The sequence below is a fragment of the Amycolatopsis sp. NPDC028719 genome (assembly GCF_055565395.1).
Window position 1 is genome coordinate 656,545 of sequence record NZ_JBVHUL010000001.1, and the last position, 54,230, is coordinate 710,774.

Genomic DNA, 54,230 nt, shown 5'->3' on the forward strand with positions numbered 1-54,230 from the left:
GATGATGTTGTCTTTGGGACTGAACAGTTCCCGCCCACACACCAACACCCCCCCCCCCTCGCTTCCCGCTCCCCCCCGCCCCCCATACCACTTTCCCGCCACTTCCACCCCCGCGGTCGGGGTGCTGCACGACGCGGGTTTCCCGCTCGGCGAGGCGACCCGCGCGGCCGGGGTGCTGGTGCACTTCGTGCTCGGGCGGGCCGTCGAGGACCAGACGCGGCCCGCGCCCGCCGCGGAGGCGGCGATGATCGCGACCGAGTCGTTCCCGTTTCCGCTGCTGGCGCGTGGCCTGCGCGAACGCGCCGGCTCGACGGTCGAGGACGACTTCCGGTACGCGCTCGGCGTGCTGCTCGCGGGACTCGACGCGTCCGTGCCCAGGCGCCTAGCCTAGGTCGCGGCGGCTGAGGTCCTCCTCGGTCTCGCGACGCACCAGCAGCGTCGCGACGCCGTTCTTGACGCCGACCAGCGGCGGCCGCCCGACCTGGTTGTAGTTCGAGGCCAGCGAATGGTGGTACGCGCCGGTGCACGGCACGGCCAGGAGGTCGCCGGCGCGCAGGTCGCCGGGCAGGCTGATGCCGTCGGCGAGGACGTCGCCGGATTCGCAGTGCCGGCCCACGACGGTCATCGGGACGCGCTTCTCCTTCGACCGCCGGCCGACCAGGCGCGTCGTGTAGCGCGCGCTGTAGAGCGACGGCCGCGCGTTGTCGCTCATCCCGCCGTCGACCGCGACGAACGTGCGGCTGCCGCGCTTGACCGCGCACACGCGGTACACCGTGATCCCGGCCGGCCCGACGAGCGCCCGACCCGGCTCGATCGTCAAGCGCGGCAACGGGAAGCCGTGCGCCGCGCACTCGTAGGCGAGCGCCACGCGCAGGCGTCGCGAGTAGCCGCCGAGGTCGAACGCGGGCTCGCCGCCGACGTACGGCACCGCGTGCCCGCCGCCGAGGTCGAGCTCCCGCAGCGTGACGCCGTGGGTGTCGCGGATCCGGACGAGCACCTCGGCCATCCGGCGCGCGGCGGCTTCGTAGCGGTCGATGCGGGAGACCTGCGAGCCGATGTGGCAGTGCAGGCCGATGAGGCGCAGCCCGGGTTGGGCGAGCACGGCCTGCACGGCCGCGTCGACGTTGTCGGGGACGCCGTCGAGCAGCGAGAACCCGAACTTCTGGCCTTCGGTACCGGTGCTGATGGCCGCGTGCGCCCCGGCCGCGACGCCCGGCGTCACGCGGATCATCACCTGCTGCGCGCCGTGCGCGAGCGCGCCGAGCTGCTCGATCTCGTCGAGCGAGTCGACCACGATCCGCCGGACGCCGTACTCGAGAGCGGCCTTCAGGTCTTCGGGCGTCTTCGCGTTGCCGTGCAACAGCATGCGCTCGGCGGGGAAGCCGACTGCGCGCGCGACGGCGATCTCGCCCGCGGAGCAGGTGTCGAGCGACAACCCCTCTTCGGCGACCCAGCGCAGTACGGACCGCGTACACAGCGCCTTGCTCGCGTACGCGACTTCGACGTCCGGCAGCGCGCGGCGGTACTCACGGGCGGTGTCGCGGACCTGGTGTTCGTCGATGAGGTAGGACGGCGTCCCGAAGCGGGCGGCGAGGTGGCTGACCTTCGCGCCGGCGAAGAGGAGTTCGCCGTCTTCGCCGAGTCGGGTGCTTCGCGGCCAGACTCCTGGCTCGAGGTGATCGGCGGCTTCGCAGCCGAGGCTGGGAAGAAGCTCGCTGAGCGTCACAGGGTGCCTCCGGGCATCACGGCGGATCGGACCCGGTCAGGACACCGCTGTCCCGTTCGCCGTGCTTCCCCCGTGAATGCGGTCCTGACGCGTTCGTGCCGGCCACTTACTGCTTATTTACGCGCGAGTAACTTCGGTCACGCCGTGCGTGACCTGCGCAAAGCCGCCCGTCGTGGCGAGGTGCTTCCGCCACGACGGACGTGCTGGGAGGACCTGGCGTCAGCGGACGGGCTCCGGGGCGGTGTCGAGCTCGTGCACCATGCGCACGGCCAGCGCGAGCGCCTTCGCGTCACCGAGCTTGGTGTCCTCCATGACGATCTTCTTCACGCGGTCGACGCGCAGCTGGTAGCGGGTGGAGGAAGTGGCCGATGTGGTCATCGTTCGGTCCTTTTCTGCTCTTCGAAGGCTGTACTCGTGTGGCTTTTGTGCCCCCGGGGACCTTCCGGGCTCTGGTGGTCCTGCACCGTGCCGCACACGCAACCGCGGTTGGTTCCCTGTGCGGTCTCGGTCGCGGCGCAGTAGCGGCGGGCGATCGCGTCGTGCGTGCCGAGCGGGTGCGGGCAGCTCGGGCACTGGTTGCCGGAGCGGGGCACCTCGGGTGCGTCCGGCACCGGGGCCGTCACGCCGTCGCCTCGGCCGGGCGCCGCCGCAGCGGTTCGCCCGCTTCGTGCAGGTGCTGCAACACGTACCCGTAGGAGCGCGCCCAGCCGCACTCGGCGTAGGAAATCCCGTGCCGGGCGCAGAAGTCCCGGACGATCACCTGGGCGTGCTTGAGGTTCGGCCGGGCCATGCTCGGGAACAGGTGGTGCTCGATCTGGTAGTTCAGCCCGCCGAGGGCGAAGTCGACCACCGGCCCGCCACGGACGTTGCGCGAGGTCAGCACCTGCTTGCGCAGGAAGTCCAGCTTGTGCCCGGCCGCCAGCATTTCCATGCCCTTGTGGTTGGGCGCGAACGAGCAGCCCATGTACAGCCCCCACAGGAACTGGTGCACCAGGACGAAGATGATCCCGGTGAGCGGCGAGAGCACGATGAACACGGCGGCGAGGTACGCGACGAGGTGCGCGATCAGGAGCGCCGACTCGAGCTTGCGCTTGCGGACGTCCTTGCGCAGCACCGCTTTCACGCTCGACACGTGCAGGTTGAGGCCTTCGAGCAGCAGCAGCGGGAAGAACAGGAACGCCTGGTACTTCGCCATCCAGCGCAGGAACCCGCGCTTCTGCGCGCTCTGCGCCTTGCTGAACGCGAGCGCGGCGATGTCGACGTCCGGGTCTTCTTCCTCGTGGTTCGGGTTGGCGTGGTGCCGCGAGTGCGTGCCGACCCACCAGCCGTAGCTCAGCCCGGTGAGTCCACCGTGGACGAAGCCGGTCGCGTCGTTCGCCTTGCGGCTGCTGAAGATCTGCTTGTGCCCGGCGTCGTGCCCGATGAACGACAGCTGCGCGAACATCATCGCGAAGAACGCCGCGAGGAACAGCTGCCACCACGAGTCGCCGAGGAAGACGAACGCGACCCAGCCTCCGCCGAAGGCGGCGAGGTTGAGCCCGATCCGCACGGCGTAGTGGCGGCGCCGTCGTTGGAGGAGGCCGGCGGCCTTGATCAGCCGCGACAGTTCGGCGAAGTCACTGCCGGACGTCGCGGGAGTATCCGCAATTTGGGCTGAAGACATCAACACACCGCTCTGGGTAAGTCGTTAAAGGCTTGTCCAGCAACGGTTTCCAGCCCTGACGGGGTCTGGGTCCGGTTCGGGAAAGGGCACTGGGGCCTGGTCGCGGTGGTACCGCGTCCTACCCCCAGGGTCTCACCCCACCGGCGGATTGGCAATTCCCCGTGGACGGCGGAAGAGGTGTACAGTCGGCCACATCGGGATGAAGGTGATCTACCCCACACCCGTGACCTTCCGGCCGGATCGCTCCGACCGGGGACAGGAGCCGAGTCCGGGTCCGGAACCCGCTCGTACGCAGCCGTGCCGGCCGATGGCCGGCGAGCAGCCGCCCGTAGTCGCGCAGAGCGACGCCCGAGGCGCCCAGTTGGGTTGTTACAGCTTGTTTCTTCCGGTACGACTCCGGTCATCAGGTGGCTCGTCGGCGAGCCGGACTTCGGCGTCACCGCGCTCCGGCGCGCCGATGAGTCACCACCTTCACGAAAGCCCCCAGGACGAAAGCAGTCCGAAGAGGCGTTCGCGTTCGGGTCCGGTCAGCAGCCGGCTCGGCGGTCGGACGTCGGGGCGGCACAGCCCGAGCTGACCGAGCGCGTCCTTGACGACGCTGACGTTGTTGGCGTTCCCGTTCGCCGCGCGCAGCTCCTCGAACGGCCGGATCCGTTCCCAGACCGCCATCGCGGCCGGATAGTCCCCTGTGGACAGTGCGCGGAACATCTCCAGTGAGATCGCGGGGTCGACGTTCACCAGGCCCGAGGTGAACCCCGTCGCGCCGACGGCGAAGTACCCGGGCGCCGAGAGCTCGGCCAGGCCGGCGATCCACACGAACCGCTCGAAGCCCGCGTCCCGCGCGACCGAGCCGAACCGCACCGGATCCGGCACGGCGTACTTCACGCCGATGACGTTCGGCGCCGCCTCGCCGAGGGCGTGCAGCTGCTCACCGGCGATCGCCGGGTTGCGGACGTAGAGCACGACGCCGAGTTCGGGCACCGCGGCCGCGATCGCGGCGTGGTAGTCGACCCAGCCGTCGCCGGAGATGTACGGGTGCACGGGCTGGTGGATCATGATCATGTCGGCGCCGGCGTCCCGCGCGTGCGCGGCGGCGCGCGTCGCGGACGCGACGTCGTGACCGACCCCGGCGAGCACACTGGCCCTTCCTGCGACGGCCTCGACGGTGACTTCCAGGCACTGCCGGGCCTCGGCCGCGTCCAGTGCGTAGAACTCCCCGGTGTTCCCGTTCGGCGTCACGACTTCGATACCCCCGGTGACCAGCCGGTCGACGAGCTTCGCGTACGTCTGGCCGTCCACGGCGCCCTCGGCGTCGAACGGGGTGACCGGGATGGCCACCACCCCGGACAGCCGCCGCCTCTGCTCCTCGAACGTCATCGGGCTCCCTTCGTTCCAGTCGTTCCAGTACGGTGTTCCTCCGGCAGCCCGCCGGCGACCCGGTCGATGAAATCCGTGATGTGCTTGCGCAGCAGGTGCTCCGCCTGCCGGGCGTTCCCGCTTTCGGCCGCGGTCAGGATCGCGCGGTGCTCGGCGGCTTCTCCCTGCCACGTCGGGCTGATGTCCCAGCCGGTGACGGTGATCAGGGCGGCCTGGTCGCGCAGGCCGTCCAGGATCTCGACCAGCAACGGGTTCCCGCACCCGGCGTAGAGCGCGCGGTGGAACAGCCGGTTGGCCAGGCTGGCTTTGACGCGGTCGGCGGCGTTCGCGCCGGTCTCGACGTCCGCCAGCACTTGCCGCGCTTCGCTGAAGTCCGCGCCGCGCTCGACAGCGCGTCGGACGGCTTCGGGCTCGAGGAGCGCGCGCAGGTCGTACACCGCGTTCGCGCTCTCGGCGTCCATGACCCGGACCGCGGCCCCCTTGTACGTGCTCATCGTGACCAAACCGGAACCGGCGAGGATTCGCAGGGCTTCACGCACCGGCGTCTTCGACACGCCGAGCAGCGCGCCTACCTCGCCTTCGACGAGCGTTTCCCCCGGTCCGAACTCCCCGCTCAAGATCGAATCCTTGATCGCGTCCCGCACGAAATCCGTGCGGGAGACGGGCGGCGGCGGCCTCCGGGCCGAAGAAGTGCTCGCCACTGGCATGTCCGATCTGATATACGATGCGACATACAACATTATCACGGACCCAGGGAGCAGCCATGCAGCGTCGCACCGGCTTCCGATTCCGCCGGGTGCTCCTGGCGGCCGGCCTCGCCGCCGGACTGGCGGCCTGTGGCGCGCCCGGTGGAGGCGGCGGCCAGGCGGCGGATCCGCAGGCCGTGCCCGACCAGCCGAGCAAGCCCGTCGACCTGAACATCCTCGACATCGCGGGCAACCTGCAGCTCACCAAGCAGATGATCGAGAACTTCAAGGCCGCGCACCCGGAAGTGCTGGCGAAGGTCACGTACTCGACGGCGCCGGCCCCGAGCATGGCGGGCAAGCTGAAGGCCGAGCAGGACGGCGGCGTCGCCCAGACCCACCTCGTCCTCAGCGGCACGGACGGTCTGTCCGCCGGCATCGCGAACGGCACGCTGGCGAAGATCCTCCCGGACTTCTCGAGCCGGTTCCCGAACCTGATGCAGAACTACCTCGAACCCGCGGCCAAGATGCAGGAGCTGGCCAACGGCTACGGCGTCGAGGTCGTCTACTACCCCTCCGGCCCGCTGCTCGAGTTCAACCCGGGAGCGGTTCCGGCCGCGCCGGCGTCCCCGCAGGAGCTGCTCGACTGGGCCAAGGCCCACCCGGAGAAGTTCCAGTACGCGCAGCCGTCGAACTCCGGCCCGGGCCGGACGTTCCTGATGGGCCTGCCGTACCTGCTCGGTGACAAGGACCCGAAGGACCCGGACAAGGGCTGGGACAAGACCTGGGCGTTCCTGCAGGAGCTGGGCAAGTACGTGAAGTACTACCCGTCCGGCACCACCGAGACGATGAAGAACCTCGCGTCGGGAGCGGTGGACATGGTCATGTCGACGACCGGCTGGGACATCAACCCGCGCAAGCTCGGCACGGTGCCGAACACGGTCAAGACCGCCATCATGCAGCCGATGCACTGGGTCACCGACGCCCAGTACGCCCTGATCCCCAAGGGCCTGTCGCCCGATCAGGAGTCGGCGATCCTGCAGCTGATCGCGTGGATGCTGAAGCCCGACCAGCAGGCGATCGCCTACGACGACGGCTACTTCTACCCCGGCCCGGCGGTCAAGGACGTCACCCTGCAGATGGCCCCGCAGAAGAGCCAGGACACTCTTCGGCAGTTCGGGCGCCCGGAGTACGAGCAGTGGATCTCGCAGTACCCCAAGGAGAGCTCGCTGCCGGCCGAGCAGCAGGTCAAGGCGTTCGACAAGTGGAACCAGCTGGTCGGCGGCTCGAAGGTCGGCAAGAAGTGACGTTCGAGCAGCTCCGGCTGGACGGGGTCTCCCGCAGCTTCGGCACCGCGAACGCCCTGAGCGGCCTCGACCTCGCCATCGCGCGCGGCGAGTTCGTGGCCCTGCTCGGCCCGTCCGGCTGCGGCAAGTCGACCGCGCTGAACTGCCTGGCCGGCCTGCTGCCCCTCACGGGCGGCAGCATCTGGCTCGACGACGCCCGCATCGACGGGCAGCCCCCGGAGCAGCGCGGGTTCGGGATGGTCTTCCAGAACTACGCGCTGTTCCCGCACATGTCGGTCCGCGCCAACGTCGGCTTCGGCCTCAAGATGCGCAAGGTCCCCCGCGCCGACGCCCGCCGCCGGGTCGACGAGGCGTTGCGCCTGGTGCAGCTCACCGACCACGCGGCGAAGTTCCCCGCGCAGCTTTCCGGCGGGCAGCAGCAGCGCGTCGCCATCGCCCGGGCCGTGGTGCTGGAGCCCCCGGTCGTCCTGATGGACGAGCCGCTGTCCAACCTCGACGCCAAGCTCCGCCTCGAGATGCGGATGGAGATCCGCCGCCTCCACCAGACGCTCGGCTTGACCACGGTGTACGTCACCCACGACCAGGAGGAGGCCCTGTCGCTGGCCGACCGCCTGGTGGTGCTGCGCGACGGCACGGTCCAGCAGATCGGCACGCCCGAGGAGGTCTACGCCCAGCCGGTGAATAGCTACGTCGCGTCGTTCATGGGCTACCGCAACCTCCTGGACGTGACCGTCATCGGCGCCGCGGGCTCGTCGATCACCGTGGAGGGCGCGGGAGCCCGGCTGACGGGCCGCGGGTCGCTCACGGACGGCCCGGCCAAGGTGGCTATCCGCCCGGAGGACTTCGTGGTCGGCGACGGCACGGCCAACGCCCTCGACGTGACGGTCGAGATCGTCGAGTACCACGGCCGCGAGCTGTCGGTCTCGGCCCGGCTCGCGAGCGGGGTGCCGGTCTACTTCCGCACCGACAAGCGCCTCGCTCCCGGCGACACCACCCGGATCGGCGTGCCGGCCGAGCGGGTCCTGGTGTTCGAGCCGTGACCGCCGTCGCGAGTGCCCGCCCGGCACTGCGTCACCGCCTGGCCGAGCGCGGCATCGACCGCACCCTGCTCCTGCTGGTGCCCGGCCTGCTGGTCACTGCCTGCCTGTTCCTGTACCCCTTCCTCTACGGCCTCCAGCTGTCCTTCGCTCCACGCCAGGGCGGGATCTTCGCCAACTACGCGCGCTTCTTCGGCGACCCGTACTTGCGCGACACCATCTGGACGACGCTCGGCATCGCGCTGCCCGCGACGTTCATCAACGTGCTCGCCAGCATCCCGATCGCCTACGTGATGCGCGGCCGCGTCCGCGGCAAGCGCCTCTTGACGACGATCCTCGTCGTGCCGATCACGCTCGGCACGGTGCTCACCGCGCAGGGCCTGATCATGTACGGCGGGCCGGCGGGCTGGCTGAACAAGGTGCTCACCGTCCTCGGCATCACCGACGAGCCGCTCCCGCTGATCCACAACTACACCGGTGTGCTGCTGTCCCTGGTGATCACCGGCTTCCCTTTCTCCTTCCTGCTGACGTTGTCCTATCTCTCGGGCATCGACCCCTCCTTGGAGAAGGCGGCCGCAACCCTCGGCGCTAACGGCGTCCAGCGCTTCCGGCGCATCACGCTGCCCCTGCTGGCTCCCGGCCTGGCGATCACCTTCTGCCTTTCGTTCGTGATGGCGTTCTCGGTCTTCCCCTCGGCGCAGCTCGTCGGCGACCCCGCGAACGAGACCCGCGTCATCTCGATCGCGGCCTACCACGCCGCGTTCGAGGAGTACGACTACTCGATGGGCTCGGCCGTCGCGATGCTCATGGCGGTGGTCATGCTGATCGTGATCGGCCTGGTCATGGCGTGGCGCGGCACGCTGTACCGCGGAGCGACCGGAGGCAAGGGATGAGCGGTTGGGTCGCGCGTCCCGGACGTTGGGTCGTCTGGGCCATCGTCGTGTTCTTCTTCGTCAACCTCGCCGGCGTCGTGCTCTCGGTGGTCGTCGACTCGTTCGGCAGGCAGTGGTTCGGCACCTGGCTTCCGGACGGCTTCACCACCCATTGGTACGCCGACGCCTGGCGCGAGTTCGGCCTGTCCGACGTCCTCCTCACCACGGCGATCGTCGCGCTGGTGGTGATCGCCGTGTCGGTGGCGGTCGGCGTCCCGGCCGCCTACGCGCTGGCCCGCCGCTCGTTCCCCGGCAAGCGCCTGGTGATGCTGCTGTTCGTGCTGCCGATCCTGATCCCTCCCATCACCTACGGCATCCCGCTGGCCACCGTGCTCTACAAGTTCCACCTGGCCGGCACGACCACCGGCGTGATCCTGGCGAACCTGGTGCCGTCGGTGCCGTTCGTCGTGCTGACCATGACGCCGTTCATCGAGCAGATCGACCCGAAGATCGAAGCCGCCGCGCGCATGTCCGGCGCGCGCACGGTCTCGGTGTTCACCCGGATCCTGGGCCCGCTGCTGCTGCCGGGGATCCTGGCCGCCTCGATCCTCGTGCTCGTCCGGACGGTCGGCATGTTCGAGCTGACGTTCCTCACCGCCGGCCCGGACTCGACGACCCTCGTCGTGGCGCTCTACAACTCCGTGTTCGCCGCGGGCATCCGGGCCAACCAGTCGGTCGACGCCATGGCGACCATCTACACCGCCTCCATGCTCGTGCTCCTTCTCGTCGCGTTGCGGTTCGTGAACCCGACCCAGCTGGTCACCCGGATCCGGGAAGAGACCTAGTCCATTCGCTCATGTGTTCGACTTTACCGCGAAACGTCGAACCCGTGATCGACACGATCGGGCGAACGTGGAACTTGCGCCTCCCCCGAGGGGAGGTGTCAGGCTGAGGGCATGCGGTACTCGATCGGCGAGCTGGCCCGCCGCACCGGCTTGACGGTCAAGGCCGTCCGGTTCTACTCCGACCGCGGCCTCGTACCGCCGGCCGGACGCAACACCGCAGGTCAGCGCCGTTACGACGACGCCGCGCGCAGCCGGCTCGACCTCATCCGCACGCTCCGTGACCTCGGCGTCGACCTCGCCACGATCCGGCGGGTCGTCGACGGCGAAGCGACCGTCGCCGACGTCGCGGCGAAGCACGCCGAGGCGCTGGAAGTGCAGATCCGCGTGCTGCGCGTGCGCCACGCGGTGCTGACGGCCGTGGCGAAGCGCGGTTCGACCCCGGAGGAGACAACACTGATGCACGAGCTGGCTCGACTGTCCGAAGTGGAGCGACGCCGCCTGGTCGGCGACTTCCTCGCCGACGCCCTGGGTTCCCGTCCCGGACTCGAAGGCATCGCCCGCACCTTGACCCCCGAACTACCGGAGAACGCGAGCCCCGAGCAGGTCGAGGCCTGGATCGAGCTGGCGGAACTGTTGCAGGACAAGGAGTTCCGCTCGATCCTGCGCCGGCTGGTGGACCAGCACGAAGGCGGCCTCCGCCGCGACCTGGCCGCCGAGGTACGCGACGCCGTCACGCCGGCCCTCGACGCCGGGGTCGCACCCGACTCACCGGAGGCCAGGGCGATCGTCGACGGTCTCGGCCGTGATCCCGTCCGGCTGCGGGACTGGCTGGCCCTCGTCGGCGATCCCCGGCGCGAGCGCTACCTGCGGCTGCTCGCGGTGATCAACGGCTGGGCCGCCCCGGAAAGCCTGGCGCCGGCGTTCGGCTGGCTGGCCGCGGCTACGGCTTGACCTCCGCCCGGATCCACGCCAGCACGTCGTCGACCGGCTGCGCGTCGATCCGGCGTCCGTCGCGCAACCGCAACGAAAGCTGCCCCGCGGCGACCTCCTGCGGGCCGAGCACGGCCTGGCACGGCACGAGCCGCCCGTCCCGGATCCGCGCGCCGAGGCTGCCTTCCGGCGCGATTTCGACACGCAGGTCATCGCACCGGTCCAGGATTTCCCGCGCGTAAGGCAGTTCGGCGGCGGACAGCGGCAGCAGCCGCAGCTGAACCGGCGCCAGCCAGGCCGGGAACGCGCCGCCGTGGACCTCGACGAGCTGCGCCACCGCCCGTTCGACGCTGCCGATGACGCTGCGGTGCACCATGACCGGCCGGTGTTTCGCCGCATCGGCGCCGACGTACTCGAGGCCGAACTGCTCGGGCTGGTGGAAGTCGACCTGGACGGTGGAAAGGGTCGATTCGCGGCCCGCGCTGTCGACGATCTGGACGTCGATCTTCGGTCCGTAGAAGGCCGCTTCGCCCTCGACGGCGTCGTAGGGCAGCCCGTCGAGGACCGAGCGCAGGATGTCCACGGCACGGTCCCAGTCGCCGGGGACGTACTTCCCGCCGGCGCCGGGCAGCGAAAGCCGGTAGCGCGCGGGGCTGATGCCCATGGCGTCGTAGGCCCGCCGGATCATGGCCAGCGCGGCGGCCGCCTCGGCTTCGACCTGGTCCGGGGTGCAGAAGATGTGCGCGTCGTTGAGCTGGATCGCGCGTACCCGGCTCAGCCCGCCGAGCACGCCGGAGAGCTCGCTGCGGTACATCGCGCCGATTTCCGCGATGCGCAGCGGAAGTTCGCGGTAGCTGTGGCCGCGTGAACGGTAGATCAGCGCGTGGTGCGGGCAGAGGCTCGGCCGCAGCACCAGCTGCTCGCCGCCGACGTCCATGGGCGGGTACATGTCGTCGCGGTAGTGCGACCAGTGCCCGGAGATCTCGTACAGCTCGCGTTTGCCGAGCACCGGCGAATGGACGTGCCGGTACCCCGCGCGCCGTTCCAGGCCGCGGACGTACTCCTCGAGGCTGTGGCGGACGATCGCGCCGTCGGGCAGCCAGTAGGGCAGGCCCGCGCCGATGAGCGGATCGGTGTCGAACAGGCCGAGTTCGCGGCCGAGCTTGCGGTGGTCGTGCATGGCGGACTCCTCGTGGACGGCGAGACGGCCGGCCACGAGACGAAGCCCGGGGCGACCGCCCCGGGCTTCGTGAGCATGATTCAGCGCGCCGGGACACTTTCCGGCGTCGTCGTGTTCGCTGCGCGCTGCATGTCTCCCACGGTAGTCACGCGCGCCAGCCGTTTTCACGAAGCCAGGAACAGCTCCAGCTGCTCGACGACGAACGCGTGGTCGTCGGCCTGCGGGAGGCCGGACACGCCCACCGTCCCGACCGGGCCGACCCCGCGGACGAGCACCGGGAAGACGCCGCCGTGGGCCGCGTACTCGTCCGGGTTCAGGCGAGAGTCCTCCTCGAACGAGCCGCCCTTCGCGCGGAACTGCGTGCCGATCAGGAACGAGCTGTGGCCGTAGCGGTCCACGACGCGGCTCTTGCGGTCGATCCACGCGTCGTTGTCGGCCGATGTGCCCGGCAGTGCTGCGTGGAAGAGCCGCTGGCCGTTGCGGCGCACCGAGATCGTCACCGGCAGCCCGCGCTCCCGCGCCGCGGCCAGCAGCTGGGCGCCGAGAGCCAGGGCGGTCTCGTTGTCGAACTTCGTGAACTGAAGGCGTTCTTCCTGGTCAGCGAGCTGGGCGAGGCGATCTGCAGCGGTCATCAGGCCATTAAATCAACAGCGTTGTTTAATTGCCAGTGACCTCGGTCAAGGACAGCACGTTGCCGTCCGGATCGCGGAACCACGCGATCCGCGCGCCCGGCGTGGTCCAGATTTTGTCGGTGTCCTGTGGCAGCGTGTCGAACGTGAGGAACTCCACGCCCCGGCCGCGCAGCCCGGCCACCGCTTCCCGGATGTCGGCGACCGCCCAGCCGAGCACCGTGAACGGCTGCGGCGTGAACTCGGCGACGGCGGTGACGCGGAGCATGGTCGCGCCACTGCGGAACACGCACGCGAAGGGAGTCTGCTCGATGAACTCGAGCCCGGCGACATCCGTGTAGAAGGCGCGGGAGCGCTCCAGGTCGGTCGACGGTGCGAAGGCGACCAGATCCGCTGAGTCGAGCACGGGTACCACCTCTCTCCGCGGGGAACGTACCCCTCGTCAGGCCGCTGACGCGGGGATGAGGAGGCAGGCATGGGCCGGATCCGGCGGCGCACGGTGCTCGGCGGCGCGGCCGCGGCCACTGTCGCCGGCTCGCTGGCGGCCGCGTGCGCCGCGCCGGCGCGGAAGGGGACGATCGACGACGTCCGCCACGTCGTGGTGCTGATGCAGGAGAACCGGTCGTTCGACCACTACTACGGCACCATGGCCGGCGTCCGCGGCTTCGGCGACCGCGCGGCGCTGCGGGACGTCTTCCACCAGCGCGGCAAGGGCGCGCCGGTGCTGCCGTTCCGGGTCGACACGTCCGTCGTGGACGGCCAGGACCTCGGCGAGCTGCCGCACGACTGGAACAGCACGCACCGCGCGTGGAACGGCGGCGCGTACGACAGCTGGGTCAAGGCCAAGAGCCCCATGACGATGGGGTACTTCACCCGCGACGACATCCCGTTCCAGCGTGCGCTGGCGAGCGCGTTCACGCTGTGCGACCACTACTTCTGCTCGATCCAGGGCCCGACGCAGCCGAACCGGCTGTTCCACTGGACCGGCACGATCGACCCGGACGGCGTCGCCGGCGGCCCGGTCACGCACAACTTCCCCGACTACGAACCGTCGTTCCGCTGGACGACGTACCCGGAGCGGCTCGAGTCCGCCGGGATCTCCTGGCGGATCTACGCGAACGACGAGGAGCGCGGCGTCCCCGAGCACTTCGCCGGCGACTACGGCGACAACCCGCTGTGGCTGTTCCGGAACTTCCACGACGCGCTGCACTCGATCGACCCGGTGAAGCAGCGGCTGGCCGAGCGCGCGAACCTGCGCAAGAAGCTGCTGCCCGACTCCGGCAAGGGCAAGGACCTCGACCACGTGCTGGCCGAGTTCCTCGCCGACTGCGCGGCCGGGACGCTGCCCGCGGTGTCGTGGGTCGTGGCCCCGTACGGCTACTGCGAGCACCCCGCCGCCCGGCCGGTCGACGGCGCCGCCTACGTCCAGCGGATGCTGAAAGCGTTGTGGGACAAGCCGGAACTGTGGGAATCGACCGTCGTCTTCCTCAACTACGACGAAAACGACGGCTTCTTCGACCACGTCGTCCCGCCGGCGCCACCACCCGGGACTCCGGGCGAGTACCTGCCGGGAAACCGCCCGGAGAAGGGCGGTGCGTCCGGCGCCCCGGTGCCGATCGGGCTGGGGCCGCGCGTGCCGATGACCGTCGTCTCGCCGTGGAGCCGCGGCGGCTGGGTCAACTCACAGGTCTTCGACCACACGTCGGTGCTGCGCTTCCTCGAGACGTGGACCGGCGTGCGCGAGCCGAACATCTCGGCCTGGCGCCGGGCCATCTGCGGCGACCTGACCAGCTGTCTCGACTTCCGCACGCACGACACGACGATCCCGCTGCTGCCGGACGCGGACGCCTTGCGCGCCGAAGCCGACCGGACGCAGTCCCGGCTCCCGAAGCCCGGGCTCGGGCCCGGCGCCCTGGTGCAGGACCCCGGCACGGCGAAGGCCCGCCCGCTGCCCTACCAGCCGGTCGCCTGGGTCACGGCCGGGCAGGGCGCGCTGAAGCTGCACCTGGCCAACCACGGGACGCAGACGCTGCAGCTGGCCGCGTACGCCTACCACGCCGGCGGAGCGTCACAGCGCTTCGACGTCGGTCCGAACAGCGAGACGACGGGCGAAGTCCCGTACGCCGAGTCGTACGACGTCGCCATCCACGGCCCGAACGGGTTCGTCGTCGAGGCCTCCGGCCAGGCGGGCCTCGACGCCTCCGTCACGTTCACGCCGGCGCCCGCGCTGCGTGTCACGGTGACCAACAACGGGGCGGCGCCGGTCGCGCTGAACGGCGTCACGATCGCGCCGAAGGCCTCGCACGACTTCCCGGTGCCGGCGAAGAACGGCTGGTACGACGTCACGTTCGAGGCGCCCGGGTGGCGTCGCCGCTTCGCCGGGCACCTCGAAGACGGCCGCCCGTCGCGGACCGGGCCCTAACGCAGGGCGTCCAGCGCGAACGCGGCGAGCATCGCGACGCCGTTCGGCATCGCGTCCTCGTCGAAGAGCACGCGGTTGGAGTGGTTCGCGGCCGCCTCGGCGGGGTCGACGCCGGGCGGGCACGCCCCCAAGAACGCGTACGCGCCCTGAACGCGTTGCAGGACGTAGGAAAAGTCCTCGGCACCCATCAGCGGGTCCGCCATCAGCTCGACGTTCTCCGGGCCGAGCACGGCCTCCCCGAGCGTCAGGACTTCGGCGGCGACGCGGTCGTCGTTGACCGTCACCGGGTAGCCCGGCTCGACGTCGGCGACGACGCGGCAGCCGTACGCCGCGCCGACCTGCTCGCACACCTTCGGCAGCTCGGCGCGGACCAGCGCGCGCGTCTGCTTGGACAGCGCCCGGATCGTGCCCTGCAGCTCGGCGGTCTCCGGGATGATGTTCGTCGTCGTGCCGGCCTGGATCCGCGTCACCGAGAGCACCGCCGGGTCGAACACGCTGACCCGGCGCGTGATCATCGTGTGCAGCGCGCCGACCATGGCCGCGGCCGCCGGCACCGGGTCGATCGTGTGCTGCGGCGCGGAGCCGTGGCCGCCCTTGCCGGTGACGAGGACCGAGAACGAGTCCGCCGACGCCATCTGCGCGCCCGGCCGGACCGACAGCAGCCCGCTGCGCAGGTTGGCGAGGATATGCACGCCGAACGCGCGCTCGACCCGCGTGCCGGCGGCGTCGAGCACCCCTTCGTGGATCATGAACCGGGCGCCGTGGTGACCCTCTTCACCCGGCTGGAACATGAACACGACCGAGCCGGCCAGCTGGTCCTTGCGCTCGGCGAGCAGCCGCGCCGCCGACGCCAGCATCGCGACGTGCGTGTCGTGCCCGCACGCGTGCATCGACTCCGCGTCCTCGGACGCGAAGTCGAGGCCGGTCTCCTCGGTCAGCGGCAGCGCGTCCATGTCGCCGCGCAGCAGCACCGCCGGGCCGGGCCGCCCGCCGCGCAGGACGGCCGTCAGCGACGTCGTGGCCTTGCCTTCGGTGATCTCCAGCGGCAGGTCGGCGAGGGCTTCGCGGATCGCCGCCTGGGTGCGCGGCAGGTGGAGGCCCTGTTCCGGGTGGCGGTGCACGGCGCGCCGGAGGGCGACCGTGCGGTCTTGCAGCGCCCGCGCGTCGTCGAGGAGGCCGGCGAACGGCGTGCCGGGCAGCGTGGGCAGGTCAGTGGGGCCGGTCATGCTCCCGATAGTGCCCCATGCGGCGCTTCGGGCGCACCGTGCGTGCGCTCGGTCGAGCGGCGGAATACGGTGTGCGCATGGCGGTGGATGAGCCGGTCACGGGCTTCGCGGTAGCCGTGGTCCGGGAAGACGGTCGGTGGCGGTGCAGTGCGCTCGACCCGGGGGCGCTGACCGAGCTGGACGCAGCGATCACTGAACTGGGCAAACTACGTTCCACCGGTGCGTCCTTCGGGCTCCTGGCGGTCGACGACGAGTTCTTCGTCATCGTCCGGCCGAGCCCGCGAGGGCCGTCGTTGCTGCTCTCGGACGCGGCGGCGGCACTGGACTACGACATCGCGGCGGACGTCCTCGACGTCCTGCGCGTCGATCCACCGGACGAAGAGGACGACTCCGTCTGGCCCGAGGGCGACCTGTCGATCCTCGCGGACATCGGGCTGCCCGGGCCGGAGCTGGAGGTCATCGTCGGCGACGTCGACCTGTACCCGGACGAGCAGCTGCAGATGATCGCGCAGCGCGTCGGATTCGGCAGCGAGTTCGCCAAGTTCCTGGACGAGCTCTGAGACGGCCGTCCGACACCGAAGCCGTGGAGGCGGCGCTGGAGGCAGCGCGCGCCCCCGGCGCGGACGTGCCGATCGGGGCGGTGGTCTTCGCCCCGGACGGCAAGCCCCTGGCGGCGGCGCGCAACGCCCGGGTCGAGCTGGGCGACCCGACGGCCCACGCGGAGATCCTCGCGCTCCGCGCGGCGGCGGGCGTGGTGGGCGACGGCTGGCGCCTGGAGGGCTGCACGCTGGCGGTGACGCTGGAGCCGTGCACGATGTGCGCTGGCGCGCTGGTGCTGGCCCGGATCTCGCGGCTGGTGTTCGGGGCGTGGGAGCCCAAGACGGGCGCGGTGGGGTCCCTGTGGGACGTCGTGCGCGACCGCCGGCTCAACCACCGCCCGGAGGTCAGCGGAGGCGTCCTTTCGGCGGAGTGCGCCTCCGTCCTGGAGACGTATTTCGCGACGCGGCGCTGACCTGCGTGCGCTGCTGGGTACCCCGTCAGTATGACTATGAAGGACAAGGTCCAGCAGGCGGTCGGCGGCGCACGGTCGAAGCTCGGAGCGGCAACGGGCAACCGGCGCCTGGAGGCGTCCGGACGGATGCAGCGCCGCCGCGCGCAGGTGACCGAAGTGGCCCACGACCTGCGCGACCGCTTCCGAGAGGCCCAGGTCAGGCGGCGTACGCCCCGCCCTGGTGACCCCTCGTAAGGCTCGCGGGTGCCCTCCGGTATTGTTCTCGGCGGTGGCGTGTCCGAGCGGCCGAAGGAGCACGACTCGAAATCGTGTGACGGCTAATCCCCGTCCGTGGGTTCAAATCCCACCGCCACCGCTCTCGAATCGCCCGGCGACCCTCATGGGGTTGCCGGGCGTTTCGCTGTGCCGTCTCAGTTTCCGTCTCAAATGCCCCCTGATCAGGCGGGGCACAAGCGCGCCTTTCGGGCCGTCGTCCTCCTCGTCTTCGTCATCCGGATCGGGCCCACATGTGGGCGCCCACCTGCTCCGCCACCGACGTCACCAGCTCGGTTTTGACGTGCAGGTACCGCTTGGCCACGGCCGCGTTGGACCAGCCCATCAGCTCCATCACCGCGGGCAGCGGCACCTTCAGCTCAAGCAGCACCGTCGCGGCCGTGTGCCGCGCGTTGCGCACGCCTGCCAGGCGCAGCAACGCCTTCCACGCCCGGTCGTCCGGCGTCGGGTGCGTCGGCCGGCCGATCGGCGTGGCGAACACCCAGTCCCCTGCCGCCGCCTCGCGCTCTTCGGCCTGCTGGACGCGGTGCGCCTCCAGGGCCTCGATCACCGGTCGGGGAAGGCGATGACGCGGCGTCCGGCCCGCGACTTCACCTCGCTGACGACAGGCTGCCGCCATAGCGCTCCGGGCAGTAGGCGCCGTGCTCGTGCCCGCACGGCTTGTCGGGCGTGCACCCGTGCTGCCAGTTCAGTTGCTGGATCGAGCGGCGGACGGCGAGCGTGCCGGAGCCGGGCACTCGACGGCGGTGAGCTTCCGGCGGCAGGCTTCGCCGCGCGCGCACCCGTGCTTCCACGTGATCGTGACGTCAGACCACTTCAGCCCGAGCGCCTCACCGCGTCGGAGTCCGATCGAAAGCGCCACGATGAACCGCGCGCCATTCCGGATCTCCCCGGCGGCAATAATCAGGCTCCGCGCTTCCTCTCGCGAGAACGGCACGATCTCTTCCTCTTCGACACGCGGCGCATTCGCGATGCGCGCGGGATTCTCGACGATGTGCCGCCGCCGTACCGCTTCGTTGAGCGCCGCTCGGACGGTCCGGTGTGCGAGGTGCGCGGTTGACGGGTGGAGTCCTTTTTGGAGGACTTCCGGTAAGTCACCTCCAGGTGCTCAGGTCGCAATTTGTCGCCGTTGGTGCCGCGATGTTCTCGATTCAGTGGGTAAGCCACTGCTCGACGGTCAGGCTCCGTCCCGCTTTCCGGACGCGGCCGGAATCGCGCTGGCGCTCAAGCTCCCGGACGGCTTCGATGACTTCCGTCTTCCGCTCGACGTGCCGCCGGTCCGGCTTACCGTCCTCGCGGATTCCCATCGTGACGCGGCCGTGCCATTTCTCATCCTGTTCAGGCGGCGGCCGACGCGGTGCCGGTCAACCGCTCGACGTAGGCGGTAAGCGCGGACGTGGGCACCCGTCGGAGGTGTCCGACTTGGACGGTGGCGATCTGCCCGGCCTTGATCAGGTTGTACATGGTCGTGCGGCCGATGGAGAGCTGTTTCGCGGCGGCCTCGACCGTCAGCAAGACGCGCGTGGTGGGCATGTGCGGCGTCTTCATTGGACTGCTCTCCAGGTGCTGTGCGTGGTCACTGGACTTCGGCGTGGTGCGGCGCAACTGGGCTCCCCCTCGGTCATGTGGGCGTGCGGGATCGCCACGCGACGGCGTACGTGGTGACCGCTTGGGTTAGGTGCCGCGAGGTGGCGTGGCTCGTGCCTGGACGGGCGGTTCGGTGGGCGACCGGTCGGGGCCTAACCCGCCTAACTCCGTGACTTTCGGCAGGTCGGAGCGGATTGGCTCGGCTCCCGCCGTCGGGTTGGATCCCTAACCCGGGACGTCGACCTAACCCGGCGGGCTAACCCGCCGCCGGGACCGCCTCCCCGGGCGTTCCAGGGCCGTTGCCGGTGCTGCCTCCTGCCTCCCCGCCGCCGCGGGAGCGGCTAGACCTAGACCTTGCCGGGTGGTCGAAATGGCGCGTAGGGCCTGCGTCGAGGTGCCTCCCGTTCGAGGGTCTGGGGCCTGGATGGGCCAGCGGATACGGAGGGGTCTAGGGGAGCGGTCTAGACCTGAACCCCTGCGGTCCAGGTGGGCGGCGTCGGGCTCCTCGCCCAGGCCACATTCGGGGGATCACTCATACTGGGTTCATGAGCGAGCCACTGCCCGATCCCGTCCCGGTCAACTGGGTCCGGCGGCGCCGTGGCTACGCCTCGCGGCCACCGCGCCGGCGAGGGCCGAGGGGGCCGGCCGGGACCTGGATCACCGTGTTCGGCCTGGTGTTGGCGCTGGCCGTCGGGCTCGGGGCTGTCGCCGTGCGGCAGTACGAATCGCGGCTGCGCGCCGCCGGGCTGGAGACGTCCGCGACGGTGACGGACATCCTCCGCATCCGGCTGAGCTACAACGTGAACGTCCGCTTCACGACCACGACCCGGCAGGATGTCACCGCCCGGCTGGACGACTTCCCGCGCGACCCGCAGCTGAAGATCGGCGACGAGTTGCGCATCCGCTACGACCCCGACCGGCCCGACATCACACTGTGGGACGTCCGCGACCCACCGGACTTCACCGGCGCCACGATCTTCCTGGTGTCGCTGGCCGCCGTCCTGGCCTTGGCGTCCGTGCTGTTCTTCCGGTTCACCCGACTGCGATACCGTGCTCGGCCTCGAAGTCCGGAGCCATGATCACGTCGCCGCGACTCAGGTCGTGCACACTGCGCTTTTCCCACCGCCACCGCTCTCGAATCGCCCGGCGACCCTCACCAGGGTCACCGGGCGTTTTGCTGTGACCACACGCCGAGCCATTGCTCGGCGCCATAAGCTTCGAACCGCTTCACTTCGGTGAAGCCCAGCTTCGCCGCGAGCCGCATCGAACGGTCGTTGGCGGTTTGGGTGCAGAGAGCCACCGGCTCACCGGGATGCGCGCCCGCGAACCAGTCAAGGGCCGCCGCGCACGCCTCCGCCGCGTACCCGTGGCCCCATGCGTCCGGCAGGAACAGGTAACCGAGTTCGGTTTCTGCGACGTGGTCTTCGCCGTCGCGAGGATCGAGCGTGATCATGCCGATCAGCGCCCCGCCGAGAGCGACGACGAACAGGCCGGGCCGCCGCCCGGGCACTGCGGCTGTCGTGCGCTCCAGTTCGTCCCGGGGTTTCGGGCCGCCGATGTAGGTGCCCACGTCCGGCGAAGCGAACAGTTCGATGAACGTGGCACGGTCGCGGGCTTCGGACGCGCGGAGCACGAGCCGGGCGGTGCTGATCGGCGCGGGTGGCCACGTGGCTCCGGGCATGCCTGGCAACCTAGCGCACACCGGTAATGCCGCGGCTCGCCGACGCGATACAGACCCCGACGATGGGGCAAGCGGAGGTGCGGCTGTGGATGATCTACTGGTGGAACACCTCCCCGGGAAGGTCGAGGAACGCGGTCTCAGTGTGTCGGTGTTCGGGGAGTACCTCCGCGAAATCGGGTTCGTCGAAGACGTGCACATCGCCGCGATCCGGCCGGGTGCGGTGCGGGGCAACCACTTCCACACGCGCAAGCGCGAGATCATTGCCGTCGCCTACCAGGACCGGTGGTCGTTGCATTGGGACCGCGGGGTGGACACCGAACCTCGTCGACAGGACTTCGGGGGAGCCGGTGGGGTGCTGGTCCGCCCCCCGCTGGGGTGGTCGCACGCGATCCGCAACGACGGCGACGCCGACCTGTGGATCGTCGCACTCAGCGATCGGGCTTTCGATCCCGGCGAAGCCGTTACCCGGCACGTTGTGGAGCCGGCGTGACCGAGTTCCGGACGTTCTGCCACATCAGCGAATACGGCGAAGCCGGCTACCGGCACCTGCACCGCATGATCGCCAGCAGCAGTCCACTCGTTCTCTGGGCGCCGTCGAGTGCCTTGCTGACGGCTCCCACGTGTCAGGTCGAACCGCGGGAGTTCGTCGATTTCGTCCGTAAGGGGCACGTGCGCGTCATCGCTCGAGAGGAGTGGTTGCTCTCGCCGTCGAAGCGGAACGCTCATCCGTGGGAAGGCGCCGCCTGGACGCCGTCGGTGGACGACGAGCTCAAGAAGTTCGCGGAGGCCGACCGTGACCTCGAGGCCTCGCAGCGGCGAGTCACGGTCGCCCCGCCCGAACCCGGCCGGGCGTGGGCCAAGGACCACTTCGACGAGAACGGGGAATTGGTCGCCAAGGTAACGCGGGTGTTGAAAGGCCGTGCGCCGGAGAAGAACATCCCGATCGGCGTGCTGGAAACCGCGCGGCGCTACGAAAACGACCCTCGGCAGACCGTCGAGCACATTCTGCGGGACGTTTGCAACCACGGCGACGCCATTACCCGGTCGGGCGCGGAAGCGCCGTTCTTCCTGAGCCCCCGGGACAGCCAGTTCCTGCGGTGGATCGACTCCGCCGCGGAAACAGCCGTGCCGTACCGGCAACAGCACCTTGACCACGCCGAACTGGCCGCTCAACTCCTCGCGTTGCTGCGAACCATGGAGATCTCGGGTGGGGTGACCGATCTAAGCCGATTCGTGGGTTCGGCCGGGCATGACGAACTGGCCCGCTGGTACGCGTCGATCTGTCGCTGCGCCGCCCTGGAACGGCCGAAATCCCTCGAAGGCAAGGTGTCCCGTGAATTGAACCGCGCGCTCGACGGGGGGCGGCTGCACAACACGTTTCGCTCGTGGATCTCTCGGAGAGCCGAAGCCCCGGTCTTCGCGCTGGGCCTGGCCACGACGGTTGCCGGACCGTTCGTCGACGGCCCCAGCATGTTGTCGCTGGCCGGTGTGCTGCTCGGAGCGATTCCGGTCGGCAACGGTGTGTTACGGCGCCTGGGATACGTGCCGGCGCAGTACACCGGCGCGCAATGGCCTTTCCTCTACAGCTTCGGGCACGAGGCCTCGGCCCGGCGTATCAGACGGCTACGCAGAGCGTTGGATCTGGCAGCCGAAGCTTGACTTGAAGGGCTCTTGAAGTGTGACGGTGGTCGGCACCAGCTGATCCCCAAGGAGCACACCATGAAGGTCCTCGTCACCGGGGCCACCGGCAACACCGGCCGCCATGTCGTTCGCGGCCTGCTCGACGAAGGCGCCGACGTCAGGGTCCTCGTCCGCGACCCGGCCAAAGCGCCCGGAGGGGAAACCGTCCAAGGCGACATCACCGACCCCGGCGAAGCCGCCGAGGGAGTCGACGCCGTCTACTTCGTCTGGCCCTTCTACTCCGCCGAAGGAATCGACAAAGCCGTAAAGCCCTTCAAAGACAAGAAGGTCGTCTACGTCTCCTCGGCAGCTGCCGAAGACGGCGGATTCTGGGCCGACGTCGAGGAAGCCGTCGGAAACGTCACCGACGACTGGACTTTCCTCCGCATCACCGGCCTCGCCACCAACACCCTCGGCTGGGTGGAGCAAGCGAAAACCGGCAAAGTGCGGGCGCCCTACGGCCAAGCCAAACGTTCGCTCGTCCACGAAAAGGACGTCGCCGACATGGCGATCAAAGCATTCACCGAAAACCACGCGAAGCAGATCTACCTCGTCACCGGACCGGAAGCGCTTACCCAGGCTGCGCAGGTCGAGATCATCGGCGAAGCGCTCGGCACACCCGCGAAATGGGAAGAACAACCGCTCGCGGAAGCGGCAACGCAACTGGGCGAGCAATTCGCGAAGAGCGCCCTGCCCTACTGGGCCTCACTCGTCGACGACCCGGAGCCCGTCTCGCTGGACGTCGCCACCGTCACCGGGCATCCGGCGAGGAGCTTCGAAGACTGGGCCCGGGAACGGTTCAGCTGAGCTCGACCGCCGGCACCGTCAACGGCTCCAGCTCCGCCAGCAGCGAAGACAGCGACGCGATCTTCGCCGAGACCGTCCGGACCACCGCCGCGCACGTCGTGCTGACCGTGCTCACCACCTCGGGTGACCGGTCGTCCGCCAGCACCGCCGCGACGGCCGCCGAGGCCGTGTCCGCGAGGGCGGACACCTCCGCCGACGCCGACGTCGCCAAGGCGTCCAGCTCGGAAGCGATCCGGACGCCCAGCTCGGCGGTCGCCGCGGCCGCGCGGGCCGCCGCGGCGTACTGACCGTCCACTGTGTCCGCCCAGATGCCGAACGTCTCCGCGCTGCCGCCGGTTTCGCCCTGCTCGACGCCGTTGCGGAATTCCGCGGAAGCCGACGTCATCAGCGACGCGCCCGCGTCGACCGCCGAAGCGGACGCGCTGATCGCCGACGGCGAACAGTCCAGGTGCCGCAGGGCCGCGACCGGGTCCGGGACGCCGATGCGGCCCGCCGCCGTGCGCAGGGCGGCCAGCCGGGCGGCCGCCGACGTCAGCGCCGGGTGCTCGAACACCGGAGAGGTCACGGCGCCACCGCGATCCGCCCCCGGAAGCCGGAGCTCCGGGTGCTCTCCGCCGCCATGCGCAGCCGGCCGGCCAGGTCGGACGTCGCGTCGCCGAGGACGCGCGCGTCCGCTTCGCGCGCTGCGAGGGCGGACGCCCAGCGCGCCGCCAGCTCGCGAGCCTGCGGGGAAATGCCGAACGGGGTCGAGTCGACGCGGGCTTCGGCGAACTGTCCCGCCGCCTTGTCGTCGGCCGCCGCGGCCTGGTCGAGCAGGTCCGCGGCGGTGCGCAACCGGTCCGGCGCCTTCGGGGCGTTCCGGGTGGCGAAGCCCCCGGCGCTCGAAACCTCACCCCCCTTCTTCAGGGGGTTCCGGGCGGCGGAGCCTCCGACGCGGAGCTCCGGGATGTCACTACCGAGCCGCGAGCCTCTGCCTTCCGGCATGGGGACCTCCGTCGTCAAGGGCGCTCACCCGATCGTGGAAGATCTTGCCTCATGGTCCCGAGCCGGCCGCATCGCGGTGACCTGCGGCGTTGATCGCGTTCCACCAAGTGGACGTCTTGACCGCAGGGCGGGAGGAAGAACACCATGTGCACATGCCCGCCACCTCGGAAAGCACGCCTATCCGGTGGCACGGCCGCGCCTCCAAGCGGTCGATCGGGGAAGGCACCGTGGAGCTCCTGCTGCGCCGCGGCCGCCTGGGCTCGCCCCCTGCCTGACGCGAACCCGGCGTCCGAATTCTCCCGAAAACCCTTGGAGCACAACCATGTCCGTAGACCTGCCTGCCCGGATTCAGCTGCGGGAGGCCGTCACCCCCGATCACGGCATCGTCGAAGGTCCCCGCGTCCTGCACCGAAGCGGAAGCGGCGAGCCGTACGAGCGCTTCACCCTCCGCCCGCTGGGCCGGGTGATCGGCGCCGAGGTCGACGGCGTCGACCTGGCCGAGCCGCTGACCCCTGAGCTGCGGGAAGACCTGCACCGGGCCCTGCTGGAGTGGAAGGTGATCTTCTTCCGCGACCAGCGCATCACGTCGGCGCAGCAGCGCGCGTTCGCCGCGAACTGGGGTGAGCTGGAGACCAACCCGTTCATCCCGAAGGGTGACGACGACGCCGTCACGCGCTTCGAGCGCACCGCCGCCATGCCCGGCTACGAGAACATCTGGCACGTCGACGTCACCTGGCGGCCGAACCCGGCGCTCGGCTCGGTGCTGCGGCTGATCGAGGTGCCGCCCGTCGGCGGCGACACGATGTGGGCCGACATGGCCGCCGCCTACGACAACCTGCCCGAGGACGTCCGCGCCCGCATCGACGGGCTCACCGCGGTGCACGACTACCTCCCCGGCTTCGACCGGTTCTCCGACCCGGCGCTGCTCGCGCAGTGGCAGGACGAGTTCCCGCCGGTCGAGCACCCGGTGGTCCGGACGCACCCGGAGACCGGGCGGCGCACCCTGTTCGTCAACCAGGCGTTCACCACGCACATCGTCGGCATGGACCGCGACGAGAGCGACCGGCTGCTGCGGTACCTGTTCCTGCAGGCCCACACGCCCGAGTTCCAGGTCCGGTTCAGCTGGCGGCCGGGCTCGGTGGCCTTCTGGGACAACCGCGCGACGCAGCACTACGCGGTCAACGACTACCACCCGCACGTCCGGATCGCGGAGCGCGTCGCCATCGCGGGCGACCGGCCGTTCTGACCCTTAGCCTGGGGGCATGACCGATGAACCCCAGGTAGTGGTGACCGGTTTCCTCAAGGCCCTCGAGGACCTCGACATCGACCGCGCGCTGACGTTCGCGGCGAGCGACATCGTGTACCAGAACGTGCCGTTGCCGCCCGCTCGCGGCGTCGCCGCGGTCGAAAAGCAGTTGAGGCTCATGGCCAGGTTCGGCTCCGGGTTCGAAGCGCGGACGCACCACATCGCCTCCGACGGCAACGTCGTGCTCACCGAACGCACCGACGTGCTGCGCCGCGGCGCGTGGGAAGCGGAGTTCTGGGTGTGCGGCACGTTCGAGGTCGAAGCCGGCCGGATCGTGCTGTGGCGCGACTACTTCGACTGGACGACGGTCCTGGCCGCGAGCGCGAAGGGCGCCGGGCGGGTCGCGCTCGCCGGCGCGCGCACGCTCATCGGGCGCTACAAAGGAAAGCGGGCTGTGCGCTAGACCCGGTGTTCGCCGCGGTCGTGGTCCCGAAGGTCCACGACCGCGGCTATCCCCAGCACCAGCACGAACACGCAACTGAGAACAATCAGCCCCCACATGATGGTTCTCCCTCCCCCACGTGTTCGTGCCGGCCGAGAGCTGTCGAAAGTGGTCTGTGCCACTTTTCCGGCGGCTCCCGCAGACCGTACCGCCGCTTCACGCGGGTTGTTCCGGGTCTTAGGGAGCATTTAAGGCAGATGCGCCGGATGGGTGACAGAGGCGCCGGATCCTGTCACAGTCCGCGCGCGATCGGTTACCTCCACCTTCCTCCCCGCCGCCACCCTCAACGGAGGAGCTTCGCTCCACTGTCTTCACCCAGGCCGGCCACGGACGCGATCCCGTCCCGCACGGACAACGTCGTGGAGCGCAGCGCCGAGAGCTCCGCGAGGTACCGCAGCACCTTGCCCGCTTCCTCGCCGTCGAGCGGCTCGCACTCGTTGCCGGCGTCGCGCCGCACGGGGATGAGCTCGAGCCGGGGCTCGGGACCGAACAGGCAGCCGGCCAGCAGGCCGTCGACGTGCCGGCCGCGCATCGTCGGCCAGTCGAGGACGAGGTTGCCGAGGCTGTAGAGGATCGGGCGGCCGCGGTACACCTCGACGGCCTGGATCGTGTGCGGCCCGTGTCCGGCGACGAGGTCGGCGCCGGCGTCGATCGCCGCGCGTCCGTAGGTGACCTGGTACTCCGCCAGTTCCGGTCCCGGCAGCCCCCAGTGCATCGAGACGACGACGTGGTCGTGGGCGGCTTTGGCCTGCCTGACGTCGGCGACGAGCCGCTCGAGGTGCTCGGGCACGGGCGTCGTGCGGACCAGCGGCGGGCGGCCGGGGATTTCCGCGACGCGCGGATCAGGCTGGTAGGCCGTGGTCGCAAACGCTTGCGCGACGCCCGGGGAGCCCGACTGCGCGGCTTGGCCGTAAGCGCGGCGAAGTGAGGTGTACGCGAGGAATGCGACCTTTTCGCCGGATCGCTCGAGCACGGCGGGCGCGTGCGCGGCGTGGAGGTTCGCGCCCGCGCCGCAGTGCGCGATCCCGGCTCGGTCGAGCACCGTGAGGCTCGCCATCGCGGCGGCCGGCGGGTGGGTCACGTCGTTGGCGCACGAGACGACGTCGATGCCGGCCGACGTCAGCGCCGCGGCCATCGGCGCGTCGAGCGGTCCTTCGAGGTTCACGAACCGGAGGTCGGCTCCCTTGAGCAGCGGAGCCAGCCGGTCGAACGCCGTCGCCGGCGTCGCGCGGCCCTGAACGTTGACGTCTCCGCCGAGTACCAGCGTGATCACAACACCTGCTCTGCCGAAAGAGTGACGACGAAAGTAGTTGTTACGAATCGTTGCATCTTTGTCTTCCTCCTCCTCATCTGTTCGGGGGACTATGCCACGACTGCTCAAGTACAAAGGGGACTCAGGGTGATCAAGACCCACAGAGCCAAGACCGCGCTGACGGTGGCCGTCGCGTCCGGCTTGGTGCTCGGCGGAGTGGCCGCACCGGCCGCGCTCGCGGCACCCAGCGCCGACGCGGTCATCGCCGAGGTCTACGGCGGTGGCGGCAACTCCGGCGCCACGTTGACCAACGACTTCGTCGAGCTCGCCAACCACGGTACTGCCGCCACGAGCGTCGACGGCTTCAGCGTCCAGTACCTGCCCGGCTCGGCGAGCGCGTCCAGCACGTGGCAGGTGACGCAGCTGGCCGGCAGCGTCGCGCCCGGGGGGCGCTACCTCGTGGCCGAGGGCAAGGGCAGCGGCGGCACGGTCGCGCTGCCCGCACCGGACGCGACCGGCACGATCGCGATGTCGGCGACCGCGGGCACGATCGCCCTCGTCTCCGGCACCACCGCGCTGACCTGCAAGACCGCCGTGGACTGCGCCGCGGACCCCCGGATCAAGGACCTCGTCGGGTTCGGCGCGGCGACCGTGCGCGAAGGCGCTCCGACGGCCGCGCCGGCCAACGCGACGTCCGTCGCGCGTGGCACGTCGCTGGCCGACACCGATGACAACGCGGCCGACTTCACCGTCGGCGACCCGTCCCCGACGAACACCAAGGGCGAAACGACCGGCGGCGGGAACCCCGGCGAACCGGGCACCCCGGCGAAGATCCACGAAATCCAGGGCACCACGCGCATTTCGCCGTTCAAGGACAAGAAGGTCAGCGACGTCACCGGCGTCGTCACCGCGACCCGGACGTTCGGCTCGGTGCGCGGGTTCTGGCTCACCGACCCGAATCCGGACAACGACCCGCGCACCAGCGAGGGCCTGTTCGTGTTCACCGGCTCGACGAGCCCGGCCGTGGCGGTCGGCGACGCGGTGACCGCGACCGGCACCGTCCGCGAGTTCTACCCGGACGCGCCGGCGACGTCGAACTACCAGTCGCTCACCGAGCTGGGAAGTGCACAGTGGACGGTCGGCTCGCACGGGAACGCGCTGCCGGCGCCGACCGTGCTCAACCCCGACACCGTGCCGACGACCTACGCGCCGTCGCCCGGCGGGAACATCGAGCCGCTCCCGCTGGAGCCGGCGAAGTACGCGCTGGACTTCTGGGAGTCGCACGAGAGCGAGATCGTTTCGGTCAGTGACGCCCGGGTCGTCGGCCCGTCGAACTCGTTCAACGAGCTGTACGTGACGTCCAAGCCGGACCAGCACGAGTCCGTGCGCGGCGGCAGTGTCTACTTGGGATACGACCAGCTGAACAGCGGCGTCATGAAGGTGTCGTCGCTGATCCCGTTCGACCAGCGGCCGTTCCCGAAGCTCAACGTCGGTGACGTGCTGACCGGCACGACGTCCGGCCCGGTCGAGTACAGCAACTTCGGTGGCTACACGCTGTTCGCCAGCGTGCTCGGCACCGAGAAGGACAATGGGCTGCAGGCCGAGTCGACCCGCAAGCAGCGGTCCGGCGAGCTCGCGGTGGCGACGTACAACGTCGAGAACCTGGCGCCGGGCGACCCGCAGGCGAAGTACGACCGGCTCGGCGAGGCGGTCGTGACGCACCTGGCGACGCCGGACATCGTTACCCTGGAGGAGATCCAGGACAACACGGGCGCGACCGACGACGGTACGGTCGCGGCGGATCAGACGCTGCAGAAGTTCACCGACGCCATCGTGGCCAAGGGCGGCCCGCGCTACCAGTGGCGCTCGATCGACCCGGTGAACGACGAGGACGGCGGCCAGCCGGGCGGCAACATCCGCGTGGCGTTCCTGTTCAACCCGGCTCGTGTGTCCTTTGTGGATCGTCCGGGTGGGACGTCGACTTCTCCCGTGGGCGTCGTCCGTGAGCACGGGAAGACGCACCTGACGGCGTCGCCGGGCCGCGTCGACCCGGCGAACGAGGCCTGGGAAGCCAGCCGCAAGCCGCTCGCCGGCGAGTTCGTCTTCAAGGGCCGCACGGTGTTCGTCATCGCCAACCACTTCAACTCCAAGGGCGGTGACCAGCCGACGCACGGCCGGTTCCAGCCGCCGGTGCGCAGTTCCGAGGTGCAGCGGGCGAAGCAGGCGACGGTGCTGCGCGGGTTCGTCGATTCGTTGCTTTCGGCCGATCGCAACGCGAACATCGTCGTGGCGGGTGACCTGAACGACTACCCGTTCTCGCCCGCGGTCCAGACGCTCACCGCCGGTGGCGCGCTGAAGGACCTGATCGCGTCGGTGCCGGAAGCCGAGCGGTACAGCTACGTGTTCGAGGGCCAGTCGCAGGTGCTGGACCACATCCTGGCGTCGAAGGCGCCGCGCGGGGTCGACTACGACGTCGTCCACATCAACGCGGAGTTCGCCGACCAGGCCAGCGACCACGACCCGCAGGTGATCCGGTTCCGGCCGAGCGCCGGCAACCCGATCCAGGACGCGCTCAACGACCTGCTCGACTACCTCGAGCAGGTGCTGGGGAAGTACTTCCCGTAAGTCTCGTTCGACGAAGGCCACCACCGGGCGCTTGCCCGGTGGTGGCTTTTTTGTGCCACACCATCGGGTGACGGGGAAACCGCATCGCGGGTGCTGCCGTCTTTACTGGTGACGGGACCACAGGGGAGGGTGGCGTGGACGGGTACGCGGTGAAGGCCGGCGAGCTGGGCAAGCTCATCGACGACCTCGGCACGGCGGCGGACAAGATGGCCGGCGCCAACCGGAAGCTCGGTGGTGGCGGAGCGTTCGGATCGTTGGGGACGGCGGAGCTGGGGCAGGCGGGGGTCGAGTTCGAGGAGGCGTGGGGGTACGGGATCGGACGGCTCGGCGAGGCGGCTTCGGAGATCAGCGAGCGGCTGAAGGCGGCGAAGGAGAAGTACGAGCGGATCGAGGCCGAGTTCGGCGGCCAGCTGAAGAAGTTCGGCTCGATGGTGATGGGCGACGACGACCCGGCTGTGCCCCACGTGCAGCGTGGGAACTACCCCGGGGTCGGCCGGCCGGGCGGCGAAGACCCGGTCGGCGACGGCTCGTTCGGCACCGTGCTGGGCGACGACGGCATGGTGGGCGGGGGAGTCACCGGCGGCGTGCCGGGTATCGATGACCAGGCCGAGCGCGAGGAGCCGGGCGCGGGCCTCGGCGGTGGCGTGGTGGGTGGTGGGGTGACGGGCGGGGTGCCCGGGGTCAACGACCTGGCCGAACACAAGGGCGGGGATCCCGGCGGCGGCATGGTCGGCGGCGGCGCGACCGGCGGCATCACCGACATCCTGAACGGCCTCGACCGGTGAGCGCCCGCGACTTTCCAGCGCTGGGTTTCGATCCCGCGCCCGGTGACCTCGACGGCGTCACCGACCTGGCCGGCAAGTACCGCTTGGTGAGCGGCGACCTGACCGAGGCCGACGACTCGCTGCGGCAGATCGTCCGCAAGCAGGGCATCTGGCTGGGCGAAGCGAGCGAGGCGTTCGCGAGGCGCATCGGCCCGCTGCCGCAGTACCTCGAGGGCGCGGCGAAGTCGATGGGCCAAGCCGCGGACGCGCTCGAAGGCTGGTCCCGGGACCTCGGGGAACTGCAGAAACGCGCGGCCGACCTGGAGGCCCGGGCGGAGGCGGCGGCGAATGCGGCCGAGCAGGCGCGCGCGAATCCGGACCTCGCGCTGGCCAACCGGACGTTCCCGGATCAGCCGTCGTTGCAGATCGCCCAGCGTCTGCTCGACAACGCGGGCCAGGAGCTCCAGGCCGCGATCGACGGCTGCCAGAACGTCCAAGAGGCGGCGAAGCAGCTCCAGCAGGAGCACACGGAGGCGGCGGCCCGGGTCGCCGAGGCGCTGCGGAAGGCGAAGGAGTCGGCCCCGGACGAGCCGGATCTCCTCGACCAGCTGACCGACACCGTCGGCGGGGCACTTGTCGACTTGTCGAACACCCTCGCGGACGGCGTGGATGAGGCGTGGGATTTCGTCCAGGATCACGCGGAGGTGATCGCCAAGGTCTCGGACGTGTCGGGCGACATCGGGAATGCCCTCGGGCTCGTTGGTGAGTTCCTTCCCGATCCCGCCAAGGAAATCGTGGGAGCGGTCGCGACCGGCTTCGGGGTGGCAGCGCTCGCCGGCCACGCCACGGCCAAGCTGGCGGGTGCCGATGTCGCTACGGAGACCCTGATCTTCGACGGGCTCGGTGCGGTGACTTCGCTGGTCGGCACCTTCGCCTCACCGGGAGTCGAGGCCGCGATGAAGGGCGTCGGCTACGGCGCACTCGATACCCAGCTCAAGCTCGACGTAGGCGCGCGGGCGGCGGGGGTGAGCTTCGAGGGGCCGATCGGCGACCTTGTGAACTACTGGGTGCCGAAGGACGCGACCCAGGCCGCTGCTTCGTTCGTTTCTCCGGCGGGTGTGGCGTATTGGAACGCTGCTGAAGCCGGAGCGAAGGCGGACAACGCACCGGATCGCCGGCGCGCGCGGGCGGAAGACGAGGTGTGGAACTGATGCCTCTCGAAATCGATCTGCCGCCGGGGTTCGCGGGCATGCCGGTGGGCGCCGACGACAAGATGAACCGCGGGCACGCCTGGTCCATCGCGGAGAACGCCGCGGCCGGAGCCGGGAAGTCCATCGAAGAGTTCGGCAGCTACCTGATGGCCCTCGTGCCGGCCATGCAGGCCAACGGAATCCGCGTGTTCGGCAAGTTCGCGGTCGGCACCCGGAAAGGAGACGTCGCGACGTTGACGCTGGGTGTGGTGCAGTGGCCGGAGTCGGCGCCCGGCAGCCGCGACGCCTTGGTGGCGGCGATGGCGGAGCAGTATCGGAGCCGTCACAAGCGCGCGGCGGTACAGCCGGTCCGCCTCCCGATCGGCCCGGCCATCGTGGCATTCAGCGGAGGCGAGTTCCACCTGTCCGATGACGACGTGCGCGCCCAGATCAAAGCCGAATACCAGATCCCGCTGCCGGACGGCCGGTCCGTGGTGATCCTTTCGGTGGTCGCGGAATCCGAAGACGCTTGGCCTGCTGTCGCCGAAGCGACGGCGAGGGTGGCCTGGAGCCTTCGCAGCGAGGAGGCCGCGCAGTGATCGCACTGTCCCGCGAGGCGAGCAACTCGGCCGGGCCCTGGATCGCTTTGCTCACGATCCTGGTCTGCGGGGCTGCCTTCGCCGGCGCGTTGACGATCGTCATCATCCGGCTCTCGCGGCGCGGCCAGCCGCGCGAACAGCAACTGAATCGCTTGGCCGCCCAGCTCGACGGCCGGAGCCGCGTGAGCATCCGGACGGTGGAGTTCGGCGTGGCGAAAGCCGACCTCCTCTGGGTCGCGCGGAGCCGGGGCTACTCCATGGTCGAACACCGCTTCGGCCGGTACTACGAGTTCGTCTACACACCACACCTGCCGGGGAGGGTGGTATGAGCAACGCGCAGCTCATCGAGGAAATGCGCTGGCAGCTCAGGCAGATCGAGGACCGCAAGGCCGACAACCAGCGCATCCTTGCCGGTATCGCCGGGGGCGACCACACCACCGTGACGTCGCCGGATCGGTCCGTCACCGTCCTTGCCGGGCCCGGCGGCGTCGTGAGCGAAGTGCGGTTAGCGCCCGAAGCCATGCGGTTCGACGCCGTCACGCTCAGCCGGACCGTCACGGCCACCATCCGGGAAGCCGCGGCTGCCGGGGGACGGCTCGCCGAGCGACCGCAGCCGCAGCCGCCACGGCGAGCACCGCAACCGCAGCCAAAGCGCAGGCAAGCTCCCACCGACGACGAGCCCTACGACACGGTGTTCGACGTCTGAGCAGGCTAGGCCGGCGGCTGCTCTCCCCGCTTCGGAGCCGCGCGTTTGGCGCGCCATCCCAGGCTCAGCACCGCCTGCACCAGCTCCTGGTAACTGGGCTTGACCTCCTCGAGGTACCGCTCCAGATACGCCGGGCGCGCGGTCAGGACCGGGCGGGGCTCGTCGCCCGGGTCCAGCCAGAGCAGGCCCTGGATGTTGTGCAGCGCCATCTTCCACCAGCGCGTCGCGCGCTCGGCCGCGCGGACCTCGCGCTCGGTCGCCACCTCGATCGCCGTCTGGGCTTCCTCGATCTCTCCCGTCAGCGCTTCGGCGCGCGCCAGCTCCCATTCGCGCAGGTTCTCCGCCGAGCCCCGGGACAGGGCGATGATTTCCTTGTACCGCATGGCCGCGGTGGCGCCGTCGTCGGTCACTGTGCGTTCTCCGGGCGCTGGAACGGGATGATCACTTCGGGAGCGCCGTGGGTCGTGCGGTCGAAGAACAACGCGCGGCCCGGACGCGGCGACCAGTGCACCACCTGGCCCGCCGCGAACGGCGACAGTTCGTTGCCCTGGACGTCGAGCGCCGCCCACGTGCCGATGTCGTCGGTGCCCGCGAAGCCCAGCGTGTCCTTGAGCCGGGCGATGCTGCGCCACCAGCCGATCGTGTGGATGCCGTGGCCCGGCCCGTGTTTGAGCACCAGCCGCAGGTGGTCGAGGCCGCTCTTCAGCTGCCCGACGGCTTTCGCTTCCAACGTCGGCAGCGCCGCGTCCACCCCGTACAGGAGCAGGATCTTCGCGCCGCCGGACATCGAGCCCGTCATCGACTCCAGGACGCCGGTCAGGTCGTCGACCAGCGTGGCCGCGTGGCCGTCGGCGCGCAGCCGCTCGGTCAGCTCCAGCGCCGCCGGGGCGCAGGCCTCGATCGGGCAGCTCAGCACGAACTCCACCTCGCCGGGCTCGTACTGCCGCGACAGCGAGCGCGCCGCCGAGTCCATGATGGACAATGCCTCGGCGGTGGCCGACCCGAGCACCGCGACGTTGCGGCCCGGCGCCCGCGGCAGCTCCACGCTGCACGCGGCCTCGGCGACGTCGATCGACTGCCCCAGCAGCGCCCGCGGCCGCGAGTTCGGCTTCAGGTCGAGATACGCCGAGAACTGTTCCAGCACCGGCGAATGCGCGCCGTCGAACAGGCGCGGGCGCGGGAACCGGCCCTGGTACTCCTCCCACAACCGGTGCTGCAGCCGGACGAACACGTTCTTGCTGCTCGCGTCCGGGATGTGGGCGAGCTGGTTGCCGTGCGCGACGCCGGAGTCGTGGTTGATCACGCCGTGCCACTTCGGCGCCGAGACCGCGGCGTTGTTCGTCTCGGCCAGCACGCGCCGCGCCTTCGGCATCGCGATGCGCAGCGTGCACTGTTCGAACACCGCCGGCTTGCCCCAGAACGCCTCGATGCCGGCGACGTCCTGGCTCGCCAGCACCAGGTGGATGCCCTGCGACCGGCCGCGCCGCGCGATGTCCTCCAGCAGCTGCGTGGCCGTGGCCGTCACCTGGTCGCGGCCCGCGAACAGGTACTGGAACTCGTCGATCACCGCGACGATCCGCGGCCAGTGCCCGCCGGGGTCGGCTTCGCGGAGGTCGGCGAGGTTCGTGACTTCGTGCTCCTTCGCCGCCGCGGACCGGCGCCGCAGCTCGTCGGCCAGGAACCGCAGCAGCGCCAGGCCGAACTCGCGGTCGGTGTTGACGTTGACGCCGACGAGCCGCGCGTGCGGCAGCCAGCTCGCGTCCTTGCGCCCCGGCGCCAGCCCGGCGAACGAGACGCCTTCCTTGAAGTCCAGCAGGTACAGCGCCAGCTCGTCCGGGGTGTACCGGGCCGCGAGACTGCCGAGCAGCGCGTACAGGAAGTTCGTCTTGCCCGAACCGGACGGTCCGCCGATCAGGACGTGCGGGCTCGCGTCGCCGATGACGACCTCGACCGGCTCGCCCTCGAAGAACCCGACCGGCGCGCGCAGCTCCCGCGCCGAGCTTTCGTGCCCGAGCTCGGCCGGCAGCAGGTCGTCGAACGACCGCGGTCCGCCCTGCTTGGCGATCAGCGCCGCGGCGATCCGGTCGGCGGCCCGGATGACCTGCCCGGACGGCATCGGCGGATCGAGGTCGACGACCAGGTCGGTGCCGGTCATGCTGCTGATCGCGTGCCGGTCGTCGATGAGGCTGAGCGTCTCGACCGACGCGCTCACGGCGGTCGGCACGTCGATCATGATCAGGCAGATCCCCGCGGCCAGCGCGCCGCTCGCGACGCGCTTGAGGTCGCGGGCTCGCTCCGGCTCGAGGGTTTCGCCGTTCCCGTACAGCACGACGATGCGGTACGGCTCGACCCGCTCCTGCCGGGCGACGCGCAGCTCGCGCAGCGACGTGTGCCCCGCCTGCATCCCGGTCGCGTGGATGCGGCGGATGTGCCCGGCCAGCTCGTCGAGGAGGTCCTCGAGCCGGCCCGGGTCGTACAGGGAAAGCGCGCTCGTGCGGCTCAGCGGGTAGAGGTCGGGCAGGATCGCCGTCAGCTGCCCGATGTCCCACAGGTGCACGCGCACGGCGCCTGGTTCGAACGTCGAGAGCACGCGGATCAGCAGGTTCTGCACGATGCCGTCGATGGTCGGGCGCGTCTTCGGCGCCGACGTGATCGCCAGGTGCGACTCGTCGAGGAGCGGGACGGCGACGTCGAACGTGCGGGTGGCGTCGCCGCCGGCCGCCGTCGCGGAGCCGACGCGCCACAGGCCGGGCGAGGTGATGCCGGCGTTGTGGCCGACGCGGCCGAGCCAGTCACCCGGTGGCAGCCCGGCCGGGCCGGGTGCGTTCTGCGAGACGAGTTCGCGCAGCGTCGAGGGGCCTTGACCCCAGTCGACGTAGAAAGCGCTTCGCACACTGCCGAGCGCGCCGAACACTTCGTGCGCGGCGGGGTGCCGGGACCACTCGTTCTGCTGTTCCGGAGTGGCGTGGTTCATGCCGACGCGGACGATGTCGCGCTCCAGCTCGAGTTTGGCGAGGTCGGCCTCCGCGGCTTGGCGTGCACCGGCCGCCGCGCCCAGGACCAGCCCGATCTGGTGGCGGACCCGGTCGAGTGCGGTTTCGACGCGGTTGCGTTGCTCGGCTGCTTTGTTGGCCATCGGCGTCCCCAAGAAAGGTGTCCCCAAAAGGATTACAGGCGCGACCGGTATCCGCTCACCAGATCTTCGGCAGCGGCCAGGCGGACGAGGAGCTGATCCAGCCCCTCGCCGGCCTGCGCATACTGCGAAGGAAGCCAGGGATCGGCCTTGGCCTGGGCGTCCACGAGAGCTTGCCGGGCTTCGCCGAGCAGGCTTGTGGCCCGCTCGGAGTGGGCGCGCGCGTCGGCGAGCCCGGCCACGGCGGCGGTGAGCAGCTGGTGGAGTTCGGCAAGCGACATCCGGCTAGAGACGCGCCGAGTAGGAGTCGGCGGAGGAAATGCTTGCTTGGACCGTGCTCTGCAAGCCGTTGATGCCTTGCAGAGCCTCCGCCAGCAACCCGTGTGCCTGGCTCACTTCGTGCTGGCTGCTGCCTTGCGTCGCTTGTGCGAGCGACTGCTGGGCTTCTTCGAGAGACTGCGCTGCCTGCTGCAGGGCGGCGATGCTCGCGGACGCCTTTTCATTGGCGAGCGCGATGCCAGCGCGGATCTCTTCGACTCCGGCCATCGGGCCTCTACTCCTCGAAATTTCGTCGGTCGTACGGGGGCGAATCCATTGAAACAGATCCAACGACTCAGCGTGATCATCTGACTGTGCCGAGTGATCACGGGCCCGGAATCAGCAAGGCCCCGGACGTGGGAACGTCCGGGGCCGGGCCGATCACGGTGCGTGCCGGGGTTGACCTGGCACGTCTTTTGCACACTGAAGTCGCTGGCCGGCGCTACCCCAGGTCAGAGCGGTTTTCGTGCCACTGCTGGCCTTTCTGGAAGCGTCGGGCTCGGGTTGGGGTGAGACTAGCGCGACCGGAGCAACGGGCTGCGTTCAGCCCTACTCGTAACTCCCTGTGGACGAGCAGATTTGTCCGGCAATCGCTCGAAAGACATTTCACATTTCGGGCAGCGGCGAGGCGGCCGAGCAACCGCACGGGCAGGTGCGCGTGCGAGCGGATTCGGGGCAGGCCACCGGTTTCCGGGGCGGAACGGCGAAACGCCGGGCGCGCGGCCCGGCGTTTCGCCTGTTCAAGTGCGGAGGATACAGGATTCGAACCTGCGAGGGCGTGAACCCAACACGCTTTCCAAGCGTGCGCCTTAGGCCGCTCGGCCAATCCTCCGCAGGAGACGATACCGGATGGCCGTCCCGGGACCTGAAGGTGGGTCTCAGCCGTCGGTGGGGCGGGGCGCCGGGACGATGTCGGCCACCACGCAGGTGATGTTGTCCGGGCCGCCGCCTTCGTTGGCCAGGCGGATCAGCTCGGGGATCACCTCGGCCGGGTCCGGGATCGCCGCCAGGACGTCGCGCATGGTCGCCTCGGTCACCGGGCCGCTCAGGCCGTCCGAACAGAGCAGGTACCGGTCGCCCGGCTTCGCCTTGAACGTCCAGATGTCGGGGTCGCTGGAGCCCGTCGTCTGCAGGGCCTTCATCAGCAGCGAGCGCCGCGGGTGCGAGGCCGCGTCCTCGGCCGCGACCCGGCCGTCCTCGACCAGGGCCTGAACGAGCGTGTGGTCGCGGGTCAGCCGGCGCAGGCCGCCTTCGCGCAGCAGGTACCCGCGGGAGTCGCCGACGTGGGCCGCCGCGAACTCGACGCCGTCGAACATCAGTGCCGTCAGGGTCGTGCCCATGCCGACGGTCGCCGGCTCGTTGGCAGCGACCTCCGTCAGCCGCTGGTCGATCGACTTGACCACGCCGGCCAGGGTCGCGGCCAGGTCGACGCCCGTGAGGTCCATCCGCCGGAGGTCGACGTCGAGCTCGCGCAGCACGTCGACCGCGGTCGCGCTGGCGACTTCGCCGTGCGGCTGGCCGCCGATGCCGTCGGCGACCGCGAGCAGGCGGGAACTCGCGTACAGCGAGTCCTCGTTGACCCGGCGTCGCCGGCCGACGTCCGACCCCGCGGCGTACCGCAGGACGTACCGATCGTGTGTCATGTCCCCATGAAAGCATTGGTTGACTGAGTTCACAAGCAATACGACTGAATGGAGCACCCTCCGATAGAGTGCCCGCCATGGACGACGACGCCACGGTCAGCGCGGCCGACATCGCGCGGCTCGCCGGGGTCGGCCGGGCCGCGGTGAGCAACTGGCGCCGTCGCTACCCGGACTTCCCGCCGCCCGTCGGCGGCACGGCGTCGAGCCCGCTGTTCGGCCTGTCCGCCGTCGCCGGCTGGTTCCGCGCCCGCGGAAAGAAGTTCGAGCTGTCCGCCGGCGAACGCGCGTGGCAGCGCCTGCGCGCCCTGGGCGACGACCTCGACCTCGCCGAGCGCGTGAGCCGCGCGGGTGCTTTCTTCGCCTTCCAGGCCGGAATCCTCGACACCTTCGACAGCAAGCTCGACGACCCCGAGCTGCTCGCCCTGCTCAGCGAGATGACCCATCGCGCCGGGCCGCTGGAATCGTTCGAGCTGTTGTGCCGCCGGTACTTCGAAGCGCATTCGCGGCGGCTGTCGGCCACCCCGGAGCCCGTCGCCGAGCTGATGGCCCGGCTCGCCGGCCCGGTCTCGGCGATCCTCGACCCGGCGTGCGGCTTCGGCGCCCTCGCGCTGGCGAGCGGCGCGAAAACCGTGCTGGGTCAGGACAGCGACCCGATGACGGCCTCGATCGCGACGGTGCGGCTGCGGCTGCGCGGCATCGAGGCCGAGGTCCACGCCGTCGACGCGCTGCGCGAAGACGCCTTCGCCGGCCGGACCGCCGAAGCCGTGCTATGCGATCCGCCGTTCAACGAACGGGCCTGGGGACACGACGAACTCGTCGGCGACGCGCGCTGGGAGTACGGCCTGCCGCCGCGTGGCGAGCCCGAGCTCGCGTGGGTGCAGCACTGCCTCGCCCACGTCGAACCCGGTGGCACGGTGGCGATCCTGATGCCCGGCGCGGCGGCCGGGCGGCGCAGCGGGAAGCGCATCCGCGGCAACCTGCTGCGCGCGGGCGCGGTGCGCGCGGTCGTCACGCTGACGCCGGCCGGCCCCGACCTCTGGCTGCTGCGGCGGCCGGTACCCGGGCAGCGTCCGCCGTCCACCGTCCTGCTGGCGGAGGCGGGCGAGGACTTGTCCACAGTGGACGAGATGTGGCGGGAGTTCGGCGAGCACCCCGAATCCGGCGTCCGGATCATCGACCTGCTCGACGACGACGTCGACCTCACGCCGGCCCGGCGCCGCGGCCGTGACGTGGACCTCGGCCAAGCTTTCCAGGCCGTGCGGGGCCGGTTCGCCGCGCTGGCCCCGCGGTTGCCGGCGCTGGAAGCCGCCGACACCGAACCGGCGTTCACGACGATCGGCGAGCTGGTCAAGGCCGGGGTCGTCGAGGTCAAGCACGCGGCCCGCGCCGACGCCGAGCACCCGAACGCCGAAGCCGGTGACGTCGTCGCGTCCGTGACCGGGATCGCGTACGTCCACAGTGGACCACCGGAACCGGTCGGGCCCGGGCTCACCGTGTACCGCGTCGACCCGGACCGGCTGGACGCGGACTTCCTGGCCGGCTGCCTGCGCGCGGCCGACCTGCCCGCCGCGTCCGCGTCGACGCGCATCGACAGCAGGCGCGTGCGGATCCCGCGGGTCGCGATCGGCGTCCAGCGCGAGTACGGCCAGGTCTTCCGGCGGCTCGCCGAGTTCGACGCCGTCCTGCGCGAGACGGCCGAAACGGGCCGTGAGCTGGTCCGGCTAGGCTTCGCGGGACTTGTCGAAGGACGGCTCTCACCGGGCCGATAGGGGAACGGATGCTGATCGCCGACCGCTACGAGCTCGACGAGCTGCCGCTCGGGCGCGGCGGGATGGGCGCGGTGCACGGCGGGCGCGACCGGCGGCTCGGCCGGCGCGTGGCGATCAAGCTGCTCAGGCTGCCGGGCCGGGACGAAGAACTCGAAGCCCGTTTCGCGCGTGAAGCACGGATCCTGGCGACACTCGACCACCCCGGCGTGCCGACGCTGTACGACTACGGCACCCACGACGACCGGTTGTTCCAGGTCATGCAGTTCGTCGACGGCGTGACGGTCGCCGACCTGCTCGCCGAGCACGGGCCGCTGCCGGTGGCGTGGGCCGCGGCGATCGCCGCGCAGGCGTGCGCGGTGCTGACCGCCGCCCACGCGCTCGCGGTGTGCCACCGCGACCTCAAGCCGTCCAACCTGATGCTCGGGCCGGACGGCGGCGTCAAGGTGATGGACTTCGGGCTCGCGGTGCTGCGCGAGGCCGACGCCGCGCAGTTCACGCGGGCCGGGCAGCTGCTGGGGACGCCGTCGTACATGGCGCCCGAGCAGATCCAGCGCGGCGGCGCCGAACCGCGAAGCGATCTGTACGCGCTGGGGTGCGTGCTGCACGAGATGCTCACCGGGCGGCGGCTCTTCGACGGGCCCACCGCGTACGCCGTGTTCGAGCGGCAGGTCAAGGAGCTGCCGCCGCCGGTGGCGGGAGTCCCGAAGCAGCTCAACGCGCTGCTCGCGGAGACGCTGGCGAAGGAGCCCGAAGCGCGGCCACCCGGGGCGGCCGCGCTGTACGACCGGCTCGGCGCGTTCGTCGGTGAGCTGCCCCCGCTGCCGGGGTTCCTGGTGCCGCCGTCGGTGCCCAGCCCGGGCCGGATGTACGCGCGGATGCTGGGGCGCGTCAGCGGCTGAGCGCCGCCGCCGGCCGGTCGGCGAGCGGCAGGCCGCGCCGCTGGATGCGGGAGTAGGTCGTGGCGTTCTGCACCGCGATGCTGACGCCCAGGGTGAGCGCGATCGACGCCGACGTCAGCGGGCCGGCGACCCCGAGCGCGGCGCCCAGCGCCACCAGGCCCACGCGGACGGCGATGGTCAGCAGCCACAGCCCGACGGTGACGGCCGAGCCCTTCTGGAACGTCGTGCCGTCGCGCTCGGTGAGCGTCGTCGTGGTGCTGCGCAGCACGCCCAGGCCGGCGAGGACGACCAGATCGGCGCCGAGCAGCCCGAGTTCGGCGGGCGACGCGCCCGGCAGGGCCTCCGCGGCGAGGTAGGCGCCGACGGCTACCAGGATCAGCGGCATCATCACCAGCGTCCTGCGGGTGAGCAGCGTGCCGCGGACCTGCTTGTAGACGACCTTGTAGAGGACGTAGGCGGCGATGACCGCGTAGAGCAGGACGTTCGCTGCGCTGGGCATTGCGGGGCTCCTTGGTTTCGAGGTGCTCCCAGCTTCGGCGAACGGCGCGGCGGAATCGTCGGCGTGGGGACCGGGCCCGGGTGGAACCGGGGGTCAACCCGCGGGTGGAGACGCCACCCGTCCGGGCTACCCAAATCGTGACCTTTGCGGACGAACCTCGAACGGGTGACCCCCGTCTTTACGGGTGTCCACAAGCGATGATCGAGTACGGGGGTAACGGATCGTGAAGAGGCTTTTGGCGGGAGCGGCCGCGCTGGCCACCGCGTTCGTGCTGGCCGCCTGCTCCGGGGGTGGGGCGGCGACGCCGAACGCGGGCGGCGGGGCCGTCGCCGCCGCGGGTACGGGAGGCGGGGCGCCGACCACATCGAGCACCACCGCGGCCCCCACCACGACGACCAGCGCCACCCCGACCCCGACGCCGTCGACCACGAAGCCGGCGCCGACCAGCACCTCGGCCAAGCCGAAGCCCAAGCCCAAGCCGGTCGCTCCGGCGGCCAACCCCGGCGTCCCGTGCGCCGCCGCGGCCGCCGCGCCGGGCACCGCCGCCTGCGTCGACATCTCCGCGCACAAGGCGTGGATCCTGCAGGGCGGCAAGGTCGTCTACGGGCCGGTGCCGATGCTGCCGGGCCGCAAGGGCTACGCGACGCCGACCGGCACGTTCCACGTGCTGTCGAAGGAAAAGATGCACCTGTCGAAGGAGTTCGACAACGCGCCGATGCCGAACTCGGTGTTCTTCTACCCGGGCGACGCCTTCCACACCGGCAGCCTGTCGGTGTACTCGCACGGCTGCATCCACCTGTCGGCGAGCGCGTCCCTGAAGTTCTTCACCACGCTGCACATCGGTGATGTCGTGCAGGTTGTCCCGTAAGCACAGACCGGCCAACACGGACAGTAGGTCACGAACAGATAAATTCACACGGCCGAGTGCAACTGGCCCCCCTGCTCAGGCGATAAGTGATCGCTTGGGAAGGGGGGCCAAATGGCCTTGGGAAAGCTCAGAGCACTACGTCACGCCTTCGTGGCGACGGTGCTGACAGGGGCGCTGCTGCCCGTCGTGACCACGGGGGTGGCGGCAGCGGCAACGACACTCCCGCCGGGGTTCGTCCTGCGGGACACCAGCACCGGAACGGGGCAGTACCAGCTCACCGACTTCGCGTACCTGCCGGACCAGTCCGTCCTCGCCACGGCGAAGAACGGCCGCGTCCAGTGGGTCCCGACCAGCGGGGCACCGCGGACCATCGCGACGCTGCCGACCCGCGAGATCAGTGACATCGGGCTGGTCGGGCTGGCCGTCGCACCGGACTACGCGACGTCGCACACGATCTACCTCACGCGCTCGGTGAACGTCACCGGCGGCTTCGTCATGCGGCTTTCGAAGTTCACCGTGGGCCTGGACGCGGCCGGTGCGCCCGCGTCGCTGAGCGGCGAGCAGTCGCTGTTCGAGGTGCCGGGCATCTTCGAAGTCCACGGCATCAACGGCGTCGTCCCCGCCGCCGACGGGACGCTGTGGCTGTCCATCGGGGACAACGGCGACTTCACGAAGGTGGACCCGGGCTCGCTGCGTTCGCAGGACATCAACCAGCCGTACGGCAAGATCTTCCACCTGGCCGCCGACGGCAAGGGCGTGCCGGGCAACCCGTACTACGACGCGGCGAACCCGGCGTCGACCGCCAGCAAGGTCTTCGCGCGCGGGTTCCGCAACCCGTTCCGGATGACCATCGACGCGAACTCCGGCCTGCCGGTCGTCGGTGACGTCGGCTGGAACAACTGGGAAGAGGTCGACGTCGTCCAGCGCGGGTCCAACCAGGGCTGGCCGTGCTGGGAAGGCGCCCACGCGACCCCGGGCTACAGCGCCCTCGCGGGCTGCGCCGGCGTGCCGAACCAGGCGCCGATCTTCGAGTACCAGCACGGTACCGGCGCCATGCAGGGCAACAGCGTCACCGGCGGGATCGTCTACAACGGATCCAGCTACCCGGCGGCCTACCGCGGCTCGTACTTCTTCGGCGACTACGTGACCAACAAGATCTGGACGTTGCGCTACGACGACCAGGGCAAGCTCACGCAGGCCCCGGAGAACCCGCCGGTCTTCACCGGCATCGGCGGCCCGGTCAAGTTCGCGGCGGCGCCGAACGGCGACATCGTCTACGCCGACATCCTCAGCGGCAACCTGCGCCGGCTGAGCTACTCGGCGGGCAACACCGCGCCGGTGGCCAAGGCCACGACGACCACCGACCCGGACACCCGCACGGTGTCGTTCGACGGCTCCACGTCGGTCGACTACGACAACGACCTGCTGAAGTACGACTGGGACTTCGGTGACGGGACCACGGTGGCCGACGCCGGGCCCACCACCAGCCACCAGTACGCGGCAGGGACCGAGTCGTTCACCGCGAAGCTGACGGTCCGGGACCCGCTGGGTCTCACCGGCACGACCGACATCAAGGTCGCGCCCGGCAACCACACCCCGCAGCTCACGGTGACCACGCCGGGCGACACCGCGACGTTCGCGGTGAACCAGCAGGTCGGCCTGGATGCCACCGCCACGGACGCCGAGGACGGCACGCTGCCGATCTCGTGGACCACCGCGGTCCGGCACTGCCCGAGCGAGGCGACCTGCCACTCGCACCCCGGCGCCGGCGGCACCGGGGCGAGCTTCGCGCAGCCGTTCACCGAGCACCCGGACTCCCGGATGGAGTTCACCGCGACGGTGACCGACAGTGCGGGCGTCACCACGTCCAAGACGTACACGGCGATGCCGCGCCAGCACCGGATCACCTTGCTCAGCACGCAGCCCGCGGCGCTGAGCATCCCGGTCGAGGGCGGTGTCAGCACGGCGCTGGTGACCGAGGGCGCCAGCTTCGACATCGAGGCCGCGCCGCTGGGCACCGACGGCGTCTCGAAGTTCACCGGCTGGCAGGGCGGACCGGCGGACACCACGTGGGTCATCACGATCGGCACGGGCGATCTGGCGCTGACGGCCAACTACGCGACCCCGATCGACCAGCGCTACAACGCCGACCCGGCGTTGCAGGCGAAGCTCGGGGCGCCGACGGCGGCCGAGGTCACCGACGGCGCGGTCCACTACCGGGCGTACGCCAACGGCCGCCTGTACTGGAGTGCCGTGGGCGGGACGAAGTTCCTCACCGGTCCGGTGCTGGACAAGTACGTCGCCATGGGCGGGCTCACCAAGCTCGGCCCGCCGACGACCGACACCGCGTCCAATGCGGACGGTGCGCAGTTCAACGACTTCAACAACGGCGGCAACCAGGGCTCGATCTACTACACGGCCGCGACGGGTGCGCACGCGATCTACGGTGAGATCCGGAAGAGGTGGGCGGCGCTCGGCTACGGCCAGATCCTGGGCTACCCGACGAACGACGAGGACGGAACCCCGGACGGCGTCGGCCGCTTCAACCACTTCCTCAAGGGCGCCGGCGTCGGTTCGATCTACTACACGCCCGCGACGGGCGCGCACGCGATCTACGGCGAGATCCGGAAGAAGTGGGCGGCGTTCGGGTACGAGCGCGGGCTCGGCTACCCGACGAACGACGAAGACGGGACCCCGGACGGTGTCGGCCGGTTCAACCACTTCAGCTTCAACCACTCGATCTACTTCACGAACGCGACGGGCGCGCACGTGATCAAGGGCGAGATCCGCAAGCGCTGGGCGGCGCTCGGCTGGGAGCGGTCGTACCTGCGGTACCCGACGACGGACGAGTACGTGACGAACGGGGTGTACCGCAGCGACTTCCAGGGCGGCTACATCACGTACACGCCGCAGACGGGAGCGGTCGACCGCCCCTGGTGACGGTGGTCGTCAGGAAGTGAACGAGCAGACGCGGGCCGTCTCCGGGATTCCGGAGGCGGCCCGCGTCCGTTTCGGGTCCTCTGTGGACTCAGGCGCGCAGAGCCGCGGGTGTCGTCCCGGCCGACGTCAGCGGCAGCCCGAGTGCCACCCGCTCGGTCAGCCACGGGCTCGGCCGGTACCGCGGATCCCCGGTGGACGCGGCCAGTCCGCGCAGGATCCGCAGCACGATGTCGCCGCCCACCAGGTCTCCCCAGGTCAGCGGGCCACGCGGATACCCGAGGCCCAACCGGACCGCCGTGTCGATGTCGCCCGGGGACGCCAGGTTCTGGCCCGCGATGAAGCACGCCGTGTTGACGATGGACGCCAGGAGGCGCTGGGCGATCGGGGCCGGGCCGTCGCGGACGACCGTCACCGGGTGGCCCGTCGCCGCCAGGGCGCCCCAGGCCGCGCGGCCCGCCGCCGGGTCGAGTCCCGGGTGGACCGACATCGTGAGGCGCCGTTCGTAGCCACCCAAGGGATCGACACCCGCGACACGGTCCAGCGGCAGCCCGGCGCGGGTGCCCGCGTCCACTGTGGACTCCCCGTAGAGCGGGACGAGCAGGACCGCGTCCGGGTACGCGTCCGACACCACCTGAACGCCGGCCGCCGACAGCACGCGGCCGAGGTGCTCGTCCGCCGCGAACACCGGGCTCGTCGGCTTCGGCGGCGCGGCCGGCTCCTCGGCGACCTGCTGCTTTCCTTCGGCGTAGGAGTAGAAGCCCTCGCCGTTCTTGCGCCCGAACAGGCCGGCGGCGACGCGGGGCCGGGTCAGCCACGACGGCCGCAGCCGCGGTTCGCCGTGGAAGCCGCTCCAGATGCTCTCCAGCACCGCGTGGGACACGTCGAGCCCGGTCAGGTCGAGCAGCTCGAACGGCCCGAGCTTCAGGCCGAGCACGTCCCGCGCGACGCGGTCGACATCGGCGGGCTCGGCCAGCGCCTCGGCGAGGATCTGCAGCGCCTCGGTGTTGAGGCCGCGTCCGGCGTGGTTGACCAGGAAGCCCGGCGCGTCCTTCGCCAGCACCGGCTCGTGACCCCAGCTCTTGACCAGCTCGAGGGCCTCGGCGGGCAGCCAGTCGTGCGTGCGCGTGCCGGGGACCACTTCGACCAGGCGCATCAGCGGCACCGGGTTGAAGAAGTGCAGCCCGATCAGCCTGCCGGGCTCGGCCAGCTCGGCGGCGATCTCGGTGACCGACAGCGAGCTGGTGTTCGTCGCGAAGATCGTCTCCTGTGGACAGACGCGCTCGAGCCCGGCGAACAGGGCCCGCTTCGTTCCGAGGTCTTCCCGGACGGCCTCGACGACGAGGTCGACGCCGTCCGCGGGCGCGTCGGGCGCGTCCACCGCGACCAGCCGGTCCTTGACCGCCTGCGCGTCGTCGAGCTTGCCCTTCGAGGCCAGCTTGTCGGCCATCGCGCCGACGTGCTCGATCGCCTCGGCGACGGCCTCGCGCCGGACGTCGGCGAGCTCGACGGTCACTCCCGCGGTCGCGGCGAGCTGAACGATCCCGCGGCCCATCACCCCGGTCCCGATCACCCGGATCCTGCCGACCCTCCCGGCCCACCCCGTCACGTCGCCTCCGCCTTCCCGCCGATGTCGTCGGGCCGACGGTACCGTCTCGGCCGTGACGGGGAAGCGGCTGACGCGGGCGGAAAGCCGCGAACGGACGAAAGACCGGCTGCTCGCGGCGGCCGCGGAGCTGTTCGCCGAGCGCGGCGTCAACGGCACGTCGGTCGAGCAGATCGCCGAGCGCGCCGGGTACACGCGCGGGGCGTTCTACGGCAACTTCGAGGACAAGCACGAGCTGGTCGTGGCGTTGCTGGCTCAGCGCCGGTCACAGGAGGCGGTGGAGGTGGCCGCGCTCGAGGGTGACGTCATGGCGCGGCTGAAGGAGTGGCACGCGGCGCGTGCCGAGCACCTGCCCGAGTGGTTCGCGCTGCGGACCGAGCTGACGCTGTACGCGCTGCGCCACCCCGAGGCCCGGCCGTCGGCGGGCGCGACCGAGCGGGCCGCGCGCGAGCTGATCGAGGCGAGCGTGCGGGAGACGTTCGCCGCCCGCGGGGTCGAGCCGCCGGCCGATCCGGCGTTCCTCGCGCTGGTCATCCACGCGCTGGAGGACGGCCTGCTGCGGCAGCGGTACCTGAGCCCGGAGGGCACGAGCGACACGGTGATCGCCGACGCCGTCGAGCTGCTGCTGCGGACCTGGCTGCGCTAGAGACCGGGCCGCGCTAGAGGCCGACGAACTCCGCCATCCGCTTCGCGGAGTGGGTGAAGAACTCGTCGGCGGGGTCGACGCTGCCGACGTACTGCCCGAACAGGTCGAAGTTGATCGCCCCGAAGAGCTGGGTCCACGCCATCAGCAGCCGGACCACGGTTTCGGGCCCGGCGATGATCCCGAGGGCCTTCGTGAGCGTCTCGGCCTGGGCGCGCAGCTGGGGCGGGACTTCGCCGTCGATGGCCCGCAGCTCGGTGTGGGTGAGGACCTTGACCAGGGCGAGCGCGACGCGGGCCGCGGGCGCGACGGTGTCTTGCGGGGCCTGGTAGCCGGGGATCGGCGAGCCGTAGATCAGCGCGTACTCGTGCGGGTGCGCGCGGGCCCAGTCGCGGGTCGCCTGCCAGATCGCGAGCCACCGGTCGCGCGGGGCGCCCTTGCCCGGGTCGGCCTGTTCGGCTGCCTCGCCGATCGCGTTGTAGGCGTCGACGATCAGGTCGGTCAGCAGCCGGTCGCGGCTGGGGAAGTACCGGTACAGCGCGGACGACACCATGCCCAGCTCCCGCGCCACCGCGCGCAGCGAAAGCCCGTGCGCGCCGACCTCGGCGAGCTGGCGGCGGGCCTCGTCCTTGATCTCCTGGGTGAGTTCGGCGCGGGCACGTTCGCGCGCGGTCCGGGTCGCGGTCATGGGGATCAGTGTGCCATGACGAGAGCGGCGCACAAAACAGAGAGCACCGCTCTTGACAATGTGCGGTGCTCGGGTGTTCACTGCTCTTAACCGAGAGCACTGCTCTCCCAAACTTCGGAGGACGTCATGACCGCCGCCCGCTACATCGAACCGAAGAAGTCGACCAACGCCTTCAACGAGGCCGTCGCGAAGCTGACCCGGATGGGTTTCAGCGTGTGGGGCAGCCGGGTGCTGACCGTCGTCGGCCGCAAGAGCGGCGAGCCGCGGTCGGTGCCGGTCAACCTGCTGACCGTCGACGGCGTGCGCTACCTCGTCGCCCCGCGCGGCGAGACGCAGTGGGTGCGCAACCTGCGCGCCGCCGGCCAGGGCACGCTGCGCGTCGGTCGTCGCGTCGAGGAGTTCACGTTCCGCGAGCTGGGCGACGACGAGAAGCCGGGCATCCTGCGCGCCTACCTCAAGCGCTGGAAGTTCGAGGTCGGCGTGTTCTTCGACGGTGTCGACGCCAAGGCGTCGGACGAGAAGCTGCGCGAGATCGCGCCCGGCTACCCGATCTTCGAGATCTTCACGAAGTAGGTTTGCGCCGCTTGGTCAGGTTCGCGGCGACCAGCACGACGCCGGCGAGGAACGCGACGAGCCCGATCAGGAACCACAGCTTCTGCCCGGTCATGAAGCTGCCGGTGATCACCCCGATGCCCTGCAGCACCCAGACGGCGCCGACCAGCACGAGCACGACCCCGACCGCGAAGGTGATCCAGCGCCTCATGCGGCCAGTCTAGGCAGGCCGGTCGCCCGGGACGAGTTCGTGCCGGTAGGCGTAGACCACGGCGTGCACGCGGTCGGGCAGCCCGAGCTTGCTCAGCACGCGGGACACGTGGGTCTTGACCGTCTCTTCACCGACGTGCAGCTGCCGCGCGATCTCCGCGTTGCTGCAGGCGTTGGCGATCAGCAGCAGGACCTCCCGTTCGCGGGAGGTGAGCCGGGCCAGCTCGGGCGGTTCGGCGGCCGCGGGCTCGAGCACCGACGCGAACTTCGCGACCAGCCGCCGGGTCACCGACGGGTCGATCAGCGCGTCGCCGCGCGCGGCCACCCGCATCGCCGCGACCAGCTCCTCCGGCGCGAGGCTCTTCAGCAGGAACCCGCTCGCCCCGGCGCGCAGCGCGCGGTAGACGTACTCGTCGGCGTCGTAGGTCGTGAGCACGAGGACGCGGGTGTCGTTGCCCGGCGCGGCGAGGATCGCTTCGGTCGCGGCGAGGCCGTCGAGGCGGGGCATCCGGACGTCGAGGACCGCGACGTCCGGGCGCAGGCGGGCGGTCTCGGCGACGGCTTCGCGGCCGTCGGACGCCTCGCCGACGCAGGTGAAGTCGGGCTGGGTGTCGAGGAGCGCACGCATTCCGGAGCGGAACATCGCGTGGTCGTCGGCCAGCAGGACGCGGATCATGTGCTCTCCACCGGAAAGGTCGTGCGCAGCTGCCAGTGCTCGCCGGTTTCGCCGTAGGAGACCTGGCCGCCGAACAGGGTGACGCGCTGGCGGATGCCCGTCAGGCCGCGGTGCGCGTGCTCCTTCCGGGTGGCGCGGTCCGGGCGCAGGCCGTTCGTCACCGTGAGCACGACTTCGGTGCGGCCGTGGTTCAGCTCCACTTCGACCGGGCCCTCGCCGTGGCGCAGCGCGTTGGTCAGGGCTTCCTGGACGATGCGGTACAGGGCGACGTCGAGCGAGCCGGGGAGCTCGCGGGGTTCGCCGCGCAGGGTCAGCCGGGTCGGCAGGCCGGCCGCGCGGACGGTCTCGACCAGCTCGTCGAGGTTGTCGAGACCGGGCTGCTCGGCGTTGGTCTCCGCGTGCAGGAGGTCGAGCAGGCGGCGCAGGTCGGCCATCGCGGACCGGCTCGCGGACTCGACCGCGCCGAGCGACTTGCGCACGGGCTCGACGCCGTCGGGCAGGCCGAGCCGGGCGGCGCCGGCGTGCACGCCGATGGCGCTGACGTGGTGGGAGATGACGTCGTGCAGGTCGCGCGCGATGGTCGTGCGCTCCTCGGTGACGGCCCTTCGCACGGCCTCTTCTTCGTGCTGGCGGCGTTCGTCCGCTTCGCGCTCGAGGTCGGCGATGTAGGCGCGCCGGGCGGTGGTGTACCGGCCGACCAGCCACGGCAGGAGCCCGCTGACGCTGACGCTGATGGCGGTCAGCCGCCAGTCGGACGCGGTGCGCCCACCGCCTTCGATGCACCCGGCGACGACCCCGGCGAGCAGGGCGAGGAGCGCGAGGACGGCGGGTTTCGGGCGCAGCCAGGCCCCGGCCCGGTAGCCGGCGATCAGGATGCCGGCGTTGTTCCCGGTGACGTATCCCTGACAGGTGCAGAGAAGGAGCGGCGAGCCGGCGAAGAGGAGGGCGTGCGCGAGGGCGACCCACCCGGAGTACCGCGCGGGGCCGGCGAGGGCGGCGTTGACGGCGATGCCGCCGAGCAGAACGGCCCAGGCGCGCCAGCCGGCTTCGCCGAGTGGGCCCCGGAGGGCGAAGAGGGCGGCGTCACAGACAACGCAGACCAGCGCGACCAGCAGCGACTGGCGCCGCAGGGATCCGCTGATGTCGTGCACACCCGCAACTGTGCCCTAGTCGGTGGGAGGGATGGGCGGAAACGCCCCGATGCGGCGGGAGGGGGACGCGGCACCGGGGCGCTCCCTGGCAGGAGAGCAGTGATCGGCCAGGCTCGGCCGGCTCCGCTCTCGCTGGGCCCAAGCGCCCCAATGTGGCGTTCGGTGCGTTGGACGCACCCAAGGCGGCCTTCGGTGCGTCAGACGCAACCAAGGCCACATTGGGGCGCTGGAGGTGGCCGGAGGTCGTGAACGACTCGTTCATCGCGCCTGGTGTCAGGAAAAGGTCGTTCATGACGTTCGACCAGGCGCCGCCGTCAGTTCGTGGGGCGGGTCGAGTAGTTGCCGCCTCGGCGCTGGCCCGGCTGGCGCTGGCCCTGCAGTGCCTGGCCCAGCGAGGTCGCCGTTGCCGTCTGGCCCTCGACCTTGGCCACCACTGTCACGTTCGCGTCGCCCTGCTTCACGTCGCCCGTCTTCTGGGTTGAGCCGTCGAGCGTGTACGTCTGCTTGTAGCCGTCCTTGCTCGTCAGCGTCACCGAGGTCGCGCTCAGCTCCGTGACGTCGCCCGTCTGGAGGCGCTCGGTCGTGTAGCCGCCGCTGCCGTCCGACACCACGAAGTCGCCGTGGAGTGCCTCGCGCAGCGCCGCCATTCCGCCGCCGAAGCCGTTTCCGAAGCCGCCGCCCGGGCCGCCCTGGCCGGGGAACCGGCCGCCGCCCGGGCCGCCGAAGCCGCCCGGTCCCTGCTGGGCCGCGTTGTCCGCGCTGCTGGTGCCCGCCCAGATCGCCGCGCCGCCGCCGGCCGCGATCACCACCGCGATGCCGGCCGCGATCGCCGTCTTCTTGCCGGACCAGCCCTTCTTCGGCGCGGCCGGGGCCGGGTCGCCCCAGTTCGCCGGGGCCGGCTGGCCGGCGGGGGCCGGCTCGCTCTGGGGCGGCGTGTTCGGCTCGGTCGTCATCGTGTCCTCCGGTGGTACCCACACTGGTCCAGCCCAGGTTCACCGCCGTGGCTGTGTTTGAGCTGTGCGGGGCGTCAGCACGCGCTGTGGCTCCCTTACCCGGACGAAGGACTCTCACAGGAAACGCACAGCGAGGTCACAGTGAGCACCGATGGGACGCCGAGAAGATGGCACTATGACCGCTATGAACGCCACGTCACCCGGCCCTGGCAAGGCCGACCTGCGCCGCGCCGACGGGAGCCCCGTCCGGGTCCTCGTCGTCGACGACGAGGCGACGCTGGCCGAGCTCGTGTCGATGGCCTTGCGCATGGAGGGCTGGGAGGTGCGCAGCGCGGGTGACGGCACGGAAGCCGTCCGGATCGCGCGCGACTTCCGTCCGGACGCCGTCGTCCTCGACGTCATGCTCCCCGACTTCAGCGGCCTCGAAGTACTGCGGAGAATGCGCTCCGAGGCGCCACACCTGCCGGTGCTCTTCCTGACCGCGAAGGACGCGGTCGAAGACCGCATCGCCGGGCTCACCGCGGGCGGCGACGACTACGTCACCAAGCCCTTCAGCCTCGAAGAGGTCGCGCTGCGCCTGCGCGCGCTGCTGCGCCGGGCCGGCGGGGTGACCGGCGCGAGCGGGTCGACGCTCGTCGTCGGCGATCTCACCCTCGACGAGGACAGCCGCGAGGTCCACCGCGGCGGCGACCTCGTGCCGCTGACCGCGACCGAGTTCGAGCTGCTGCGCTACCTCATGCGCAACCCCAAGCGGGTGCTCTCGAAGGCCCAGATCCTGGACCGCGTGTGGAGCTACGACTTCGGCGGCCAGGCCAACATCGTCGAGCTCTACATCTCCTACCTGCGCAAGAAGATCGACGCCGACCGCGAGCCGATGATCCACACCATGCGGGGCGCCGGGTATGTCCTCAAGCCAGCGGGCTGAACGGCTGCGGTTCCGGACGCGGCGGCCGTGGTCGTTGCGGCGGCGGCTGATCGTCCAGCTCGCCGCGCTGCTCGCGCTCGTGTGCGTCGTCGTCGGCGTGGTCACGGAGTTCGCGCTGAGCGAGTTCCTGGTGCGCCAGCAGGACGACCGGCTGAAGGCGGCCACCGACCGGGCCACCCACGGTGGCGTGCGGTCGCCGTGGGAGTACCCGGACGCGCCGCCGCCGGACCCGCTGCGGGTGCTGGGCCAAGGCGACGGCACGCTCGCGGTGGTCCAGAACGGCGCGCAGATCTCCGCCGGCGTGCTCGACTCGAGCGTCGGCTCGCCGTCGAAGCGCAAACCGCCGTTCAAGGGCATGCCCGTGGACCAGGCCTTGTTCCTGCTCGCGCTGCCGTCGGACGGCAAACCGCACAGCGTCGACCTCGGCGGCGCGCTCGGCGAATACCGCGTCGTCTCGACCGTGACGCCCACCGGCCAGCGCACGATCATCGGCCTGCCGCTCAGGGACGTCAACGAGACGCTCTGGCGGTTGGGGTTCATCCTCGGCGGCGTCGCGCTCGCCGGGATCCTCGTGGCCGGCGCGGTCGGCGCGGCGACGATCCGGCGCACGATGAAGCCGCTCGACCGCCTGGCCGCGACCGCGACGCGCGTCTCCGAACTGCCGCTCGACCGCGGCGAAGTCGCGCTGTCCGAACGCGTCCCGGAGGCCGACACCGACCCGCACACCGAGGTCGGCAAGGTCGGCTCGGCGCTGAACCGGATGCTGCAGCACGTCGCGAACGCGCTGACCGCGCGGCACGCGAGCGAGAACCGCGTCCGCCAGTTCGTCGCGGACGCGAGCCACGAGCTGCGCACGCCGCTGGCGGCCATCCGCGGGTACGCCGAGCTGACCCGCCGCGGCGGTGAGCAGGTGCCGCCGGACGTCGCGTTCGCGATGAGCCGCGTCGAGTCGGAGTCGCGCCGGATGACGACGCTGGTGGAGGACCTCCTGCTGCTCGCGCGGCTCGACTCGGGCCGCCCGGTGGTGCACGAGTGGGTGGACCTGTGCCGGCTGGTGGCCGACGCGGTCGCGGACGCGCACGTCGCCGGCCCGGGTCACAAGTGGCTGATGGACGTCCCGGGCGAGCCGATCGGCGTCCTCGGCGACGCGGGCCAGCTGCACCAGGTGGTGATCAACGTGCTGGCCAACGCGCGCACGCACACCCCGGCGGGCACGACGGTGACGACCACACTGTCCACTTCGGACGGAGTGGTCCGGCTCCGGGTGGCGGACGACGGCCCGGGCATCCCGCCGGACGTCCTCCCGGACGTCTTCGAGCGCTTCGCCCGCGGCGACAACTCCCGGTCACGGGCGGCGGGGAGCACCGGGCTCGGGCTGGCGATCGTGGCCGCGGTGGTCGCGGTGCACGGCGGCCGGGTCGGCGTGCAGAGCCGGCCGGGACGCACGGAGTTCGAGATCACCTTCGCGGAGGCCCCTGCCCCAGAGTGACGAAGACCACGCCGCCGAGTTGTCCACATCCCCCGAATTCCCTCCACAACGACGCATCTTTCGTAGAGAAAGTGGCGTTTGGGGGGCCGTCCCAGGGGGTCGGATGCACAGGGGGCGCACAGCTTCGGCACAAGTTCACCACATGCGGCCCCGGCACGGTGAACGTCATGACGACCACGCTGTCGGCGCCCGCGCACGCCCAGCCCGCTCCCGAAGCCGACCGGAAACCGCGGTGGGTCAAGCCTTCCGTCGCCGCTCTCCTGGCGGGCACCGGCCTGCTCTACCTGTGGGACCTGGCGAAAACCGGCTGGGCCAACGACTTCTACGCGATGGCCGCCCAGGCCGGCACGTGGAGCTGGAAGGCGCTGTTCTTCGGTTCGCTCGACCCGGGAAACGTCGTCACCGTCGACAAGCCGCCGTTCTCGTTGTGGGTCATGGGGCTGTCCGGCCGGCTCTTCGGTTTCTC

60 protein-coding genes and 2 tRNA genes (1 of these 62 running past the window's edge) are annotated in these 54,230 nt (G+C 70.8%); 33 read left to right on the forward strand and 29 right to left on the reverse strand.

Features of this window, described 5'->3' with window-relative positions; all coding sequences use genetic code 11:
• Positions 1–121 precede the first annotated feature (121 nt).
• The gene (locus ACZ4TR_RS03225; protein WP_465285549.1) at positions 122–391 is read left to right on the forward strand and encodes a TetR/AcrR family transcriptional regulator C-terminal domain-containing protein; all 270 of its coding nucleotides are present in this window, start codon (positions 122–124) and stop codon (positions 389–391) included.
• Here the strand turns inward: ACZ4TR_RS03225 and lysA are convergent.
• The 6 genes from lysA to ACZ4TR_RS03255 form a co-directional block, all read right to left on the reverse strand.
• Positions 383–1,726: a diaminopimelate decarboxylase gene (lysA, locus tag ACZ4TR_RS03230; RefSeq protein ID WP_465285550.1), complete on the reverse strand. Its 1,344-nt coding sequence runs from the start codon at positions 1,724–1,726 to the stop codon at positions 383–385. The two genes, ACZ4TR_RS03225 and lysA, sit on opposite strands and share 9 nt — an antisense overlap.
• Positions 1,727–1,945: 219 nt before the next feature.
• Positions 1,946–2,104 carry a DUF6307 family protein gene (locus ACZ4TR_RS03235; protein ID WP_465285551.1) on the reverse strand — a complete coding sequence of 53 codons (159 nt, stop codon included), beginning with the start codon at positions 2,102–2,104 and terminating at the stop codon, positions 1,946–1,948.
• Complete coding sequence (locus tag ACZ4TR_RS03240) at positions 2,101–2,439, reverse strand: RGCVC family protein (RefSeq protein WP_465285552.1); 339 nt, start codon at positions 2,437–2,439, stop codon at positions 2,101–2,103. Before ACZ4TR_RS03240 ends, ACZ4TR_RS03235 begins: the two co-directional genes overlap by 4 nt.
• Positions 2,346–3,389, reverse strand: coding sequence for a fatty acid desaturase family protein (locus tag ACZ4TR_RS03245; protein WP_465285553.1), 1,044 nt, complete (start codon positions 3,387–3,389; stop codon positions 2,346–2,348). Before ACZ4TR_RS03245 ends, ACZ4TR_RS03240 begins: the two co-directional genes overlap by 94 nt.
• Before the next feature lie 471 nt (positions 3,390–3,860).
• Positions 3,861–4,766 (reverse strand): dihydrodipicolinate synthase family protein, encoded by a 906-nt coding sequence (locus tag ACZ4TR_RS03250; protein WP_465285554.1) that lies wholly within the window; start codon positions 4,764–4,766, stop codon positions 3,861–3,863.
• Complete coding sequence (locus ACZ4TR_RS03255) at positions 4,763–5,467, reverse strand: GntR family transcriptional regulator (protein WP_465286278.1); 705 nt, start codon at positions 5,465–5,467, stop codon at positions 4,763–4,765. Before ACZ4TR_RS03255 ends, ACZ4TR_RS03250 begins: the two co-directional genes overlap by 4 nt.
• A gap of 62 nt (positions 5,468–5,529) precedes the next feature.
• Between ACZ4TR_RS03255 and ACZ4TR_RS03260 the strand changes: the two genes are divergently transcribed.
• The 5 genes from ACZ4TR_RS03260 (at position 5,530) to ACZ4TR_RS03280 (ending at position 10,461) form a co-directional block, all read left to right on the forward strand.
• Entirely contained in the window at positions 5,530–6,756 is a 1,227-nt protein-coding gene (locus ACZ4TR_RS03260) for an extracellular solute-binding protein (protein ID WP_465285555.1), read from the forward strand.
• The gene (locus ACZ4TR_RS03265) at positions 6,753–7,796 is read left to right on the forward strand and encodes an ABC transporter ATP-binding protein (protein WP_465285556.1); all 1,044 of its coding nucleotides are present in this window, start codon (positions 6,753–6,755) and stop codon (positions 7,794–7,796) included. The genes ACZ4TR_RS03260 and ACZ4TR_RS03265 overlap by 4 nt, the downstream gene beginning before the upstream one ends.
• The gene (locus ACZ4TR_RS03270) at positions 7,793–8,686 is read left to right on the forward strand and encodes an ABC transporter permease (protein ID WP_465285557.1); all 894 of its coding nucleotides are present in this window, start codon (positions 7,793–7,795) and stop codon (positions 8,684–8,686) included. The genes ACZ4TR_RS03265 and ACZ4TR_RS03270 overlap by 4 nt, the downstream gene beginning before the upstream one ends.
• A complete protein-coding gene (locus ACZ4TR_RS03275; protein WP_364512924.1) occupies positions 8,683–9,510 on the forward strand; it encodes an ABC transporter permease in 828 nt (275 codons plus the stop codon). Before ACZ4TR_RS03270 ends, ACZ4TR_RS03275 begins: the two co-directional genes overlap by 4 nt.
• A 111-nt stretch (positions 9,511–9,621) precedes the next feature.
• Positions 9,622–10,461 carry a MerR family transcriptional regulator gene (locus tag ACZ4TR_RS03280; protein WP_465285558.1) on the forward strand — a complete coding sequence of 280 codons (840 nt, stop codon included), beginning with the start codon at positions 9,622–9,624 and terminating at the stop codon, positions 10,459–10,461.
• Here ACZ4TR_RS03280 and thrS read toward each other — a convergent pair.
• The 3 genes from thrS to ACZ4TR_RS03295 all read right to left on the reverse strand — a co-directional run bounded on the left by thrS (position 10,451) and on the right by ACZ4TR_RS03295 (position 12,655).
• Positions 10,451–11,656, reverse strand: coding sequence for a threonine--tRNA ligase (gene thrS, locus ACZ4TR_RS03285; protein WP_465285559.1), 1,206 nt, complete (start codon positions 11,654–11,656; stop codon positions 10,451–10,453). The two genes, ACZ4TR_RS03280 and thrS, sit on opposite strands and share 11 nt — an antisense overlap.
• Positions 11,657–11,784: 128 nt before the next feature.
• Complete coding sequence (locus ACZ4TR_RS03290; protein ID WP_465285560.1) at positions 11,785–12,252, reverse strand: heme-degrading domain-containing protein; 468 nt, start codon at positions 12,250–12,252, stop codon at positions 11,785–11,787.
• Between the two features lie 25 nt (positions 12,253–12,277).
• Positions 12,278–12,655: a VOC family protein gene (locus tag ACZ4TR_RS03295; protein WP_465285561.1), complete on the reverse strand. Its 378-nt coding sequence runs from the start codon at positions 12,653–12,655 to the stop codon at positions 12,278–12,280.
• Between the two features lie 69 nt (positions 12,656–12,724).
• On the opposite strand from ACZ4TR_RS03295, the gene ACZ4TR_RS03300 reads away from it, so the two are divergent.
• Positions 12,725–14,671, forward strand: coding sequence for a phosphocholine-specific phospholipase C (locus tag ACZ4TR_RS03300; RefSeq protein ID WP_465285562.1), 1,947 nt, complete (start codon positions 12,725–12,727; stop codon positions 14,669–14,671).
• On the opposite strand, the gene ACZ4TR_RS03305 is transcribed toward ACZ4TR_RS03300, so the two are convergent.
• Positions 14,668–15,897 (reverse strand): M20 metallopeptidase family protein, encoded by a 1,230-nt coding sequence (locus ACZ4TR_RS03305; protein WP_465285563.1) that lies wholly within the window; start codon positions 15,895–15,897, stop codon positions 14,668–14,670. The two genes, ACZ4TR_RS03300 and ACZ4TR_RS03305, sit on opposite strands and share 4 nt — an antisense overlap.
• A 77-nt stretch (positions 15,898–15,974) precedes the next feature.
• Here ACZ4TR_RS03305 and ACZ4TR_RS03310 point away from each other — a divergent pair, with 77 nt between their 5' ends.
• The 4 genes from ACZ4TR_RS03310 to ACZ4TR_RS03325 all read left to right on the forward strand — a co-directional run bounded on the left by ACZ4TR_RS03310 (position 15,975) and on the right by ACZ4TR_RS03325 (position 17,264).
• Complete coding sequence (locus ACZ4TR_RS03310; RefSeq protein WP_465285564.1) at positions 15,975–16,457, forward strand: tRNA adenosine deaminase-associated protein; 483 nt, start codon at positions 15,975–15,977, stop codon at positions 16,455–16,457.
• A 23-nt stretch (positions 16,458–16,480) separates the two neighbouring features.
• On the forward strand, positions 16,481–16,909 hold the full coding sequence (locus tag ACZ4TR_RS03315) for a nucleoside deaminase (protein WP_465285565.1): 429 nt from the start codon (positions 16,481–16,483) through the stop codon (positions 16,907–16,909).
• A gap of 30 nt (positions 16,910–16,939) precedes the next feature.
• On the forward strand, positions 16,940–17,143 hold the full coding sequence (locus ACZ4TR_RS03320) for a CsbD family protein (RefSeq protein WP_364512885.1): 204 nt from the start codon (positions 16,940–16,942) through the stop codon (positions 17,141–17,143).
• Between the two features lie 33 nt (positions 17,144–17,176).
• Positions 17,177–17,264: transfer RNA gene (locus ACZ4TR_RS03325), tRNA-Ser, on the forward strand.
• Positions 17,265–17,396: 132 nt separating this feature from the next.
• On the opposite strand, the gene ACZ4TR_RS03330 is transcribed toward ACZ4TR_RS03325, so the two are convergent.
• Positions 17,397–17,732 (reverse strand): tyrosine-type recombinase/integrase, encoded by a 336-nt coding sequence (locus ACZ4TR_RS03330; RefSeq protein ID WP_465285566.1) that lies wholly within the window; start codon positions 17,730–17,732, stop codon positions 17,397–17,399.
• Between the two features lie 234 nt (positions 17,733–17,966).
• Here ACZ4TR_RS03330 and ACZ4TR_RS03335 point away from each other — a divergent pair, with 234 nt between their 5' ends.
• The gene (locus ACZ4TR_RS03335; protein WP_465285567.1) at positions 17,967–18,242 is read left to right on the forward strand and encodes a hypothetical protein; all 276 of its coding nucleotides are present in this window, start codon (positions 17,967–17,969) and stop codon (positions 18,240–18,242) included.
• A gap of 278 nt (positions 18,243–18,520) precedes the next feature.
• Here ACZ4TR_RS03335 and ACZ4TR_RS03340 read toward each other — a convergent pair whose 3' ends face one another.
• The gene (locus ACZ4TR_RS03340; RefSeq protein ID WP_465285568.1) at positions 18,521–18,787 is read right to left on the reverse strand and encodes a helix-turn-helix domain-containing protein; all 267 of its coding nucleotides are present in this window, start codon (positions 18,785–18,787) and stop codon (positions 18,521–18,523) included.
• 527 nt (positions 18,788–19,314) lie between these two features.
• Between ACZ4TR_RS03340 and ACZ4TR_RS03345 the strand changes: the two genes are divergently transcribed.
• Positions 19,315–19,848 carry a DUF3592 domain-containing protein gene (locus ACZ4TR_RS03345; protein WP_465285569.1) on the forward strand — a complete coding sequence of 178 codons (534 nt, stop codon included), beginning with the start codon at positions 19,315–19,317 and terminating at the stop codon, positions 19,846–19,848.
• An 83-nt stretch (positions 19,849–19,931) separates the two neighbouring features.
• Here the strand turns inward: ACZ4TR_RS03345 and ACZ4TR_RS03350 are convergent, their stop codons facing one another.
• Positions 19,932–20,402 (reverse strand): GNAT family N-acetyltransferase, encoded by a 471-nt coding sequence (locus ACZ4TR_RS03350; protein ID WP_465285570.1) that lies wholly within the window; start codon positions 20,400–20,402, stop codon positions 19,932–19,934.
• A 133-nt stretch (positions 20,403–20,535) separates the two neighbouring features.
• Between ACZ4TR_RS03350 and ACZ4TR_RS03355 the strand changes: the two genes are divergently transcribed.
• The 3 genes from ACZ4TR_RS03355 to ACZ4TR_RS03365 are packed head-to-tail and all read left to right on the forward strand — an operon-like array spanning position 20,536 to position 22,937.
• On the forward strand, positions 20,536–20,940 hold the full coding sequence (locus ACZ4TR_RS03355) for a polysaccharide biosynthesis C-terminal domain-containing protein (RefSeq protein ID WP_465285571.1): 405 nt from the start codon (positions 20,536–20,538) through the stop codon (positions 20,938–20,940).
• Positions 20,937–22,109 (forward strand): hypothetical protein, encoded by a 1,173-nt coding sequence (locus ACZ4TR_RS03360; RefSeq protein ID WP_465285572.1) that lies wholly within the window; start codon positions 20,937–20,939, stop codon positions 22,107–22,109. Before ACZ4TR_RS03355 ends, ACZ4TR_RS03360 begins: the two co-directional genes overlap by 4 nt.
• Before the next feature lie 60 nt (positions 22,110–22,169).
• Positions 22,170–22,937: an SDR family oxidoreductase gene (locus ACZ4TR_RS03365; RefSeq protein WP_465285573.1), complete on the forward strand. Its 768-nt coding sequence runs from the start codon at positions 22,170–22,172 to the stop codon at positions 22,935–22,937.
• Here the strand turns inward: ACZ4TR_RS03365 and ACZ4TR_RS03370 are convergent.
• Both ACZ4TR_RS03370 and ACZ4TR_RS03375 read right to left on the reverse strand, forming a co-directional pair.
• The gene (locus ACZ4TR_RS03370; protein ID WP_465285574.1) at positions 22,930–23,502 is read right to left on the reverse strand and encodes a hypothetical protein; all 573 of its coding nucleotides are present in this window, start codon (positions 23,500–23,502) and stop codon (positions 22,930–22,932) included. The genes ACZ4TR_RS03365 and ACZ4TR_RS03370 overlap by 8 nt on opposite strands.
• Positions 23,499–23,921, reverse strand: a complete 423-nt coding sequence (locus ACZ4TR_RS03375) for a hypothetical protein (protein ID WP_364512873.1) — start codon at positions 23,919–23,921, stop codon at positions 23,499–23,501. The genes ACZ4TR_RS03370 and ACZ4TR_RS03375 overlap by 4 nt, the downstream gene beginning before the upstream one ends.
• A 322-nt stretch (positions 23,922–24,243) precedes the next feature.
• Here ACZ4TR_RS03375 and ACZ4TR_RS03380 point away from each other — a divergent pair, with 322 nt between their 5' ends.
• Complete coding sequence (locus ACZ4TR_RS03380; RefSeq protein ID WP_465285575.1) at positions 24,244–25,167, forward strand: TauD/TfdA dioxygenase family protein; 924 nt, start codon at positions 24,244–24,246, stop codon at positions 25,165–25,167.
• 16 nt (positions 25,168–25,183) lie between these two features.
• Positions 25,184–25,630, forward strand: a complete 447-nt coding sequence (locus ACZ4TR_RS03385; RefSeq protein ID WP_465285576.1) for a limonene-1,2-epoxide hydrolase family protein — start codon at positions 25,184–25,186, stop codon at positions 25,628–25,630.
• 322 nt (positions 25,631–25,952) lie between these two features.
• Here ACZ4TR_RS03385 and ACZ4TR_RS03390 read toward each other — a convergent pair whose 3' ends face one another.
• Positions 25,953–26,942 (reverse strand): CapA family protein, encoded by a 990-nt coding sequence (locus ACZ4TR_RS03390; RefSeq protein ID WP_465285577.1) that lies wholly within the window; start codon positions 26,940–26,942, stop codon positions 25,953–25,955.
• A 126-nt stretch (positions 26,943–27,068) separates the two neighbouring features.
• Here ACZ4TR_RS03390 and ACZ4TR_RS03395 point away from each other — a divergent pair, with 126 nt between their 5' ends.
• The 6 genes from ACZ4TR_RS03395 (at position 27,069) to ACZ4TR_RS03420 (ending at position 32,805) form a co-directional block, all read left to right on the forward strand.
• The gene (locus tag ACZ4TR_RS03395; protein WP_465285578.1) at positions 27,069–29,546 is read left to right on the forward strand and encodes an endonuclease/exonuclease/phosphatase family protein; all 2,478 of its coding nucleotides are present in this window, start codon (positions 27,069–27,071) and stop codon (positions 29,544–29,546) included.
• 134 nt (positions 29,547–29,680) lie between these two features.
• Positions 29,681–30,331 carry a hypothetical protein gene (locus ACZ4TR_RS03400; protein WP_465285579.1) on the forward strand — a complete coding sequence of 217 codons (651 nt, stop codon included), beginning with the start codon at positions 29,681–29,683 and terminating at the stop codon, positions 30,329–30,331.
• Positions 30,328–31,521 carry a putative T7SS-secreted protein gene (locus ACZ4TR_RS03405; protein WP_465285580.1) on the forward strand — a complete coding sequence of 398 codons (1,194 nt, stop codon included), beginning with the start codon at positions 30,328–30,330 and terminating at the stop codon, positions 31,519–31,521. Before ACZ4TR_RS03400 ends, ACZ4TR_RS03405 begins: the two co-directional genes overlap by 4 nt.
• Complete coding sequence (locus ACZ4TR_RS03410) at positions 31,521–32,099, forward strand: hypothetical protein (RefSeq protein WP_465285581.1); 579 nt, start codon at positions 31,521–31,523, stop codon at positions 32,097–32,099. Before ACZ4TR_RS03405 ends, ACZ4TR_RS03410 begins: the two co-directional genes overlap by 1 nt.
• Positions 32,096–32,428, forward strand: a complete 333-nt coding sequence (locus ACZ4TR_RS03415) for a hypothetical protein (protein WP_364512852.1) — start codon at positions 32,096–32,098, stop codon at positions 32,426–32,428. The genes ACZ4TR_RS03410 and ACZ4TR_RS03415 overlap by 4 nt, the downstream gene beginning before the upstream one ends.
• On the forward strand, positions 32,425–32,805 hold the full coding sequence (locus ACZ4TR_RS03420; protein ID WP_364512849.1) for a YbaB/EbfC family DNA-binding protein: 381 nt from the start codon (positions 32,425–32,427) through the stop codon (positions 32,803–32,805). Before ACZ4TR_RS03415 ends, ACZ4TR_RS03420 begins: the two co-directional genes overlap by 4 nt.
• Before the next feature lie 5 nt (positions 32,806–32,810).
• Here the strand turns inward: ACZ4TR_RS03420 and ACZ4TR_RS03425 are convergent, their stop codons facing one another.
• From ACZ4TR_RS03425 to ACZ4TR_RS03450, 6 genes are all read right to left on the reverse strand, one after another.
• Positions 32,811–33,188: a hypothetical protein gene (locus ACZ4TR_RS03425; protein ID WP_465286279.1), complete on the reverse strand. Its 378-nt coding sequence runs from the start codon at positions 33,186–33,188 to the stop codon at positions 32,811–32,813.
• 23 nt (positions 33,189–33,211) lie between these two features.
• The gene (locus ACZ4TR_RS03430; RefSeq protein ID WP_465285582.1) at positions 33,212–35,941 is read right to left on the reverse strand and encodes an FtsK/SpoIIIE domain-containing protein; all 2,730 of its coding nucleotides are present in this window, start codon (positions 35,939–35,941) and stop codon (positions 33,212–33,214) included.
• 32 nt (positions 35,942–35,973) lie between these two features.
• Positions 35,974–36,219: a hypothetical protein gene (locus ACZ4TR_RS03435; protein ID WP_286001186.1), complete on the reverse strand. Its 246-nt coding sequence runs from the start codon at positions 36,217–36,219 to the stop codon at positions 35,974–35,976.
• 4 nt (positions 36,220–36,223) lie between these two features.
• Positions 36,224–36,484: a hypothetical protein gene (locus ACZ4TR_RS03440; protein WP_003056176.1), complete on the reverse strand. Its 261-nt coding sequence runs from the start codon at positions 36,482–36,484 to the stop codon at positions 36,224–36,226.
• A 519-nt stretch (positions 36,485–37,003) separates the two neighbouring features.
• A tRNA-Ser gene (locus ACZ4TR_RS03445) sits at positions 37,004–37,088 on the reverse strand.
• 46 nt (positions 37,089–37,134) lie between these two features.
• Complete coding sequence (locus tag ACZ4TR_RS03450) at positions 37,135–37,899, reverse strand: PP2C family protein-serine/threonine phosphatase (RefSeq protein ID WP_465285583.1); 765 nt, start codon at positions 37,897–37,899, stop codon at positions 37,135–37,137.
• A gap of 77 nt (positions 37,900–37,976) precedes the next feature.
• Between ACZ4TR_RS03450 and ACZ4TR_RS03455 the strand changes: the two genes are divergently transcribed.
• A complete protein-coding gene (locus ACZ4TR_RS03455) occupies positions 37,977–39,668 on the forward strand; it encodes an HsdM family class I SAM-dependent methyltransferase (RefSeq protein WP_465285584.1) in 1,692 nt (563 codons plus the stop codon).
• Between the two features lie 8 nt (positions 39,669–39,676).
• Positions 39,677–40,567, forward strand: coding sequence for a serine/threonine-protein kinase (locus tag ACZ4TR_RS03460; RefSeq protein WP_465285585.1), 891 nt, complete (start codon positions 39,677–39,679; stop codon positions 40,565–40,567).
• Here the strand turns inward: ACZ4TR_RS03460 and ACZ4TR_RS03465 are convergent.
• Positions 40,557–41,066: a hypothetical protein gene (locus ACZ4TR_RS03465; protein ID WP_465285586.1), complete on the reverse strand. Its 510-nt coding sequence runs from the start codon at positions 41,064–41,066 to the stop codon at positions 40,557–40,559. The two genes, ACZ4TR_RS03460 and ACZ4TR_RS03465, sit on opposite strands and share 11 nt — an antisense overlap.
• A gap of 223 nt (positions 41,067–41,289) precedes the next feature.
• On the opposite strand from ACZ4TR_RS03465, the gene ACZ4TR_RS03470 reads away from it, so the two are divergent.
• Positions 41,290–41,934 carry a L,D-transpeptidase gene (locus tag ACZ4TR_RS03470; RefSeq protein ID WP_465285587.1) on the forward strand — a complete coding sequence of 215 codons (645 nt, stop codon included), beginning with the start codon at positions 41,290–41,292 and terminating at the stop codon, positions 41,932–41,934.
• Between the two features lie 111 nt (positions 41,935–42,045).
• The gene (locus ACZ4TR_RS03475) at positions 42,046–44,874 is read left to right on the forward strand and encodes a PQQ-dependent sugar dehydrogenase (RefSeq protein ID WP_465285588.1); all 2,829 of its coding nucleotides are present in this window, start codon (positions 42,046–42,048) and stop codon (positions 44,872–44,874) included.
• Positions 44,875–44,962: 88 nt separating this feature from the next.
• Here ACZ4TR_RS03475 and ACZ4TR_RS03480 read toward each other — a convergent pair whose 3' ends face one another.
• A complete protein-coding gene (locus tag ACZ4TR_RS03480; RefSeq protein ID WP_465285589.1) occupies positions 44,963–46,480 on the reverse strand; it encodes a 3-hydroxyacyl-CoA dehydrogenase in 1,518 nt (505 codons plus the stop codon).
• A gap of 52 nt (positions 46,481–46,532) precedes the next feature.
• Here ACZ4TR_RS03480 and ACZ4TR_RS03485 point away from each other — a divergent pair, with 52 nt between their 5' ends.
• Positions 46,533–47,123: a TetR/AcrR family transcriptional regulator gene (locus ACZ4TR_RS03485; protein WP_465285590.1), complete on the forward strand. Its 591-nt coding sequence runs from the start codon at positions 46,533–46,535 to the stop codon at positions 47,121–47,123.
• 13 nt (positions 47,124–47,136) lie between these two features.
• Here the strand turns inward: ACZ4TR_RS03485 and ACZ4TR_RS03490 are convergent, their stop codons facing one another.
• Entirely contained in the window at positions 47,137–47,808 is a 672-nt protein-coding gene (locus ACZ4TR_RS03490) for a TetR/AcrR family transcriptional regulator (RefSeq protein ID WP_364512817.1), read from the reverse strand.
• A 126-nt stretch (positions 47,809–47,934) separates the two neighbouring features.
• Here ACZ4TR_RS03490 and ACZ4TR_RS03495 point away from each other — a divergent pair, with 126 nt between their 5' ends.
• Positions 47,935–48,381, forward strand: a complete 447-nt coding sequence (locus tag ACZ4TR_RS03495; protein WP_364512814.1) for a nitroreductase family deazaflavin-dependent oxidoreductase — start codon at positions 47,935–47,937, stop codon at positions 48,379–48,381.
• Here ACZ4TR_RS03495 and ACZ4TR_RS03500 read toward each other — a convergent pair.
• From ACZ4TR_RS03500 to ACZ4TR_RS03515, 4 genes are all read right to left on the reverse strand, one after another.
• Entirely contained in the window at positions 48,371–48,571 is a 201-nt protein-coding gene (locus ACZ4TR_RS03500) for a hypothetical protein (protein WP_286001196.1), read from the reverse strand. The genes ACZ4TR_RS03495 and ACZ4TR_RS03500 overlap by 11 nt on opposite strands.
• Before the next feature lie 9 nt (positions 48,572–48,580).
• Positions 48,581–49,246: a response regulator transcription factor gene (locus ACZ4TR_RS03505; RefSeq protein ID WP_364512811.1), complete on the reverse strand. Its 666-nt coding sequence runs from the start codon at positions 49,244–49,246 to the stop codon at positions 48,581–48,583.
• Positions 49,243–50,397, reverse strand: a complete 1,155-nt coding sequence (locus ACZ4TR_RS03510; protein ID WP_364512808.1) for a sensor histidine kinase — start codon at positions 50,395–50,397, stop codon at positions 49,243–49,245. The genes ACZ4TR_RS03505 and ACZ4TR_RS03510 overlap by 4 nt, the downstream gene beginning before the upstream one ends.
• Before the next feature lie 314 nt (positions 50,398–50,711).
• The gene (locus ACZ4TR_RS03515) at positions 50,712–51,350 is read right to left on the reverse strand and encodes a hypothetical protein (protein ID WP_465285591.1); all 639 of its coding nucleotides are present in this window, start codon (positions 51,348–51,350) and stop codon (positions 50,712–50,714) included.
• Between the two features lie 175 nt (positions 51,351–51,525).
• On the opposite strand from ACZ4TR_RS03515, the gene ACZ4TR_RS03520 reads away from it, so the two are divergent.
• The 3 genes from ACZ4TR_RS03520 to ACZ4TR_RS03530 form a co-directional block, all read left to right on the forward strand.
• On the forward strand, positions 51,526–52,275 hold the full coding sequence (locus ACZ4TR_RS03520) for a response regulator transcription factor (RefSeq protein WP_043776006.1): 750 nt from the start codon (positions 51,526–51,528) through the stop codon (positions 52,273–52,275).
• Entirely contained in the window at positions 52,253–53,764 is a 1,512-nt protein-coding gene (locus tag ACZ4TR_RS03525) for a sensor histidine kinase (protein WP_465285592.1), read from the forward strand. Before ACZ4TR_RS03520 ends, ACZ4TR_RS03525 begins: the two co-directional genes overlap by 23 nt.
• A gap of 167 nt (positions 53,765–53,931) precedes the next feature.
• Positions 53,932–54,230, forward strand: partial view of a glycosyltransferase family 39 protein gene (locus ACZ4TR_RS03530; protein ID WP_465285593.1) — the 5' end (the start) only. Its footprint extends 1,576 nt past the window's final position; only the first 299 of its 1,875 coding nucleotides appear in the window; it begins with the start codon at positions 53,932–53,934; its stop codon lies off the right edge, out of view.

Bases quoted from the DNA above. Each gene is read 5' to 3' on its own strand.
- ACZ4TR_RS03235 (WP_465285551.1), bottom strand. From the start codon at position 2,104: ATGACCACATCGGCCACTTCCTCCACCCGCTACCAGCTGCGCGTCGAC.
- ACZ4TR_RS03245 (WP_465285553.1), bottom strand. From the start codon at position 3,389: ATGTCTTCAGCCCAAATTGCGGATACTCCCGCGACGTCCGGCAGTGAC.
- ACZ4TR_RS03250 (WP_465285554.1), bottom strand. From the start codon at position 4,766: ATGACGTTCGAGGAGCAGAGGCGGCGGCTGTCCGGGGTGGTGGCCATC.
- ACZ4TR_RS03260 (WP_465285555.1), top strand. From the start codon at position 5,530: ATGCAGCGTCGCACCGGCTTCCGATTCCGCCGGGTGCTCCTGGCGGCC.
- ACZ4TR_RS03275 (WP_364512924.1), top strand. From the start codon at position 8,683: ATGAGCGGTTGGGTCGCGCGTCCCGGACGTTGGGTCGTCTGGGCCATC.
- ACZ4TR_RS03280 (WP_465285558.1), top strand. From the start codon at position 9,622: ATGCGGTACTCGATCGGCGAGCTGGCCCGCCGCACCGGCTTGACGGTC.
- ACZ4TR_RS03290 (WP_465285560.1), bottom strand. From the start codon at position 12,252: ATGACCGCTGCAGATCGCCTCGCCCAGCTCGCTGACCAGGAAGAACGC.
- ACZ4TR_RS03300 (WP_465285562.1), top strand. From the start codon at position 12,725: ATGGGCCGGATCCGGCGGCGCACGGTGCTCGGCGGCGCGGCCGCGGCC.
- ACZ4TR_RS03305 (WP_465285563.1), bottom strand. From the start codon at position 15,897: ATGACCGGCCCCACTGACCTGCCCACGCTGCCCGGCACGCCGTTCGCC.
- ACZ4TR_RS03310 (WP_465285564.1), top strand. From the start codon at position 15,975: ATGGCGGTGGATGAGCCGGTCACGGGCTTCGCGGTAGCCGTGGTCCGG.
- ACZ4TR_RS03320 (WP_364512885.1), top strand. From the start codon at position 16,940: ATGACTATGAAGGACAAGGTCCAGCAGGCGGTCGGCGGCGCACGGTCG.
- ACZ4TR_RS03345 (WP_465285569.1), top strand. From the start codon at position 19,315: ATGAGCGAGCCACTGCCCGATCCCGTCCCGGTCAACTGGGTCCGGCGG.
- ACZ4TR_RS03365 (WP_465285573.1), top strand. From the start codon at position 22,170: ATGAAGGTCCTCGTCACCGGGGCCACCGGCAACACCGGCCGCCATGTC.
- ACZ4TR_RS03375 (WP_364512873.1), bottom strand. From the start codon at position 23,921: ATGCCGGAAGGCAGAGGCTCGCGGCTCGGTAGTGACATCCCGGAGCTC.
- ACZ4TR_RS03380 (WP_465285575.1), top strand. From the start codon at position 24,244: ATGTCCGTAGACCTGCCTGCCCGGATTCAGCTGCGGGAGGCCGTCACC.
- ACZ4TR_RS03385 (WP_465285576.1), top strand. From the start codon at position 25,184: ATGACCGATGAACCCCAGGTAGTGGTGACCGGTTTCCTCAAGGCCCTC.
- ACZ4TR_RS03410 (WP_465285581.1), top strand. From the start codon at position 31,521: ATGCCTCTCGAAATCGATCTGCCGCCGGGGTTCGCGGGCATGCCGGTG.
- ACZ4TR_RS03420 (WP_364512849.1), top strand. From the start codon at position 32,425: ATGAGCAACGCGCAGCTCATCGAGGAAATGCGCTGGCAGCTCAGGCAG.
- ACZ4TR_RS03425 (WP_465286279.1), bottom strand. From the start codon at position 33,188: ATGCGGTACAAGGAAATCATCGCCCTGTCCCGGGGCTCGGCGGAGAAC.
- ACZ4TR_RS03430 (WP_465285582.1), bottom strand. From the start codon at position 35,941: ATGGCCAACAAAGCAGCCGAGCAACGCAACCGCGTCGAAACCGCACTC.
- ACZ4TR_RS03435 (WP_286001186.1), bottom strand. From the start codon at position 36,219: ATGTCGCTTGCCGAACTCCACCAGCTGCTCACCGCCGCCGTGGCCGGG.
- ACZ4TR_RS03440 (WP_003056176.1), bottom strand. From the start codon at position 36,484: ATGGCCGGAGTCGAAGAGATCCGCGCTGGCATCGCGCTCGCCAATGAA.
- ACZ4TR_RS03450 (WP_465285583.1), bottom strand. From the start codon at position 37,899: ATGACACACGATCGGTACGTCCTGCGGTACGCCGCGGGGTCGGACGTC.
- ACZ4TR_RS03455 (WP_465285584.1), top strand. From the start codon at position 37,977: ATGGACGACGACGCCACGGTCAGCGCGGCCGACATCGCGCGGCTCGCC.
- ACZ4TR_RS03460 (WP_465285585.1), top strand. From the start codon at position 39,677: ATGCTGATCGCCGACCGCTACGAGCTCGACGAGCTGCCGCTCGGGCGC.
- ACZ4TR_RS03465 (WP_465285586.1), bottom strand. From the start codon at position 41,066: ATGCCCAGCGCAGCGAACGTCCTGCTCTACGCGGTCATCGCCGCCTAC.
- ACZ4TR_RS03475 (WP_465285588.1), top strand. From the start codon at position 42,046: ATGGCCTTGGGAAAGCTCAGAGCACTACGTCACGCCTTCGTGGCGACG.
- ACZ4TR_RS03490 (WP_364512817.1), bottom strand. From the start codon at position 47,808: ATGACCGCGACCCGGACCGCGCGCGAACGTGCCCGCGCCGAACTCACC.
- ACZ4TR_RS03495 (WP_364512814.1), top strand. From the start codon at position 47,935: ATGACCGCCGCCCGCTACATCGAACCGAAGAAGTCGACCAACGCCTTC.
- ACZ4TR_RS03500 (WP_286001196.1), bottom strand. From the start codon at position 48,571: ATGAGGCGCTGGATCACCTTCGCGGTCGGGGTCGTGCTCGTGCTGGTC.
- ACZ4TR_RS03505 (WP_364512811.1), bottom strand. From the start codon at position 49,246: ATGATCCGCGTCCTGCTGGCCGACGACCACGCGATGTTCCGCTCCGGA.
- ACZ4TR_RS03515 (WP_465285591.1), bottom strand. From the start codon at position 51,350: ATGACGACCGAGCCGAACACGCCGCCCCAGAGCGAGCCGGCCCCCGCC.
- ACZ4TR_RS03520 (WP_043776006.1), top strand. From the start codon at position 51,526: ATGACCGCTATGAACGCCACGTCACCCGGCCCTGGCAAGGCCGACCTG.
- ACZ4TR_RS03525 (WP_465285592.1), top strand. From the start codon at position 52,253: ATGTCCTCAAGCCAGCGGGCTGAACGGCTGCGGTTCCGGACGCGGCGG.